The sequence below is a fragment of the Frigoribacterium endophyticum genome, assembly GCF_011759585.1.
GTDB lineage: Bacteria > Actinomycetota > Actinomycetes > Actinomycetales > Microbacteriaceae > Frigoribacterium > Frigoribacterium endophyticum.
Map to the genome: position 1 here is coordinate 523,862 of NZ_JAAOYV010000002.1, position 57,177 is coordinate 581,038.

Genomic DNA, 57,177 nt, shown 5'->3' on the forward strand with positions numbered 1-57,177 from the left:
CCCGCGGCACCCTCGCGTACCTGATCGTCCGCGACCAGGCGCACGAGAACGCCTACGCGAAGGCCCTCGAGTCGCTCGGCGTGATGTGGAACAAGCTGCTGCCCGTGCCGAAGACCAACGCCGAGCAGTTCCCCGAGGTGAAGAAGCTGCTCGACCTCGGGCTGCAGAGCAAGCAGTACAGCTTCGACCTCGACGGCAAGTCAGAGGCGAGCAAGATCTTCCGCGGCCCGTCGCCCTCGAACGACGGAACCGACCTCACCGCCACCGAGCAGGCCCCCGTCGGCGCCCCATCGACGATCTCGCCCGAGCGCCTCGAGGAGTTCGCCCCCGGCCTCGACGCCGACCTGCTCGAGCTGATCCAGGCCACCGCCGAGCTCGAGCTGCAGGACATCGAGAGCTTCTACGGCCCGACCGGGAAGTAGTCGCTCGCCCGGGCCGACCTGCGGGACTCGCGGGTCGGCCCGGTCGCTCCGCCGGCGGGAGTCGCGGGAGGCGCGGGTCGGCCCGGGTGCGAACGTGACGCGCCGTGAAGGCGTGCCCTGGTCGATGACAGGGGTCGGCAGTACCGTGGCCCGCATGCCTCCCGTGCTGACATCCCCCCTCGTCTCGAGCCAGTGGCTCGCCGACCACATCGGGGCCGACGAGATGGTGGTCGTCGACGCGTCGGTCGTCTCCGTCGCCGGCCCCGACGGGCGGCCCAGCGGCCGCTTCGTCACCGGGCACGAGCAGTACCTCGTCGACGGCCACGTGCCCGGGGCCGTCTTCGGTGACCTCGTCAGCGAGCTCAGCGACCACCGGGCCGCCCTGCCCTTCACCCGCCCCGACGCCGAGCGCTTCGAGGCGGCGGTGGGCGCGCTCGGCATCACGAACGAGACCACCGTCGTGGTCTACGACTCGTCGGTCGGCCTCTGGGCCGCGCGCCTGTGGTGGCTGTTCCGCGCCTTCGGCTACGACGACGTCGCCGTGCTCGACGGCGGCTTCACGACGTGGCAGCGCGAGCAGCGCCCCATCGACGTCGGCCACGTCGAGCCGCAGCCCGCTCTCTTCCTCGCCGACGAGCGCCCCGAGCTCTGGGTCGACAAGGCCTACGTCGAGGCCGTCGTGCGCGGCGACGAGCAGGCCGCCCTCGTCTGCGGCTCTCCCCGCGCCGAGTTCGCCGGGCAGGAAGGCCGTCGCCCTCGGCTCGGCCACATCCCCGGCAGCGTGAACGCGCCCGCCGACGAGCTCGTCGCCGACGACCGGCGCTTCGCCAGCCCCGCGCAGCTCCGTGCCCTGCTCGCCCCCGCGCTCGGGGCCGACCGCGTCGTCGTCTACTGCGGCCAGGGCATCGCGGCCAGCGCCGACGCGCTGGCGCTCACCCTCGTCGGCGAGCGGAACGTGGCGCTGTACGACGGGTCGCTCACCGAGTGGGCCGCCGACGGCGACGCCCCGCTCACGACGCTCGCCGCCTGAGCGGGGGCCTCACCCGACCGCCTCCGCGCGTCGGACCGCCGAGTGGTCACGAACTGTCGTTCCCGCGCGCGGGACGAGCCGATCGTGACCACCCAGCCCCCGCCTCCCCGGGTCGGACCGGCGAAGGGTCACGAACTGTCACTCCCCAACCCGGGAGGAGCCGATCGTGACCACCCAGCCCCCGCCTCCCCGGGTCGGACCGGCGAAGGGTCACGAACTGTCACTCCCCAACCCGGGAGGAGCCGATCGTGACCACTCGGCGCCGCCGGCCTAGAGCTGCTCGGCGAGCTCCCGGTCGAGCTCCTCGATGCCCGTGACGGGCAGGCGGCAGACGAAGTCGTGGCAGAGGTACGCGGTCACGTGGCCGCGCACCGCCCGACGACCGGCGAACAGCTCGAAGCCGGCGTCGGCGAGGGCCTCGGCGGCGTCCTCCCCGACGACGCCGACGAGCACGCCGGGGCCGAGCGTGCGCCGCGCCCGCGCCCCGAGGTCGAACGCCGGCACCAGCGTCGTCGGGCCCTCGACAGCCGCAGCGCCAGCCGCAGCGCCAGCTGCAGCGTCGGACGCCGCGTCCGCGCCCGCCACGACGGCGGGCTCGACGACGACCAGCTGCGTCGACGGCGCGGCGAGCTCGGCGAGCAGGGCGAACGTCGTGCCGAACGCGACGGGGGCGTCGAGGGCCCGGGCCGAGCCGGGGGCGACGGCGCGCTCTGCGGCGGACCGCCACCGCGCCTCCCCCGTCATGCGGTGCAGGGTGAGGGCGGCGGTCGCCGTGGCGCTGAGCCCCGAGGGGTAGGCGCCCTCGGAGGGGTCGGCCGCCAGCGCCGTGCCGTGGCCGCGCAGCACCGGGTCGGCACCCTCGGGCGCGGCGAACGGCACCGCGGCGGCGGGGTCGTCGACGAGGGTGCGCTCGAGCAGCTCGCGGGCCGCGACCGCGTAGCGCGGCAGGCCGGTCGCGAGCGTCAGCTGCAGCAGCCCCTCGGCGAACATGCCGTGGTCCTCGAGCGTCGCGACGGCCGTCGAGACGCCGGACGCGGTGGAGGCGCGGAGCAGCCGCCCGTCGCGGGTCACGTGCTCGTCGAGCAGCAGGTCGGCCGCCGCCCGGGCCGCCGCGACCCACTCGGGCCGGTCGTGCCGCGCGCCGGCCTCGGCCAGGGCGGCGATGGCGAGCCCGTTCCACCCGGTCAGCACCTTCTCGTCGACGGGCGGAGGCTCGTGCCGGGCCCGCTCGTCGGCGTCGAGGGCGTACCAGCCGCCCTCCACGCGGCGGCCGTCGATCGTGCTCTCGGAGTCCTGGGCGGAGGCGAACGCCCCGCGCGGGGTGCGCAGCCGGCCGAGCAGCACGTCGGCGATGCCCGAGGCGACCGACAGCGGGTCGGGAGCGGTGCGGGCGGCGGCGGCCGCGCCTCCCGCGGGCTGCTCCGACGACGACGACGACGCGGGCTCCCCGACCAGGCCCGGCTCGAGCAGGGCCAGGCGCGAGTACGCCGTCAGCAGCAGCGCGTTGTCGTAGAGCATGCGTTCGTAGTGCGGATCGTGCCAGTCGCGCCGGGTCGAGTAGCGGAAGAACCCGCCCTCGACGGGGTCGCGGAGCGGCGACGCGGCCATCGCCCGGAGGGTGCGCGAGGCGAGCGCCAGGGCGGCCCGGTCTCCCCCGGCGCCGAGGCCGAGCAGGGCCAGCTGCGCCGGCGCGACCGGGAACTTCGGCGCGCCGCCGAAGCCGCCGTGCTCGACGTCCTCCGCCGCGCCGACGCGGGCGGCCGCGTGCCGGAGCGCCTCGGTCGACGGCAGCGGCGCGTGCTCCGCCGGAGGCGCGGGCTGCGCCGCGAGGGCCGCCGCCACGCCGCGGGCGGTCGCGTCCACCTCGCCCCGACGGGTCGTCCAGGCCTCGGTGACGGCGTCGAGCACCTGGCGGAAGGCCGGGTGCCCCTGCACCGGCTGCGGCGGGAAGTAGGTGCCCGCGAAGAACGTCTGCCCCTCGGGCGTCGCGAAGACGGTGAGGGGCCAGCCGAGCTGCTCGGTGAAGGCCGAGGCGGCGGCGAGGTAGCTCGAGTCGACGTCGGGGTGCTCCTCGCGGTCGACCTTGACGGCGACGAAGCGCTCGTTGAGGTGCCCGGCGAGCTCGGGGTCGCTGAAGCTCTCGCGGGCCATCACGTGGCACCAGTGGCAGGTCGCGTAGCCGATCGAGACGAGCACGGGCACGTCGCGGCGGGCGGCCTCGTCGAAGGCCTCCTGGCCCCAGGGCCACCAGTCGACGGGGTTGTCGGCGTGCGAGCGCAGGTACGGGCTGACGGCGTCGGCGAGTCGGTTCGTCATGCGCCCCACGCTAGGCGCGTGCGGGCGGGGCGTCCCGCCGCGGCCGCCTCGGGGAACTGCGTTCCGTGCGATGAACCGCGCTACATCGCGGTTCATCGCACGGAACGCGGTTCATGGCGTGACGTGGGCCGGCAGGCGAGGCGGGCCGGCGAGGTGGGGCCGGCGGGGCGGGCAGGCGCGGCGCGCCGGCGGGGCCGTCAGGCGCGCGCCGGCACGGCTCGCTGCGCGGGCCCGTCGTAGTGCGACAGCGGGCGGATCAGCGAGTTCGCCTCCCGCTGCTCGAGCACGTGGGCGCTCCAGCCGAGCACCCGGGCCGCGACGAACAGCGGCGTGAAGACCGGGGTCTCGAAGCCCATCAGGTGGTACGCGAAGCCCGACGGCCAGTCGACGTTCGGCTTCAGCCCCTTGCGGTCGAGCACGCCCGCGGCCAGCGCGTCGTACACCGCGGCGAGCTCGTCGACCCGGGTGTCGCCGGAGGCGCGGGCACGGTCGACGAGGCCGGCCAGCGCCTCCTCCATGGTCGGCACGCGGCTGTCGCCGTCCTTGTAGACGCGGTGCCCGAAGCCCATGATCTTCTCCCGGCGGGCGAGCGCGGCGTCGAGCCAGGCGAGGGCGCCGTCGGCCCCGCCGTCGTCGGCGACCCGTTCGAGCAGCTCGAGGGCGGCCTCGTTCGCCCCGCCGTGCAGGGGGCCCTTGAGCGCCCCGACCGCCGCGACGAGCGCGGAGTGCAGGTCGGAGAGCGTCGAGGCCACCACGCGGGCGGTGAAGGTCGACGCGTTGAACGAGTGCTCGGCGTAGAGCACCATCGACGTGTCGAGGGCCCGCACGTCGAGCTCGTCGGCCTCCCGGCCGAAGACGCGGTGCAGGAGGTCCGCCGACCAGCCGAGGTCGTCGCGCGGGGGCACCGACGGCAGGTCGTGGCGGCGCCGCTGGTCGTAGGCGATGACGCCGGGCAGCGCCGCGAAGACCCTCGTCGCGAGGCGCCGCGCGGCGGCCGGGTCGTGCACGCCGGGGGCGGTGCTCGGCTCGGGCTCGGCGGCGCCCAGGGCGCTGATCGCGGTGCGGACGACGTCCATCGGGTGGGCCGAGGTGGGGATGAGGTCGATGACGTGCTGCAGGCCGGGCGCGAGCGGCCGCGCGGCCCGGAGCTCGGCGTCGAAGGCGACGCGCTGCTCCGGCGTCGGCAGCTCGCCGTGCAGCAGGAGGTGGGCGACGTCCTCAACGTCGCAGCGGGCGGCGAGCTCCTGCACGGGGTAGCCGCGGTAGAGCAGCGACCCGCTCGTCGGGTCGACGGACGACACGGCCGTCCGGTCGACCACCACCCCGGCGAGGCCCTTGTGCAGCTCGGGGGCGGACGCCGCCGCGGGGGCGGTGAGGGTGTCGCTCATGGTCACTCCTTCGTGAGGTGAGGCGGTGCCGGCGACGGTGCCGGCGGGCGGTGCGGTGGTGCGGGTGGTGCGGTGCGGCGGCGCAGGCGGCGCCGGGTGCTCAGCGCTCGACGGTGAAGTCGAACACGTCGCCGTCGAAGGCCGAGTAGCCCTCGTAGTCGATCAGGTCGTAGAGGTCGGCGCGGTGCTGCATTCGGTCGAGGAGGCGCGCCTGGGTGCCCCTCTCGGCCAGCTCGTCCAGGCCGCGGGAGGCCTCGCCCATCGCGAGGCGCAGCAGGCTCACGGGCCAGATGACGATCCGCACCCCGGCGTCGCGCAGCTCGTCGACGGTGTGCAGCCGCCCCTTGCCGAACTCGGTCATGTTGGCGAGCACGGGCACGTCGACCGCGGAGGCCACGGCCTCGAACTCGGCGAGCCCGGTGAGCGCCTCGGGGAAGACCGCGTCGGCCCCCGCGTCGACGAGGGCGCGCACCCGGTCGACGGCGACGTCGAGCCCCTCGAGCGCCCGGACGTCGGTGCGCGCCATGACCAGGAAGTCGGGGTCGCGGCGCCCCTCGACGGCCGCCCGCACACGCTTCACGGCCGTGTCGAGGTCGACGACCTGCTTGCCGTCGAGGTGGCCGCACCGCTTGGGGTTCACCTGGTCCTCGACGTGCATGCCCGCGACTCCCGCGTCCTCCAGGGTCTGCACGGTGCGCGCCGCGTTCATGGGCTCGCCGAAGCCCGTGTCGGCGTCGACGAGCGTCGGCAGGTCGGTCATGCGCGCGATCTGGCCGGCCCGCTGGGCGACCTCGGTGAGGGTGGTGAGGCCGATGTCGGGCAGGCCGAGGTCGGCGGCGACGACCGCGCCCGAGACGTAGACGCCCTCGAAGCCCTTGCGCTCGATCAGGCGCGCGCTGAGGGGGTTGAACGCCCCGGGCAGCCGCAGCACGTCGTCGGTGCCGCGCAGCCGCTCACAGAACAGCCGCCGCTTCTCGGCCGGGGCCAGCGTCGAGTACAGCATCAGAACAGCCCCTCGGGCGACGCGGCGTCGACCTCGCGCAGGCTGCCCTCCGGCGGCGTCACGGTGAGCCCGGCGAGCTCGTCGGGGCGCAGGCTCCGGAGTCGCGGGGCCAGCTCCAGGAACCGCTCGACCTCCTCGTCGGCGAGCACCCCCTCGGCGAGCGTGCGGAACTTGCGCACGTAGTCGGCCCGGGCGAACGGCCGCGCGCCGAGCGGGTGCGCGTCGGCCACGGCGATCTCGTCGACGAGGCTCGACCCGTCGACGAACTCGACCTCGATGCGCCCGCCGAACGCCTTCTCGGCGGGGTCGACGGAGTGGTACCGCCTCGTCCACTCGGCGTCCTCGGCGGTGCTGATGCGACTCCACAGCTCCACGGTGTCGGGGCGCTGCGCGCGCTCGGGCGCGTAGCTGCGCTCGTGGTGCCACGCGCCGTCCTGCAGGGCGACGGCGACGATGTAGGGGATGGAGTGGTCGAGCGTCTCGCGGCTGGCCCGCGGGTCGTACTTCTGCGGGTCGCCCGCGCCCGAGCCGATGACGACGTGCGTGTGGTGGCTCGTGTGCAGCACGATGCGCCGGACGGCCGCGGGGTCGCGCAGCTCGGGCCGCTCACGGCCGAGACGGCGGGCGAGGTCGATCCAGGCCTGCGCCTGGTACTCGGCGCTGTGCTCCTTCGTGTAGCTGTCGAGGATGGCCCGCTTCGACTCGCCCGGGGCCGGCAGCGGCACGCTGTACCGGGCGTCGGGGCCGTCGAGGAGGCGCGCGATCACGCCGTCCTCGCCCTCCCAGATCGGGCTGGGGCTCGTCTGGCCGCGGAGCGCGCGGTCGATCGCCTCGACCGCCTGCTTGCCCGCGAAGGCCGGGGCGTAGGCCTTCCAGGTCGAGATGAGGCCCTTGCGCGACTGCCGCGTCGCGGTCGTCGTGTGCAGCGCCTGGGCGATGGCCTGGGCGGTGGTCTCGACGTCGAGGCCGAGCAGGGCTCCGATGCCGCCGGCCGCGCTCGGGCCGAGGTGGGCGACGTGGTCGATCTTGTGGGCGTGCAGGCTGATCGCGCGGGTCAGGTCGATCTGCAGCTCGTAGCCGGCCACCAGGCCGCGGAGCAGCTGCTCGCCCGTGGCGCCGACGTGCTGGGCGACGGCGAGCACGGGCGGCACGTTGTCGCCGGGGTGCGAGTACTCGGCGGCGAGGAAGGTGTCGTGGAAGTCGAGCTCGCGCACGGCCACGCCGTTCGCCCAGGCGGCCCACTCGGGCTGGACCCGCCGGTCGGGGTCGAGGCCGACGACGGTCGCGCCGTCGTGGCGGGCCGACCGGTGCTGCAGCCGCGCCGCGGCCTGGGCCCGGGCGGCGACGACGGGTGCGCGGTGCAGGCTCGCGGCGGCGACGGCCGCGTTGTCGATCACGCGGTTGACGACCATCTCGGCGACGTCGTCGTCGACGGCGACCGGGTCGACCGCGACCGCGGCGAGGCGGTGGGCCAGCTCGTCGCGCCGCGCGAGCGGGTCGTCGGACCGGTGGACGTGCACGTCGTTGAGCATCACGACGCTCACTCTAGGCGTCGGGCACCGGGGCCTGTCGAGGGGTCGCGGGAGGCGCGGGCGGGGTCGCGGGAGGCGCGGGCGGGGCTCCGGGCGCGGTCCTCCCCGCCCGCGGCCCCGTGACGACCGCCACGACGCCGACGAGCACGAGCGCGAGGCCCAGCCAGCCGAGCGGCGTCAGGCGCTCGCCCACGACGACGACCGCGAGCAGGGTGGCGACGACGGGCTCGAGCAGCGTGACGGTGGTCGCGCGGGAGCTCGACACCGTGCGGAGCCCCCGGCCGAAGAGCAGGTACGCGATGAACATCGGGCCCAGGGCGAGGTACGCGTGCACGCCGACCGACGTCGCCGACTGCACGATCGACCCGCCCGTCGCGAGCAGCACCGGCACCAGCAGCGCGGCCCCGACGCCGAACTGGGCGGCCATGGCGCCCCGCGACGGGTGCCCCTGCTGGATGAGCCGGCCGGCGGTGTAGGTGTAGGCCGCGTAGGCGAGGCCCGCGAGCAGGCCGAGGGCGACGCCGCCCACGAGGCCGGCGCCCGGGGCGAGGGCCTCGCGGGGGTCGGGCCCCGCCCCGGCGACGACCGCAACGTCGGTCGGCGGCCCGGCGTGGCCGACGCTCGCGAGGAGCGCCACGCCCACGACGGCGGCCCCGGCGGAGGCGAGCCAGCGCCGCTCGAGGGGGCGGCGCCGGGCGGGCGGGTCGAGCAGCCGCTCGAGCAGCGCGGCGAACAGGGGCGCCGTGCCGAGCGAGACGACGTTGCCGACGGCGACGCCGGCGAGCGACATCGAGCTGTAGAAGGCGAGGGGGTAGACGGCGACCCCGACGGCTCCGGGGGCGATCCAGCGCCAGCTGCCCGCGCCTCCTCGGAGCACCGCCGCGGCGAGGCGCGGGGCCGTGAGGGCCAGCAGGATGCCGCCGACCGTCATGGTGGCGGCCCCCGTCGCCAGCGGGCTGACCGTCCCGCCGACGAGGCTCGCGGCCGTGCCGGTCGTGCCCCAGAGCAGGGCGGCGAGGACGATGGCGATCACCGTCGTCATCGTAGGGCGCGGGCACCGCGCGGGTCTGCCCGTGACGCCGTGGCGCAGGGGCGTGCGGAGCGCCGCCCCCGGACGGCGGGGGCGCGGCCGTCAGGAGGCGGGGGTCGGCTCCTCCCCCGCGCTGAACCGGTCGACGAGGGCGCGCTTCAGCACCTTGCCGCTGGGGCCGATCGGCAGGGCGTCGAGCACGTGGACGACCCGCGGGAACTTGTACGCGGCGATCTCGTCGGAGACGTGGGCGATCAGCTGCTCGGGGGTGGCCGTGGCGCCGGGGCGGAGCACGACCGCCGCCTCGATCTCCTGCCCGTGCACCGCGTGGGGCACGCCGAACACGGCCGCCATGGCGACGTCGGGGTGGGTGGCGAGCACCTCCTCGACCTGCCGCGGGTACACGTTGTAGCCGTTGCGGATGATCATGTCCTTCGTGCGGTCGACGATCGTGAGGTAGCCGTCGTCGTCCTTCGTGCCGAGGTCGCCGGTGCGGAACCAGCCGTCGACGATGGCCGCGGCCGTGTCGTCGGGGCGGTTCAGGTACCCGTTCATCAGGTTGTGGCCGCGGATCACGAGCTCGCCGATCTCGCCGTGCGGCAGCAGGACGATCGCGTCGGCGGAGCCCGGGTCGGCGATCTCGACGTCGACGCCCCAGATCGGCGTGCCGATCGTGCCGGGCCGCGGCGGGCGGCCGACGTGGTTGAAGGTGGCGACCGGGGAGGTCTCGGTGAGGCCGTAGCCCTCGTGGATCGGAGCGTCGAAGACGGCCTGGAAGCGCTCGAGGACGGCGAGCGGCAGGGAGGCGCCGCCCGAGATCGCGTACCGGAGCGCCGGTCGTGCCTCGGTGCGCGTCGCGGCGTCGAGCAGCGCCATGTACATCGTCGGGACGCCCATGAAGATCTCGCAGCCGTGCTCGACCATGGCCGCGAGCGCGCCGTCGCCGTCGAACTTCGGCAGCATGACGATCGTGGCGCCGGCCCGGAAGCCGGTGTTCATCGTGCAGGTCTGCCCGAAGGTGTGGAAGAGCGGCAGCGCCCCGAGCAGCACGTCGCCGCGGGTCATGTCGAAGGTCGTCATGAGGTTGGTGTTCACCTGCTCGAGCAGGGCGAAGTGCGAGCCCTCGGCCCCCTTGGGCTGGCCCGTCGTGCCGCTCGTGTACAGGATCGTGGCGGTGTCGAACGGGTCGCGGGGCACGTAGGTGTCGAGCGGCTCGCTCGCCTCGGCGAGCGCCTCGAGGCGGTCGTGCCCGGTGCCGTGCGGGTCGACGGACGAGGGAGGCGCCAGCACGGTCACGACGTCGACCCCGGCGAGCGCGGCGCCGGCGGCGCCCTCGGCGAGCAGCGGTGCGGCGCAGACGAGCATCGTCGCCCCGCTGTCGCGCAGCACGTACTCGATCTCGTGCTGCTTGAGCAGCGCGTGGACGGGCACCGCGACGGCGCCGAGGGCGAGGGTCGCGTAGTAGACGCGGGGGAAGTCGGCGACGTTGGGCACGAGCATCGCGACGCGGGAGCCCTCGGTGACGCCCTTGGCGCGGAGCGCGCCGGCGTAGGCGAGGGTCTGCGCCCACAGCTCGGCGTAGGTGGTCCGCTGGTCGCCGACGATGACGGCGACGTCGTCGGGGAACCGCCGCGCCGACTCGGCGAGGACAGCGGCGACGGAGGCGGTGGCGCGGGTGGGTGCGGTGCTCCGGTCGCCCGGGGCGCCGGGGCCGGGGCGGGTCCCGGTGCCGGAGCCGGGGCTCGGGCTCGGGCTCGGGCTGGTGCTGGTGCTGGTGCCGGTGCCGGTGCCGGTGCTGGCCGGGGTCTCCGTGGTGCTGGTCATGGGTGGTCTCCGTCTCCGTTGACGTGCGAGTTCCTCGGATCATACGTCTGCATCCGTCCACCGCAGGGGCGAGTGCCAGGTGGTCGGCGAGGTGCCTCAGGTGAGGCTCGCCGGCCTCGTCAGGTGAGGCCGGCGCCGCCGTCCGTCTCCTCGGCCCACTCGCTCCGGCCGACGCCCCGCCGGGCGAGGTCGCGGGCACCGCGTCCCTGACGCAGACGAGCGGGGCGGTGGTGCACGTCGTCGAGCAGAGGTGCGCCGTGGCGGGCCCCGACGTCGGTGGTGAACGCCGCGGGAGGGAGCGACGCGGTGACGCCGAGCTCGCGGAGCGGCCGGTGCTCGTCCCACACGCCCCGCAGCCCGGAGAGCGCGGCGTCGACGCGGTCGAGCCAGTCGGGGCGCAGGGCGTGCCAGCGGGTCGGGCCGTCGACGACGACGTCGGTGAAGCCGGCGCGGCGCAGGGTGACGAGGTGCCGCGAGACGGCCGACCACCCGATGCCGAGGGACTCGTGAGCGAGCGAGGCGAGGTCGCCGGAGCTGTGCTCACCGACGCAGAGCTGCTCGATGATCCACACCTCGACCGGGTCGGCCAGCACCTCGAACGGAGTCCGCGAGCGCCGCCAGCTCGGAGCCCGCTGCCCCTGCTCCCGCCCTCGGCCCGGCTCCCGCTCCGCGCCCAGCTCCCCCGCCACCGCCCGGAGCCCGTCGTGCCCCGAGGAGGAGTCGCCCGCCAGAAAAGCCGATCCACTCCAGCGTGGAGCAGCCCCCTCCGGCTGCCCCCACGACCGCGCGCCCTCCTCCCCCGCTCCTGCACTCCAGAGTGGAGCGCGACCCCCCGCCTCACACTGCGAGTCAGACCCTGCTCCTCCACTCCAGAGTGGATCGACCTTCTCGGCGACCGGCTCCGGGCGCAGCAGCTCGTCGGCCGCCCCGGCCGCGGCACGGGCGACGTCGCGGCCGACGTCACGGCCGACGGCGCGACCCACCGCTGGCTCGCTCACGTCACGCCCCCTCGGGGCGCGGGCGCCCGAAGGGCAGGCCCAGCGTCCCCTCGGCGACACGGCGGGCGTGCCGCCGCCCGGCAGGCGAGAGCCGGAAAGCATCGGCCACGGCCCGACGTGCCTCTGCGGTGCTGCGCGTCGCCCAGGCCGCGTCGATCGCGGCGACCGCGTCGGTCGCCTGCTCCGAGTCGCCGGCCTCGTCGAGGGCCCGCAGCACGTCGACCACGCTGTCGAAGGCCGCCGCCAGCTCGTCGTGCGTGCAGCCCCGCCACGCCGGCTCGGCTCCGCCCCCCTCGACCCGCATCGCGAACCCCGCGTCGACCATCGAGGCCAGCCGCGCGGTCACCGCCTCCTCCGTCGTGTCGAGACGGTCCAGGGCCCCGGTGACCAGCGCCTCCCGCGAGACCGCCCCGCCGCCCCCTCCCTCGGCGAGCAGGTCGAGCAGGTAGACGCCCACGGGGTCCGTGGCGATGACGAGGGGAGCAGAGGCGAGACCGGAGACGTTCATGGGGCGAGCGTGCCGCGGCGGCCGACCCGCGACTCCTGCCCGTCGACCGGCCCGGGGAGGACGCCCACGGCGAACGACCTGGGGAGGGCTGGCCGCGAGCCCCCGTCCACAGCCCCCGCGGCTTACCATGGAGGGCTCATGTCTGCCGCTCCCCTGCCTCCGCTCACGATCTCGTACCCCGCCGAGCTGCCCGTCAGCCAGCGGCGCGACGACATCGCCGCCGCAATCCGCGACCACCAGGTCGTGATCGTCGCCGGCTCGACCGGCTCCGGCAAGACCACGCAGCTGCCCAAGATCTGCCTCGAGCTCGGCCGCACCAGCATCGGCCACACGCAGCCCCGACGCATCGCCGCCCGCACCATCAGCGAGCGCATCGCCGAGGAGCTCGGCCAGGAGGTCGGCGGGCTCGTCGGCTACCAGGTGCGCTTCACCGACAAGGTGTCGAGCGACACGAAGATCAAGCTGATGACGGACGGGATCCTGCTCAACGAGATCCACTTCGACCGCGACCTGAAGCGCTACGACACGATCATCATCGACGAGGCGCACGAGCGCAGCCTCACCATCGACTTCCTGCTCGGCTACCTCAAGCAGCTGCTGCCCCGCCGCCCCGACCTCAAGCTGATCATCACCAGCGCCACCATCGACCCCGAGTCGTTCTCCGCGCACTTCGACGGCGCCCCCATCGTCGAGGTCTCCGGCCGCACCTACCCCGTCGAGATCCGGTACCGGCCGCTCGTCGCCGACGACGCGGCCAGCGCCGGCGGCGATGACGACGACGACCTCGACGAGCTCGACGAGGCCCCGCCGCGCCGCGCCGCCGCGTCCGCGCGCTCCCCGCAGAAGAACGCCCCCGCGCCCGCGAGGGCGGACGACAAGGACTACCTGCAGGGCATCAACGAGGCCCTCGACGAGCTCGCCCGCGAGTCGAGCGGCGACGTGCTCGTCTTCCTCAGCGGCGAGAACGAGATCCGCGACGCGGAGGACGCCATCCGGGGCCGGAACCTCCCGCACACCGAGGTGCTCCCCCTCTACGGCCGCCTCAGCGCCGCCGACCAGCACCGCGTCTTCCAGCCCAGCACCACCGCCGGCACGAGACGCCGCATCGTCCTCGCGACGAACGTCGCCGAGACCAGCCTCACCGTGCCCGGCATCAAGTACGTCGTCGACGCCGGCACCGCCCGCATCAGCCGCTACTCCACGCGCGCCAAGGTGCAGCGCCTCCCCATCGAGGCCATCTCGCAGGCGAGCGCGAACCAGCGCTCCGGGCGCTCCGGCCGCACGAGCAGCGGCATCGCGATCCGGCTCTACAGCGAGACCGACTTCGAGAAGCGGCCCGAGTTCACCGAGCCCGAGATCCTCCGCACGAACCTCGCCGCCGTCATCCTGCAGATGATCTCGCTCGGGCTCGGCGACATCGCGGCCTTCCCCTTCCTGCAGCCGCCGGACTCCCGGGGCATCAAGGACGGCCTCGACCTCCTCCGCGAGCTCGGCGCCGTCACGCAGGGCGGTCAGATCACGCGCGTCGGCAAGCAGCTGACCCGCCTGCCGATCGACCCCCGCCTCGCCCGCATGGTGGTCGAGTCGAAGACGCAGGGCACCACGCGCGAGGTCATCGCGATCGTCGCGGCCCTCAGCATCCAGGACCCCCGCGAGCGCCCCCTCGAGCGCCGCGCGCAGGCCGACGAGAAGCACTCGCGCTTCCGCGACCCCAAGGGCGACTTCCTCACCCTGCTCAACCTCTTCGACTACCTGGAGGACAAGCAGAGGGAGCTCAGCGGCAACGCGTTCAAGCGCCTCTGCCGCGACGAGTTCCTCAACTACCTGCGCGTGCGCGAGTGGCAGGACGTCTTCCGCCAGCTCTCCCGCGCCGCCCGACCGCTCGGCCTGCACGTCGGCGAGCGCAGCGCGAACCCGGACGGGGTGCACCGCAGCCTGCTCGCGGGGCTGCTCAGCCAGATCGGCCTGTTCGACCCGCAGAAGAAGGACTACGTCGGCGCCCGCCAGACGCGCTTCGTGCTCTTCCCCGGCAGCTCGCTCGCGAAGAAGCCGCCGGTGGCCATCATGAGCGCCGAGCTCGTCGAGACGAGTCGGCTGTTCGCCCGCGTCGCGGGGGTCATCGACCCGGCCTGGGCCGAGCCGCTCGCGCCCGACCTCGTGAAGAAGAGCTACGGCGAGCCGCACTGGGAGAAGAAGCAGGGCGCCGTCGTCGCCTACGAGCGCGTGACGCTCTACGGCGTGCCGATCGTGCCCCGCCGCCGCATCCAGTTCTCGCGCATCGACCCGGGCTACGCCCGCGAGCTGTTCATCCGGCACGCGCTGGTCGAGGGCGACTGGGAGAGCCGTCAGGCGTTCGAGGCGAAGAACCAGCAGCTGATCCGCGAGCTGACCGAGGTCGAGGAGCGCACCCGCCGCCGCGACATCCTCGTCGACGGCGACGCCGCGTTCGAGTTCTTCCAGCGGCGCATCCCCGCCGACGTCACGAGCACCCGCGACTTCGAGGGCTGGTGGCGCACCGCGAAGCAGCAGACCCCCGACCTCCTCACCATGACCGCCGCCGACCTGCTCGGCGACGACGAGCCCGACGTCGACGAGGCGGGCTTCCCGAGCACGTGGCGGCAGGGCGACCAGACGCTGACCCTGCGCTACAAGTTCGAGCCGGGGGCCGACGACGACGGCGTCACGGTGGTCGTCCCCCTGCCGCTGCTGGCGCGCCTCCGCCCGGTCGGCTTCGACTGGCAGGTGCCGGGGCTCCGCGACGAGCTGGTCACGGCGCTGATCAAGTCGCTGCCGAAGCAGATCCGCAAGAACGTCGTGCCCGCCGCCGACTGGGCGTCGAAGATCACCGCCGAGCTGCCGGCCGAGCCGCCGGCAGACGTCGACGAGCCGTTCACCGCGACCGTCGCCACCGTCATCCGCAAGCTCACCTACACGCCGGTGGCCGTCGACGACTTCGACCTCGAGCGCGTGCCCGCGCACCTCCGGGTCAGCTACGCCGTCGTCGACGAGCGCGGCCGCACGGTCGGTGTCGACAAGCGGCTCGACGTGCTCCAGGAGCGCCTCAGCGACGACATGCGCAAGAGCGTCGCCCGCGTCACGCAGGGCCAGGGCCAGGGCGAAGGAGGCGCGGGTCGCTCCCGACGCGGCCGCGGCGGCCCGCAGGCGGTCGCCTCGGGCGCCCCCGCGGCGAACGCCATCGAGCGCTCCGGCATCACCAGCTGGGACTTCGACGAGCTGCCGACCGTCGTCGACACGAAGCACGGCGACACCGTCATCCGCGCGTACCCGGCGCTGGTCGACGAGGGCACCTCGGTGGCGATCCGCCTGATGGCGACCCCTGCCGACCAGGCGCTCGAGACGCCCCGCGGCGTCCGCCGGCTGCTCATGCTCGCCGTGCCGAGCCCGGTGGCCTACGTGCAGCAGCACCTGACAGCGCCCGAGAAGCTCATCCTCGCCACCAGCCCGTACCAGAACACCGCCGCGCTCTTCGCGGACTGCCTCGTGGCCGTCGTCGACGACGTGCTGCACCGGGTGAAGCCCGACGGCCAGCTGTACACGAAGAAGGAGTTCCTCACCGTGCGCGACCGGGTCTCGGCCGCCGTGATGGACTCGATGTTCCAGACCGTGTCGCTCGTGGCCCGCACCCTCACGGCGGCGCGCGACGCCGACAAGGCGATGAAGGCGGCGACGAACATGTCGCTGCTGGCCGCCCTCACCGACATGCGGCAGCAGCGCGAGCGGCTGATCTACCCGGGCTTCGTCTCCGCGACCGGGCTGCAGCAGCTGCAGCGCGTGCCCGTCTACCTCGTCGGCGTCACGCGCCGCACGGCGAAGCTGCTCGAGGCGCCGGCGCGCGACCGGGCCTGGCTCACCGAGGTGCAGCAGGCGACGGAGCGGTACGAGGCCGCGGGCGGCACCTTCCCGCCCGCCGCCACCGCGCCTCCGGCACTCGTCCGCGCCCGGTGGCTGCTCGAGGAGTTCCGTGTCAGCCTCTTCGCGCAGGACCTCCGGCCGAGCGAGAGCGTCTCGCTGCAGCGCATCGTCAAGGTGCTCGCCTCCGCCTGACCGCCCGCCGCCCTGCCGCCCGTGCCCCCGGCGCCGGGGGCACGGGCGGCCCCCGCACTAGCCTGGGCAGATGCGCGCGACGGTGAAGGACGTGGCCGCCCTCGCGGGCGTCTCGCCGAAGACCGTCTCGAACGTCATCAACGGCGTCGTCCGGGTCGCCCCCGACACCCGTGGCCGGGTCGAGGCGGCCCTCGCGCAGCTCGACTACGTGCCGAACCTCAGCGCCCGCGGACTGCGCAACGGCCGCACCGGCGCGATCGCCCTGGCCTTCCCCGACCTGACGACCCCGTACAGCGCCGAGATGTCGCACTGGTTCGTCGAGGTCGCCCACGAGCGTGGCTGGTCCGTGCAGCTCGAGCAGACCGGCGTGCGGCCCGAGCGCGAGCGCGAGCTGCTGCTGCGCGGTCGCGAGCACCTCGTCGACGGCCTCGTGCTGAACCCCGTCAGCCTCGGCGAGAGCGCCATCGTCGGCGCGGAGGACCTCCCGCCGGTCGTCGTGATCGGCGAGGTCGAGCAGCACCTCGTCGACCAGGTGCGCGTCGACAGCGTCACGGCCGCCCGCGACATGACCGAGCACCTGCTCGCCCTCGGCCACCGGCGGATCGCCGTGCTCGGCTGCCCCGGCGACGGCTTCGACTCGGCCACGGCCCGGGCGCGCACCCTGGGCTGGTCGCAGGCGATGGAGGCGGCGGGGCTGCCGGTCGGCGACGACCTGCGTTGGGCCTGCCGCGCCTGGGAGCCCGAGGCCGGCGCCGCCACGGTCGCCGACGCCCTGGCCCGCGGCGAGGCCCCCGACGCCCTCTTCTGCTTCACCGACTCGCTCGCGATCGGCGCCGTCCACGCCCTCTGGAGCGCCGGCCTCCGGGTGCCCGACGACGTCTCGGTCGCCGGCTTCGACGACATCGCCGACGGCCGCTTCACCCGCCCGCCGCTGACCACCGTCCGCCTCGACAAGCGCCTCTTCGCCGAGCGCACCCTAGAGCTGCTCGCCGCGCGCATCGCCGACCGCGAGCGGGCGCCCGAGCTCGCGGTGATCCCGCACGAGGTGGTGCCCCGAGCGAGCACGGCCCGCCGGGCACGGCGCTGACGACGCCCGCCGCCCGCCGTCGCCCCGCTTCGCTTTCTGGATGGCGGCTGCCCGTCCGCTGTCAAGCGGTCACGAGGAGTCGCGGGTCGGCCTACCGTCGCACTCCCGTGCACGAGACCGAGAGGCGCCGCCATGTCTGCTGACCAGTACGCATTCGAAGACCCCACCCAGAAGTTCGCCGACATCACCCCGAAGGCCCAGTACCTCGAGGGCGCCGGCACCGACGAGGAGCTCTCGTCGCCCGCCGACCACGGCGAGGAGACCTACCGCGGCTCGGGCCGCCTCGAGGGCCGCAAGGCGCTCGTCACGGGAGGCGACTCGGGCATCGGCGCGGCCGTCGCCATCGCCTACGCCCGCGAGGGCGCCGACGTCGCCATCAGCTACCTCGCCGAGGAGGAGGAGGACGCGCAGAAGATCGTCGCCCTCGTCGAGGCCGCCGGCCGCAAGGCCGTCGCCCTCCCCGGCGACATCACCGACCGCGAGTTCTGCACGCAGCTCGTCGAGAAGGCCGTCAGCGAGCTCGGCGGCCTCGACATCCTCGTCAACAACGCGGGCAAGCAGCAGCACGTCGAGGACTTCCTCGAGCTCGACGACGAGAACTTCGACGAGACCTACAAGACCAACGTCTACGCGATGTTCTGGATCACGAAGGCCGCGCTCCCCCACCTCGTGCCCGGCTCGACGATCATCAACACGACGTCGATCCAGGCGTACCAGCCGGCCCCGATGCTCGTCGACTACGCGTCGACCAAGGCCGCGATCAACACCTTCTCGAAGGGCCTCGCCATGCAGCTCGCGCCGAAGGGCATCCGCGTGAACGCGGTCGCGCCCGGCCCGATCTGGACCCCGCTGCAGCCCGCGGGCGGACAGCCGTCGGACGCGCTGCCCGACGTCGGCAGCCAGACCGCCCTCGGCCGCTGGGGCCAGCCCGCCGAGCTCGCGCCCGCCTACGTCTTCCTGGCGTCGGGCGAGTCGAGCTACGTCGTCGGCGAGACCCTGCACGTCGACGGCGGCATGCCCACGCCGTAGGTCGCCCCGCTCTGCCGGAGGGGCCGCTCGCGCATCGTCGCGGGCGGCCCCTCCGTCGTCGGCGGGCGGCCCCGGGGAGGCGCGGGTCGCCTCCGGATCGACGCTTGCGTTCGCGTTACAACGATGTAATGCTGTCCGCAGTCGACGCATCACGAAGGAGTGACCACCGATGACACCCCCTGAGCCCCTGTCCGGCCCGCCTCGCCCCGGCGGCTCCGCCCGCACCGGCCTGGCCGGCCTCTCCCGCCGCAGCCTGCTCCTCGGCGGCGCCGGCATCATGAGCGTGCTGGCGGTGGGCAGCTTGGCGGGCTGTGCTCCCGGCGCGACCACCGCCTCCGGCGCTGCCGTCGAGCAGCTCAAGTTCTGGCACCTGCTGAGCGGGGGCGACGGCATCAAGATGTCGGCCCTCGTCGACCAGGCCAACGAGCAGAACCCCGAGTTCCACGCGACGCAGACCGTGCTCGCCTGGGGCACGCCGTACTACACGAAGCTCGCCATGGCCTCGGCCGGCGGCCGCGCCCCTGACGTCGCGATCATGCACGCGTCGCGCGTGCCCGGCTACGCGCCCGGCGGGCTGCTCGACCCGTGGGACATCGACAAGCTCGCCTCGTACGGCCTGCGCGAGCAGGACTTCGCGCCCGCGGTCTGGAAGGCCGGGTTCAACGGCGACCAGCTGTACTCGGTCGCCCTCGACTCGCACCCCTTCATCCTGCTGTACAACACCGACATCGCCCAGCAGGCCGGGGCTCTCGGGCCCGACGGCCGCCTCGTCGACATCAGCAGCCCCGAGCAGTTCCTCCAGGTCGCGGCCGCCATGCAGGCGGTCACCGGCAAGCACGGCGCCTCGTGGGGGTACCTCAACGACGGCGCCCAGCTCTGGCGCATGTTCTACACGTTCTACAAGCAGCAGGGCGCCGACATGGTGCTCCGCGAGGGCGGCACCGTCGAGTACGACGAGGCCGCCGCGGTCACGGCCCTCGAGTTCATGCAGACGCTGACCGACGGCACCGCGATGGCCACCGCGAGCGACATCCAGTCCGGCATCGCCGAGTTCGTCAGCGGCGAGAGCGGGATGCTCTTCACCGGCGTGTGGGAGGTGCCGAGCGCCGAGGCGGCCGGGATCCCCTACGACGCCAGCATCATCCCGACGCTCTTCGGCACGCCGGCCGTCTACGCCGACTCGCACGCCTTCGTGCTGCCGCGGCAGAGCCAGGTCGACGACACGAAGCGGGAGGACGTCTACAGGATGGTCGCCACCATCCTGAAGGACAGCATCTCGTGGGCCGAGGCCGGGCACATCCCCGCCTACGGCCCGGTCGTCGACAGCCCCGAGTACGCGGCGCTGGTGCCGCAGTCCCACTACGCCGAGGCCGCCGAGTACCTCAACTACGACCCGCCGGCCTGGTTCTCGGGCTCCGGGTCGGACTTCCAGACGTACTTCCTCGACAGCATCCAGTCCGTGATCCTCGCGAAGGACGACGCGGCCGCGGGCATGCGCGCCTTCATCTCGCGGGTGGAGACGCAGCTGTCGCGACCGGCGCCCGTCTGAGCCGGCCCGCGCCTCCCCGTGCTCCGCCCCTCCCGCCCCACCTCCCTGCACGACGACGAAGGAGTCGATCTGTGACGACCACCACGGTGACCGCCCCGGCGGCCAGCGCCGACCGCGCGGCCTCGCCCGCCCGCACCCGCACCCGGGTGCGCACCCGCTCCGGCGGGCCGAGAGACACCAAGATCGGCTGGGGCTTCGCCGCGCCGTTCACGATCCTCTTCGCGCTCTTCCTCGTCTGGCCTCTCGTGCACGGGTTCTGGCTGAGCCTCACGGGCCAGAGCCTCACCGGCCAGGGCGGCGAGCTGATCGGCTTCGCCAACTACGCCGAGGCCTTCGCCGACGGCGCGATGTGGCGCTCGATGCTCAACACGCTGTGGTTCACGGTGCTCAGCACGATCCCGCTCGTGGTGATCGCGCTCGTGCTGGCCCTGCTCGTCAACACCGGCCTGCCGGGCCAGTGGCTCTGGCGCCTCAGCTTCTTCCTGCCCTACCTGCTGGCGTCGACCGTCGTGTCGCTGTTCTGGATCCAGCTCTACAGCCCGACGCTCGGCCCGATCAACTCGGCGCTGGCGACGGTCGGGCTGCCGCAGCCCGCCTGGCTGCAGGACCCCGACACGGCGATGATCGCCGTCGTCGCCACCACCGTCTGGTGGACGGTCGGCTTCAACTTCCTGCTCTACCTCGCCGCGCTCCAGAACATCCCCGACCAGCAGTACGAGGCGGCCTCGCTCGACGGTGCGGGCCGCTGGCGCTCGCTGGTCTCGATCACGATCCCGCAGCTCGGCCCCACCACCGGCCTGATCGTCATCCTCCAGGTGCTCGCGTCGCTCAAGGTCTTCGACCAGATCTACCAGATGACGAACGGCGGCCCGGCCGGCACGACCCGCTCGACCGTGCAGTACATCTTCGAGACCGGCTTCACCGGCTACCGCTTCGGCTACTCCAGCGCCATCTCGTACATCTTCTTCGCCGTCATCGTCGTGATCTCGATCGCACAGTTCGCGGCCACGGCCCGCAACCGCAAGGGAGCCCAGAAGTGACCGCACCGGCCCTCGCCCCCACCGACGACCTCCGCGCCCCGACCGCCCGCCGCGGCCGCGAGCGTGCCCCGCACAAGCCCGGCCGGTCGCGCTTCGGCGTGATGAGCGTCGTCAGCATCGTCATCCTCGTGGTGATGGCCGCGCTGTGGCTCGTCCCCTTCCTCTGGTCGCTCGCCACCTCGTTCAAGAGCGAGGCCGACGCCGCGGCGACGCCGCAGACCTGGCTGCCGGCCGGCGGCTTCACCCTCGACGCGTACCGGGCGATCCTCGACCAGGGCAACATCCCGACCTGGCTCTTCAACAGCCTGTTCACGTCGATCGTGATCACGCTCATCGTCGTCGCGACGTCGGCGCTCGTGGCCTACGCGTTCTCGCGCCTCGACTTCCGGGGCAAGAAGTGGCTCTACGTCGCGACGATCGCCTCGATCATCGTGCCGCCGCAGGTGCTGATCGTGCCGCTCTTCTACCAGATGCTCGCGTTCAACATGGTCGACACGTACTGGGGCATCATCCTGCCGCAGGCGATCGCGCCCGCCATGGTGTTCGTGCTGAAGAAGTTCTTCGACCAGGTGCCGATCGAGCTGGAGGACGCCGCCCGCGTCGACGGCGCCGGGCGCGTCCGGGTCTTCTTCACCATCCTGCTGCCGCTCTCGCGGCCCATCCTCGGCGCGGTCTCGATCTTCGTGTTCATCGGTGCGTGGAACAACTTCCTCTGGCCGTTCATCGTCACCAACGACGCGTCGCTGCTCACGCTCCCCGTCGGCCTCCAGACCATCAAGAGCGCCTACGGCATCCAGTACGCCCAGAACATGGCCGCGGCGATCCTCGCCGCCCTGCCGCTGATCCTCGTGTTCCTCTTCTTCCAGCGCCAGATCATCAAGGGCATCTCGACCACCGGGTTCGGCGGGCAGTGACTCCCCGCTCGACCGGCCCCGCGCCTCCCCCGCTCCCCCTCCGACCGTCCCCCCGCCAGATCGCCGTCCCCCATCACCAGGAGATAACCGCATGAGCACCGCCCGCATCACCGTCGACCGCGAGTTCGTCGTCGGCCCCGTGCCCCGCCGCCTGTTCGGCTCGTTCGTCGAGCACATGGGCCGGTGCGTCTACACCGGCATCTACGAGCCCGGCCACGAGACGGCCGACGAGAAGGGCTTCCGCCACGACGTGCTCGAGCTGACGAAGGAGCTCGGCGCCACCGTCATCCGCTACCCCGGCGGCAACTTCGTCTCGGGCTACAACTGGGAGGACGGCGTCGGGCCGGTCGACCAGCGCCCCCGCCGCCTCGACGGCGCGTGGCACACGGTCGAGACCAACGCCTTCGGCCTGCACGAGTTCGTCGAGTGGAGCGCGCTGGCCGGCACCGAGGTGATGGAGGCCGTCAACCTCGGCACCCGCGGCGTCGACGCCGCCCGGGAGCTCGTCGAGTACGCCAACCACCCCGGCGGCACGGCCCTCAGCGACCGCCGCATCGCCAACGGGGCAAAGGACCCGTTCGACATCAAGCTCTGGTGCCTCGGCAACGAGCTCGACGGCCCGTGGCAGATCGGCCACAAGACGGCCGGCGAGTACGGCCGCCTCGCCCAGGAGGCCGCCAAGGCGATGAAGTTCGTCGACCCGACCATCGAGCTCGTCGCCGTCGGCAGCTCGGGCCGGAACATGCCCACCTTCGGCTCGTGGGAGCACGAGGTGCTCACCCACGCGTACGACGAGGTCGACTACGTCTCGATGCACGCGTACTACCAGGAGCACGACGGCGATGCGACGAGCTTCCTCGCCACGGCCGTCGACATGGACGCCTTCATCGAGGAGGTCGTCTCGACCATCGACGGCGTCAAGGCCGCGGGCAAGCACCGGAAGCAGGTCGACATCTCGTTCGACGAGTGGAACGTCTGGTACCAGACGGGCCTCGACACCGACGACCAGCCCCACAACGTCTCGAAGGGCTGGGTCGAGCACCCGCGCCTCATCGAGGACCAGTACAACGTCACCGACGCGGTCGTCGTCGGCACCTTCCTCAACTCGCTGCTGCGCCACGGCGACCGGGTGAAGATCGCCAACCAGGCGCAGCTCGTCAACGTCATCGCCCCCATCCGCAGCGAGCAGGGCGGGCCGGCCTGGCGCCAGACGATCTTCTGGCCGTTCGCCCGCATGGCCGCGCTCGCCCGCGGCGAGATCCTCCGCACCGTGGTGACGAGCGACAAGATCGACACCCCGAAGTACGGCGACGCCGACCTCGTCGACGTCAGCGCCACCTGGGACGAGGAGTCGGGGCGCGTCGCGTTCTTCCTCGCCAACCGGGGACTCGAGGAGGCGGCGGACGTCGAGGTCGCCCTCCGCGGCTTCGCGGGCGCCCGCGTCACCCGGGCCGAGCTGCTGACGGTGCCCGAGGGCGGAGACCGCTTCACGAGCAACACCGAGCAGGCGCAGGACGCCGTGGGCCTCGTGCCGCTCGAGGGCATCAGCGTGGACGGCGGCGTCGCCCGTCTCACGCTGCCCGCCCTGTCGTGGGCCGTCGTGGAGCTCGAGGTCGGCACGGCGTAGGGAGCGCGCCGACCCCGGGAGGGGACGAGGGCCGGTGCCGGGGCGTGAGCCCGGCGCCGGCCCTCGGCCGTGGGACGTCGACCCCCGGCGTTGGCCGGGGATCGTCGGCCGGGGGCGCTACTTGCGGCGCGGGAACAGCCGGGAGATGGAGTCGCGCACCGACTCCTCGATGGTGTCGCTGAAGGTGTTCGAGAACGACAGCGAGTCGGCCGACGCGCTGGCCGCCGTCATCGAGCGGATCACGGCCTCGCCGTGGTGGGCGCGGGCCGCGCGCACGGTGTCGAAGGCGAGGCCCTGCGAGGCCGCGAGCTTCTCCAGGAGCGCCAGCCGCGCCTCCTCGCCGAGGCCCGCCCCGGCCGCGAGGGCCCGGGCCGCGTCGTCGTCGACCCCGTCGGCGACCCAGCGGCCGGCGCGCTCGGTGAGGTCGGCGGCGGCGACCAGGCCGATCATGCGCTTGGCCTCGTCGTCGCGGATCTCGGAGCGGGCGACGGCGATGTCGCGAGGGGGCGTGTCGGGCATGCCGACCAGGATATCTCGGCCGTCAGCTGTACAGCCGGGTGGGCACGGTCGCGTCGAGCTCGGCGGCGCGGAGGTCGACGTCGGCGTCGAGGGCGGCGCCGCTCAGCGACTCCTCGATGCGGCGCTTCTCGGCGGTGCTCGAGCGGATCAGGGGCAGCCCGCGGGCGATGGCGTTGCGGATGCGCTCCTGCAGCAGGGGCGCCGTCACGCGCCGGTCGGTGAAGTCGCTGGCGTGCGCGTAGACGCCGAGCGGGAGCGTCAGTGCCTGGAAGAAGCCGAAGAGCGGCCGCAGCGAGTGCTCGAGGATGAGCGCGTGGCGCTCGCTGCCGCCCGTGGCGGCGAGCAGCACCGGCACGTCGACGAGCGCGTACTGCTCGACGAAGTCGAAGAGGTGCTTGAACAGGCCCGTGAAGGAGGCGCGGTAGACCGGCGAGGCCGCGATCAGCAGGTCGGCCCCCTCGATGGCCCGCAGCTCGCGCTCGACCCGCGCGTCGAGCTGGTCGCGGGTGAGCGCCCCGGCGAAGAGCGGACCGAGCTCGCTGACCCGGATGACGTGCCGCTCGATCGGCATGACCAGGGCGAGCTCGTCGAGGATCGCGTCGACCAGGGCGTCGGTCTTGCTGGGCGTGCTGAGCGTTCCCGACACGGCGACGACGCGCAGCGGAGGTGTCTGAGTCATGACGACCATGCTCGCCCCTCCCCTCGTCGTAACGTTCGCGTATGACGTTCTGAGTCGTGCGAAAGTGACCTGGTGACGCATCACCTACCTGCCTCCGCCCCCGCCGACCCGGCCGACGTGCTCGCGCTGCACGCCGCCTCCTTCGGCCTGGCCGCCGACGTCTACGAACGCGGCCGCCCCTCCTACCCCCGCGAGGCCGTCGAGTGGCTGCTGCCGCACGGCGCCCGTGACGTCGTCGACCTCGGGGCCGGCACGGGCAAGCTGACCCGCGTGCTGCTCGAGCAGGTCGACGAGGTCGTCGCCGTGGAGCCGAGCGAGGGCATGCGCGAGATCCTCGAGCGCGTCGTGCCGCGGGCCCGGTCGCTCGCCGGCAGCGCCGAGACCATGCCGCTCGCCGACGACTCGGTCGACGCCGTGCTCGTCGCCCAGGCCTGGCACTGGGTCGACCCCGTGGTGGCCGTGCCGGAGGTCGCCCGCGTGCTGCGGCCGGGCGGCACCCTCGGGCTGCTCTGGAACATCCGCGACGAGACGGTGCCGTGGCTCGCCGACCTCAGCCGCGTGCTGAACCAGCCCGCCGAGCGCGACATGCAGTCGGAGGCGCCCGTCGTCGGGGCGCCGTTCGGCGAGGTCGAGCGGCACGACGTCGAGTGGGTGCACGAGCTCGAGCGCGACGAGTTCCTCGCGATGATCGCCTCGCGCAGCTACGTCATCACCCTGTCGGACGACGACCGCGAGCAGGTGCTGCGCGACGTCGGCGCGCTGCTCGACACGCACCCCGACACCCGGGGCGTCGACCTCATCCGCCTGCCGTACGTCACGCGGTGCAGCCGGGCCGTGCTGCTCGACTGAGCCGCGGCACGGGCGGTGCCCGTACGGTGGGGTCATGACCCCGGAGGCCCTGCTCGTCACGGTCGACCACGTGTGGTCGGGCCGCTGGCGCGGGCCGTCGGTCGTGCGGGCCACGCGCGAGGGGCTGCACCTCTTCGGCAGCCCCGACCCCGCGACCTCGGCGGCGCTGCCGCACCTGCCCGGCACGCTGCTCTCGCCCTTCACCGACTCGCACGTGCACCTCGGCCTGGTCGACCCGACGCAGCTCGGGCCGGGCGGCATCGCCCGGGTGCTCGACCTCGGCTGGGACCCGGACGAGGCCTCCCTCTGGAGCGAGCACGGCCGGATGGACGACGCCTGGCCCGAGGTCCAGGTCGCCGGCGGGCTGCTCGGCGCCCCGGGCGGCTACCCGAGCCGGGCCGACTGGGCGCCCGCCACCGCCGCGGTGCCGATCACGAGCACGGTCGACGCGCACCGCGAGGTGCGACGGATGCGCGACCTCGGGGCGTCGGTGATCAAGGTCGCGCTCAACGGCGACGTCGGGCCGGTGCTCGACCGGGCGCTGCTCGAGGCGATCGCGGAGGCCGCCGACGACGTGCAGCTGCTCACGGTCGCCCACGTGCAGGGCCTCGGGCAGGTGCGCCGTGCCCTCGACGCCGGCCTGCTGCGCTTCGCGCACACCCCCTTCAGCGAGGTGCTGACCGACGACCTCGTCGACCGTGCCGCCGACGGCACGTGGATCAGCACGCTCGACATCCACGGCCACGGCCGGGGAGGCGCGGAGCACGAGATCGCCGTCACGAACCTCACCAGGTTCCGGGCGGCCGGCGGGCACGTGCTCTACGGCACCGACCTCGGCAACGGCGACCTGCCCGTCGGCGTCAACGAACGCGAGCTGCGGGCGCTGCAGCGGGCGGGGCTCGGCCTCGACGAGCTGCTCCGGGCGCTCGGCAGCGACGACACCCTCGACGCGGGCAGCGACGGCCGCCACTGGTCGCGCCGGGCGTCGTGGATCCCCACCGCGCCGCCGGGCGCCGACGGCGACGCTGCCGCGTGGCTGGCCACCGCCTCCGTGCTCACCCCCGACACCCTGCTGGAGAAGACCCGATGACCGACGCCTCCCCCACCTCGCCCGCTTCCCCCGCCTCCCCCGACGACGTCGACGACCTGCCGGCGGCGCCGCACGACGCGGCCGACCCGCTCGCCGCGCTGGTCGCGAGGTTCGTGCCCGCGGGCGACGTGGTCTCCTACCTCGACGGCAACTCGCTGGGGCGGCCCCTGCTCGCGACGGGGCCGCGCGTCGAGCAGCTGCTGCGGCACGACTGGGGCACCCGGCTGATCCGTTCGTGGGACGAGCGCTGGATGGCGCTGCCCACCGAGGTCGGCGACCGCATCGGCGCTGTGGCGCTCGGCGCGGCGCCCGGGCAGACGGTCGTCGGCGACTCGACCACCGTGCTGCTCTACAAGGCGATCCGGGCGGCGCTCGCGGCGCGGCCCGGTCGGCACGAGATCGTCATCGACGACGACCAGTTCCCGACCGACCGCTTCGTCGTCGAGGGCATCGCGCGCGAGCGCGGCGCCGTCGTGCGCTGGGTCTCGGTCGACCCGGCCCTCGGCGTGACGCCCGAGCTGCTCGCACCGGTGCTGGGCCCCGACACGGCGGTCGTGCTGGTCAACCACGTGTCGTACCGGTCGGCGTTCGTCGCCGACCTCGAGGCGATCGCGACCGCGGTGCGGGAGGCGGGGGCCCTGCTGGTCGCCGACCTCTGCCACTCGGTGGGCGTGGTGCCGATGCAGCTCGACGCGTGGGGAGTCGACATCGCGGTGGGCTGCACCTACAAGTACCTCAACGGCGGGCCGGGGGCGCCCGCGTTCCTCTACGCCCGGGCCGACCTGGTCGCCGAGCTCGAGCAGCCGATCCAGGGCTGGATGGGCGCCGCCGACGTCTTCGCGATGGCCGACGGGTACACGGCGTCGCCGGGCATCCGACGCTTCATCAGCGGCACGCCGCCGGTGGTCGGGATGCTCGCGATGCAGGACATGCTCGACCTGGTCGACGAGGCCGGGGTGGAGGCGGTCCGTGCCAAGTCGGTCGCGCTCACCGAGTACGCGCTCGAGCTCGTCGACGCGTGGCTCGTGCCGCTCGGCGTCGAGGTCGCGAGCCCCCGCGACCCGTCGCAGCGGGGCAGCCACGTGATGATCCGGCACGCGGCGTTCCGCGAGGTGGTCGCGACGCTCTGGGAGCAGGGCGTGGTGCCCGATTTCCGCAACCCCGACGGGCTGCGCATCGGCCTGTCGCCGCTCTCGACGAGCTTCGAGGAGGTGCGGGTCGGCCTGGCCGCGGTGCGCACCGCCCTGCAGGAGCAGCAGGCCGCCCCGGCCGCCGCCACCGCCCCCGAGCCGGGCCCCACCACCCCCTGACGCGCCGGGACCGCGGTGCGGCGGGCCCGCGTCCTCGTGGGCTGCTTAGAGGTCCAGTGCGGCGGGTTCCCGTCCCCGTGGGCGGGCGGGCGCCGACCCGCCCAGAGGGACAGTGACCCGCCGCACCGGTGGAGGCACGGGGCACGACGAAGGGCGCCGGCCGGAGCCGGCGCCCTTCGTGGCGTGGTGCGAGTCGCGGGCTAGAAGTCCCAGTCCTCGTCTTCCGTGTTGACGGCCTTGCCGATGACGTACGACGAGCCCGACCCGGAGAAGAAGTCGTGGTTCTCGTCGGCGTTCGGCGACAGGGCCGACAGGATCGCCGGGTTCACGTCGGTGGCGTCCTTCGGGAACATCGGCTCGTAGCCGAGGTTCATCAGCGCCTTGTTGGCGTTGTAGTGCAGGAACTTGCGGACGTCCTCCGTCAGGCCGACGCCGTCGTACAGGTCCTGCGTGTACTGGATCTCGTTCTCGTAGAGCTCGAAGAGGAGGTTGAACGTGTAGTCCTTGATCTCCTGCTTGCGCTCCTCCGAGGCTCCCTCGAGCCCCTTCTGGAACTTGTAGCCGATGTAGTACCCGTGCACGGCCTCGTCGCGGATGATGAGACGGATCAGGTCGGCGGTGTTGGTGAGCTTCGCCCGCGACGACCAGTACATCGGCAGGTAGAAGCCGCTGTAGAACAGGAACGACTCGAGCAGCGTCGAGGCGACCTTGCGCTTCAGGGGGTCGTCGCCCGTGTAGTAGTCGAGCACGATCTGGGCCTTCTTCTGCAGGTTCGGGTTCTCGACCGACCAGCGGAAGGCGTCGTCGATCTCGGGGGTCGACGCGAGGGTCGAGAAGATCGACGAGTAGCTCTTGGCGTGCACCGACTCCATGAACGCGATGTTCGTGTAGACGGCCTCCTCGTGCGGGGTGATCGCGTCCGGGATGAGGCTGATCGCGCCGACGGTGCCCTGGATGGTGTCGAGCAGCGTGAGGCCCGTGAACACGCGCATGGTGAGCTGCTGCTCCTCCGGCGTGAGGGTGTTCCACGACTGCACGTCGTTCGACAGTGGGATCTTCTCGGGCAGCCAGAAGTTGTTGACGAGTCGGTTCCAGACCTCGACGTCCTTGTCGTCCTGGATGCGGTTCCAGTTGATCGCACTGACCGACTTGATCAGCGGGATCGACTTGCCGGTGGCGTGCACCGGGTCGTCGGCGACGCTGTTGATCTTGTCGGTGATGGTCATGTCGTCTCTTCCGTCGGGTGGTGCCGTGGTTCTCAGTTCAGGAGGCGGGGGCCGGTCGTCGAGACCGGCCCCCGCCGGGTGCCGCGCCGCAGGAGCGGCACGGCGACGAGCACTAGAGCATGCAGCTGACGCAGCCGTCGACCTCGGTGCCCTCGAGCGCGAGCTGGCGCAGACGGATGTAGTAGATCGTCTTGATGCCCTTGCGCCATGCGTAGATCTGCGCCTTGTTGATGTCGCGGGTCGACGCGGTGTCCTTGAAGAACAGGGTCAGCGAGAGGCCCTGGTCGACGTGCTGCGTCGCCGCGGCGTAGGTGTCGATGATCTTCTCGGGGCCGATCTCGTACGCGTCGGTGTAGTACTCCAGGTTGTCGTTCGTCATGAACGGCGCCGGGTAGTAGACGCGGCCGAGCTTGCCTTCCTTGCGGATCTCGATCTTCGACGCGATCGGGTGGATCGACGACGTCGAGTGGTTGATGTACGAGATCGAGCCGGTCGGGGGCACCGCCTGCAGGTTCTGGTTGTACAGGCCGTGCTCCATGACGCTGGCCTTGAGGGCGAGCCAGTCGGCCTGCGTCGGGATCGCGACGCCGGAGGCGGCGAACAGGCCCGCGGCGCGCTCGGTCGCCGGCACCCACGCCTGCTCGGTGTACTTGTCGAAGAACTCGCCGGAGGCGTACTTGCTGTCCTCGAAGCCGCCGAAGGTCACGCCACGCTCGATCGCGATGGTGTTCGAGGCCCGCAGGGCGTGGAACAGCACCGTGTAGAAGTAGATGTTCGTGAAGTCGATCGCTTCTTCGCTGCCGTAGTGCACGCGCTCACGAGCCAGGTAGCCGTGGAGGTTCATCTGGCCGAGGCCGATGGCGTGCGACTGGTCGTTGCCGACCTCGATCGAGCGCACCGACTGGATGTGGCTCATGTCGCTGACGGCGCTGAGGCCGCGGATGGCCGTCTCGACCGTCTTGCCGAAGTCGGGGGCGTCCATCGCCAGGGCGATGTTCATCGACCCGAGGTTGCAGGAGATGTCCTTCCCGATCTCGTTGTACGAGAGGTCCTCGTTGAACGTGGTCGGGGTGTTGACCTGCAGGATCTCCGAGCACAGGTTCGACATGTTGATGCGGCCCTTGATCGGGTTCGCCGCGTTCACCGTGTCTTCGAAGACGATGTAGGGGTAGCCCGACTCGAACTGGATCTCCGCGATCGTCTGGAAGAAGTCGCGGGCCTTGATCTTGGTCTTCTTGATGCGGCCGTCGGCCACCATCTCGCGGTACTTCTCGCTGATCGGGACGTCGCCGAAGGGGACGCCGTAGATCTTCTCGACGTCGTACGGCGAGAAGAGGTACATGTCCTCGTTGTTCTTGGCGAGCTCGAACGTGATGTCGGGCACGACGACGCCGAGGGAGAGCGTCTTGATGCGGATCTTCTCGTCGGCGTTCTCACGCTTCGTGTCGAGGAACCGCATGATGTCGGGGTGGTGCGCGCTGAGGTACACGGCCCCCGCGCCCTGACGGGCACCGAGCTGGTTCGCGTAGCTGAAGCTGTCTTCCAGGAGCTTCATGACGGGGATGATGCCCGACGACTGGTTCTCGATCTGCTTGATCGGGGCGCCGGCCTCACGGATGTTCGAGAGCGAGAGGGCGACGCCGCCGCCGCGCTTCGAGAGCTGCAGCGACGAGTTGATGCCGCGCGAGATCGACTCCATGTTGTCTTCGATGCGCAGCAGGAAGCAGCTGACGAGCTCGCCGCGCTGGGCCTTCGCCGTGTTGAGGAAGGTCGGGGTGGCCGGCTGGAAGCGGCCGCCGATGATCTCCTCCACCAGGTCGATCGCGAGCTGCTCGTCGCCCTGGGCGAGGCCGAGGGCCGTCATGACCACCCGGTCTTCGAAGCGCTCGAGGTAGCGCTTGCCGTCGAACGTCTTGAGCGTGTACGAGGTGTAGTACTTGAACGCGCCGAGGAAGGTCTGGAAGCGGAACTTCTTCGAGTAGGCGAGGTCGTTCAGCTTCTCGATGAAGGCGAAGTCGTACTGCTCGATGGTGGCGAGCTCGTAGTACTCGTTCTCGACGAGGTAGTCGAGGCGCTCGCGCAGGTTGTGGAAGAAGACCGTGTTCTGGTTGACGTGCTGCAGGAAGTACTGCTTCGCCGCCTCGCGGTCCTTCTCGAACTGGATCTCGCCGGACGGACCGTAGAGGTTCAGCATCGCGTTCAGGGAGTGGTAGTCCATCCCGGAGCTGAGACCCTGCCCCGGGGCGGCGATCACTTCGAGGTCATCGACTGCTGTGTCCAAAATTCTTCCAATCCAGTTCTTACGGCTGTGACGTCGTCGGGAGTCCCGAAGACCTCGAATCGATAGAGGAGGGGCACGTCGCACTTGGCGGCGACGATGTCGCCGGCCAAGCAGTACCCCTCACCGAAGTTCGTGTTGCCCGCGGCCACGACGCCCCTGATGAGGGAGCGGTTGCCCTCGTCGTTGAGGAAGCGGATGACCTGCTTCGGCACGGCGCCCCGGCCCTCGCCCCCGCCGTACGTCGGCAGGACGAGCACGTAGGGGTCGCTGACGTGGAGCGGCTGCTCCGACGGGAACAGCGGGATGCGCTCGGCCCGCACGCCCAGCTTCATGACGAACCGGTGGGTGTTGCCGGAGACGCTCGAGAAGTAGACGAGGTTCGTCATGTGAGGCGAGCCTCCTGTCTAGTCGGCGACCGCGGCCCGGGAGGCGCGGGTCAGGAGATGCGGGCGGCCAGGCCGGCGATCTTGTCGGGGCGGAAACCGCTCCAGTGGTCGTCGTCGGCGATCACGACGGGGGCCTGCAGGTACCCGAGGGCCTTGACGGTCTCGAGCGCGGCCTCGTCGGCGGTGACGTCGAGCACCTCGTACTCGATGCCCTTGTTGTCGAGCGCACGGTAGGTCGCGGTGCACTGGACGCAGGACGGCTTGGTGTAGACGGTGATGGCCATGGGATCCCCTGTGTTCTGGGCCGACCCGGGGGGTCGGACGCGGTGGTTCTGGAGCAGTTCTGGGGCTGCAGGCTCAGTGCCTGCGGCGACTCGTCGATACTACATCTTGTGGCTGGGACTGGAGCCACCAACTAGATGCGGTGTTACACGGTTGTCATTATCCACAGCCCCGCCCACAGGTTGTGAACAGATCCGAGGCGGTTATCCCCTGATCCGGCGGTGCTTGTCCCCACCTTTCTCCACACCACCGACACTCACGCCCCCGTGCCCCCCGTTCGGGCCGTCGGCGTGTCGTGGGCCGGTCGTAGACTCGACTCCTCGTGAGCACCTACACCTCCCTCCTGAAGACGCCGGGCGTCGGCCGCATCATCGCGGCGCAGCTGACGGCGCGCTTCCCGTTCGGGATGCTCTCGCTCGCGTTCCTCCTCCACGTCGAGCACGTCCACCACTCGTACGCCGCGGCCGGCCTCGTGCTCGCCGCGACGAGCATCGGGCAGGCCATCTCGGGCCCCCTGACGAGCCGGTGGATGGGCCGCTGGGGCATGCGCCCCGTCCTGCTGCTCACCCTCGTCGTCTGCTTCGTCACGATGGTGACCTTCACGCTGTACGACTTCTCGGTGCCCGCCTTCATGGCGCTCGGCTTCGTGACCGGCCTCAGCGTGCCTCCCGTCCAGCCCGCGGTGCGCACCATCTACCCGAAGATGGTCAACTCGTCGCAGCTGACCCCGCTCTTCTCCCTCGACGCCTCCGCCCAGGAGATCATCTGGGTCGCCGGGCCGGTCATCACCACCTTCGTCGGCACGCAGGTCGGCACGCAGGAGGCCATCTGGCTCGCCGCCGTCTTCCTCGTCGGGGGCGGCGCCTGGTTCATCGCCTCGCCCGAGGTCGGCCGGGTGCGCATCCCGCGCAGCAAGCGCGCCTTCGGCAAGGTGCTCGCGCGGCCGACCGTGCTGCTGGCCACCGCCTCCGGCTTCCTCCTCATCGGCGCCTGCGCGGCCGTCGAGGCCGGCGTCGTCGCCCTCTTCGGCGAGGGCAGCGCCGACTCGGGCATCGCCCTCGCCGTCTTCGCCCTCGGCTCGCTCGTCGGCGGCCTCGCCCTCGGGCACGTGCCGGTGGGCCCGTGGGCACTGGCCCGCCGCCTCGCGATCGTCTTCGTCGGCATGACCCTGGCCGTCTTCGTCAGCGGACTGCTGCCGCTCAGCGCCGCCCTGCTCGTCGCCGGCGTCGGCATCGCCCCGGCCCTGGCCGTCATGTTCGCGATCGTGTCGTCGAGCGTGAAGTTCAGCGACACGGCCGAGGCCTACGGCTGGGCCGGCACCGGCCAGCTGATCGGCTCCGCCCTCGGCTCCGCGATCGCCGGCTTCTGGATCGACCGGATCGGCGGCCAGGGCGGCCTGCTGGTGGCCGCCGTGTTCGCGCTCGTCGGGGCCGTGGTGGGCGCCGTCTTCCACCGCTCGCTGCCCGATCTGCGCGGGCGCGACGCGAGCCCGCTGCCCGACACCGAACCGGTGCCCGTCCAGCCCAGCTGACCCGCGACTCCGGTGCCATGATCGAGGGATGGCCCCCATCGACACGCCCACCCTCGCCCTGAACGACGGCACCACCATCCCCCAGCTGGGGCTCGGCGTCTACAAGGTGCCCGACGACGAGGCCGAGACGGTCGTCGCGACGGCGCTGGAGGCGGGCTACCGCCACCTCGACACGGCGTCGTTCTACGGCAACGAGGGCGGCGTCGGCCGGGCGATGCGCGCCTCGGGCGTGCCCCGCGACCACGTCTTCCTCACCACGAAGGTGTGGAACACCGACCACGGCTACGACGAGACCCTGCGCGCCTTCGACCGCAGCCTCGAGACCCTCGGCACCGACCACGTCGAGCTGTACCTCATCCACTGGCCGGCCCCGACCCAGGACCGGTACGTCGAGACGTACCGCGCCCTGGAGCGCATCCGGGAGGAGGGGCGGGCCCGCTCGATCGGCGTCAGCAACTTCCAGGTGCACCACCTCGAGCGCCTGCTCGGCGAGACCGACGTCGTGCCCGTCGTCGACCAGGTCGAGGCGCACCCGTGGCTGCAGCAGCACGAGGTGCGGGCGTTCGCCGCGGCGCACGGCATCGTGACCCAGGCCTGGTCGCCGCTGGCCCGCGGCAGGATCCTCGACGACCCGACCCTGCTCCGCCTCGCCGAGCGGCACGGCGTCTCGACCGCGCAGGTCGTGATCCGCTGGCACCTGCAGCAGGGGCTCGTCGTCATCCCGAAGTCGGTGACGCCGGCGCGCATCCGCTCGAACATCGACGTGTTCGGCTTCGAGCTCGACGACGACGACCTCGCGGCGGTCGCGGCGCTCGACTCGGGGCAGCGCACCGGCTCGCACCCCGACACGAACGGCTGAGCCGGAGGCGCGGGTCGAGGGGGCGGCGCCCGCTCGCGTACCGTGGTGGGCGCACATCTCGAGCAAGGAGCACCCATGACGATCGTCGCCGCCGCTGACGGATCCGCCCTCGGCAACCCCGGCCCCGCCGGCTGGGCCTGGTACGTCGACGACGACCGCTGGGCCGCCGGGGGCTGGCCCCGGGCCACGAACAACCAGGGCGAGCTGACCGCCGTGCTCGAGCTGCTGCGCGCCACGGCCGGCACCGACGAGGCCGTCCACATCCTGTGCGACAGCCAGTACACGATCAAGGCCTGCACCGAGTGGATGCCGGGCTGGAAGCGCAAGGGCTGGCGCAAGGCCGACGGCAAGCCCGTGCTCAACGTCGAGATCCTGAAGGAGCTCGACGCCGCCCTCGCGGGGCGCTCTGTCACCTTCGAGTGGGTGCGCGGCCACGTCGGCCACGAGATGAACGAAGCCGCCGACGTCCGCGCCCGCGGCGCCGCGACGGCGTTCCAGAACCGCAGCGACGTGCCGAGCGGGCCGGGCTGGCCGGGTGCGCCGGTCGCGACGACCTCCCCGGTCGCCGCTCCCCCGGAGCCGCCGGCGACGCTCTTCTAGGTCGCGCCCCGCGCCTCCCCCTCACCCGACGACGGCCCTGCAGCACGCGCTGCGGGGCCGTCGTCGCGTCGCGCGCCCCCGGGCAGGGGCGCCCTCCGCTACATCGAGGGGTGGGTGCTCGACAGCCCGCCGTCGACGACGAACTGCGCGCCGGTCGAGAAGGCCGAGTCGTCGGAGGCGAGGTGCAGGGCGAGGCCCGCGACCTCCTCCGGCATGGCCAGGCGGCCGCGCGGGCTCATCGTCTTGAAGGCATCGAGCAGCGCGGGCTGCGCCTCGACCTGGCGCCGGAAGAGCGCGGTGTCGGTCGGGCCGGGGTGCAGGGAGTTGATGCGGATGTCCCAGCCCTCCTGCGCGGCGTGCGCGGCGCTGGAGCGGGTGAGGCCCACCAGCGCGTGCTTGCTGGCGGTGTAGGCCGCGTCGTCGCCGAACCCGAGGAAGGACGTGGCCGGGGCCAGGTTGATGATCGACCCGCCGGACGACGCCGGGTTCGCGCGCATCTGCTCGATGGCGAAGCGCGTGCCGAGCATCACGCCCGTGACGTTGACGGCGAAGACCCTGTTCCAGCTCTCGAGCTGCGTCACGTCGATCGACTGGCCCGAGACGATGCCCGCGTTGTTGACCAGCACGTCGAGGCGCCCGTAGTGGTCAGCGATGCGGTCCATCACGCGCTTCCAGTCGCCGCCGTTGGCGACGTCGTGCTGGATGAACTCCGCGCCGGCCTCGGCCGCGACGGCCGAGCCGTCGAGGATGTCGGTGGCGACGACGCGCGCGCCCTCGTCCGCGAAGCGGCGGACGATCGCCTCCCCGATGCCCGAGGCGGCTCCGGTGACGATCGCGACTTTGCCGGACAGACGGGACATGGGTCCTCCTCGTGGAGCGGAGCACGGTGGTGCTGCGGGCGGTGCGTCGGAGGGTCGCTCCGGGGTGGCCTGCGGGGTGCCGCGGCCAGCGACGATGCTACTCCTCGACGACCGTCGACCGGGCCCGCTCGGAGGCGGGACCGACGGCCGTGACGGTGACCACCGCCTCCCCGCGCTCGTCGCTCGAGGCCAGGTCGACCACGGCCGAGATGCCCCAGTCGTGGTCGCCCTCGGGGTCGGCGAGCACCTGCCGCACGCGCCACACGCTCGGCAGCTGCTCGACCTGGAGCATGTGCGGGCCCCGCGCGTCGGTGTCGGTGCCGATCGTGTCGTACTCGTCGAAGTAGCGGTCGAGGGCCTCGCCCCAGCGGTCGACGTCCCAGCCCGACGAGGAGTCCAGCTGACCGAGGGCCTCCGCGTCGTCGCGGGCCATGAGCTGCACCCGGCGGAACATCTCGTTGCGCACCGCGATGCGGAACGCCCGGTCGTTCGCCGTGAAGCGACGGAGCACCGGCGGCACGATCTCGTCGTGGGCCTCGGCCTCCCGGGGGTTCAGCATCTCCTCCCACTCGTCGAGCAGGCTCGAGTCGACCTGGCGCACCAGCTCGCCCAGCCACTCGATCAGGTCGGCGAGCTCGTCGGTCTTGGCCTCGTCGGGCACCGTCTGCCGCAGGGCGCGGAACGCGTCGGAGAGGTAGCGCAGCACGAGGCCCTCCGACCGGGCCAGGCCGTAGAAGCCGACGAAGTCGCCGAAGGTCATGGCCCGCTCGTAGAGGTCGCGCACGACCGACTTCGGGCTGAGCGCGAAGTCGCCGATCCAGGGCTGCGACGCCGCGTAGGTCTCGAAGAGGGCCGTGAGCAGCTCGTCGAGGGGCTTGGGGTGCGTGACCTCCTCGAGCAGCTCCATGCGCTGGTCGTACTCGATGCCCTCCTGCTTCATCGCCGCGACGGCCTCGCCGCGGGCCTTGAACTGCTGCTGCGACAGGATGGGCCGCGGGTCGTCGAGGGTCGCCTCGATGACGGAGACGACGTCGAGGGCGTAGCTGGGCGACTCGCGGTCGAGCACCTCGAAGGTCGCGAGCGCGAACGGCGAGAGCGGCTGGTTGAGCGCGAAGTTCGCCTGCAGGTCGACGGTGAGGCGGATGGTCGGCGCGGCGCCGTCGACGCCGGGCTCCTGCACGACGACCTCGGCGGTGCGGAGCGTGCGGTAGATCGAGATCGCCTGCCGGGCCATCGCGTGCTGCTTCGCGAGGGGCTCGTGGTTGTCGTAGACGAGCGACCGGACGTTCGCGAAGACGTCGCCGCCGCGGCCGATCACGTTGAGCAGCATCGCGTGCGTGACCTGCAGGTGCGACACCAGGGGCTCGGGCTCGGCCCCGATGAGCTTGTGGAAGCTCGGCTCGCCCCACGAGACGAAGCCCTCGGGGGCCTTCTTGCGCACGATCTTGCGCTTCTTCTTCGGGTCGTCGCCGGCCTTCTCGATCGCCTTGAGGTTGTCGATCTCGTGCTCGGGCGCCTGCAGCACGACGGTGCCGGAGGTGTCGTAGCCGGCCCGGCCCGCCCGGCCAGCCACCTGGTGGAACTCGCGGGCGCTGAGCTGGCGCATGCGAGTGCCGTCGAACTTCGTCAGCGCGGTCAGCAGCACCGTGCGGATCGGCACGTTGATGCCGACGCCGAGGGTGTCGGTGCCGCAGATGACGCGGAGCAGGCCGCGCTGGGCGAGCTGCTCGACGAGACGGCGGTACTTGGGCAGCATGCCCGCGTGGTGCACGCCGATGCCCGACCGCACGAGCCGGCCGAGCGTCTTGCCGAAGCCGGTGCTGAACCGGAACCCGCCGATGAGCTCGGCGATCTCGTCGCGCTGCTCACGCGTCGCGACCTTGATGCTCGACAGCGCCTGCGCCCGCTCGAGCGCGGCGGCCTGCGAGAAGTGCACGACGTAGACCGGGGCCTCGCCGGTGGAGAGGAGCTCCTCGACGGTCTCCTGCACGGGGGTCTGCGCGTACGAGTAGTGCAGGGGCACGGGGCGCTCGACGCCGGTGACGCGGGCGACGGGCCGGCCCGTGCGCCGGGCGAGGTCGTCGGTGATGCGCGTCACGTCGCCGAGCGTCGCCGACATCAGCAGGAACTGCGCCCGGGGCAGCAGCAGCAGGGGCACCTGCCAGGCCCAGCCGCGCGACTGGTCGCCGTAGAAGTGGAACTCGTCCATGACGACCTGGTCGACCTCGGCGTCGGGCCCCTCGCGGAGCGCGAGGTTGGCGAGGATCTCGGCGGTGCAGCAGATGATCGGGGCGTCGTGGTTGACCGACGAGTCGCCGGTCACCATGCCGACGTTCTCAGCGCCGAACAGCTCGACCAGCGCGAAGAACTTCTCGCTCACCAGGGCCTTGATCGGCGCCGTGTAGTACGTGCGCCGCCCCTGGCTCAGCGCCACGAAGTGCGCTCCCGCGGCGACGAGCGACTTGCCGGTGCCGGTCGGCGTGCTGAGCACGACGGAGGCGCCCGAGACGAGCTCCATCATGGCTTCGTCCTGCGCGGGGTACAGGGGCAGCCCCCGGCTCTCCGCCCACTCGACGAACGAGGTGTAGGCGACGTCGGGGTCGTACGAGGACGCTCCCGGGGTCGCGGGCAGCAGAGCGGCGAGCGGGGCGGTGGGAGCGGGCGACATGGTGAGTCGATCCTGCCCCATCGACCGGGCCCGCGCCTCCGCCCGGGGCGGGAGAGCCGTCACGGGGCCGGGGGGCGACCCCGTGACGGGCCCTCGCCACGGACCCTGAACCGCCCCGAGGTGAGGACTCCTCGATGGTGCCACGAACGGATCGGTTCGGCAAACGACCGAGGGAGGCGTGACGCCGGGAGACGAGACACGCCCCCGTCGACGAGCCGGGCTCGGACAGGGGCGTGTCACCGCGCCCACGACGTCGACCAGCTCGAGCTCGGATCAGGAGAGCCCGAGCGACCGGACGCCGCACTACGGGCGCGGGATGCCCCGGTAACCAGCCGGGCGCACGAACCCTACCGTAGCGTGAGGCTCGGTCTCCGGGAAGGGTGGCTGGGGGGTGATCGTGCGCCGGGGCTCCCGACTCACCGCAGAGGACAGTGTTCGTTAGATCCCTCTGCGTCCGCTGCGCTACCGCAGAGGACAGTGTTCGTCTGATCCCGCTGCGTCCGCTGCGCTACCGCAGCGGACAGTGCTCGTCTGATCCCGCTGCGTCCGCTGCGCTACCGCAGCGGGATGTGCCCGCCCAGCGCGTCGTCGACCTGCTCGACGGCGCCCTCGCGGGCGGCGTCGTCGGCCTCGGAGGCGCCGTGGGCGTCGACGGGGGCGGGGTCGTCGCCGTGCACGGCGGCCGCGTCGGTGCGGTCGTCGAGGTCACGGTCGGCGGGGTCGGTGCTGCCGGTGATCGGGTCGGTGCTCATGGCGGTCCTCTCGCTGTCGGTGGCGGCGGGGCCGGGGCCGCGCCGTCCTCGTCACGCTACCCGCGCCTCCGGCACGGCCCCCAGCGACGCCGGACGGCCCCGACCCTGTGGGCCCTCCGCACCCCGACACGGTAAGAACGAGGAGGCGCACCCCGCGCCCCCGAGACCCCCCCCAGGAAGTGCAGACGATGTCGTCACCCGCCCCCTCCCCCGCCCCCCTCCGCGTCGCCGTCACCGGCGGCAGCGGCAAGCTCGGCCGCGCGGTCGTCCGAGACCTTGCCGAGCACGGCTGGGAGGTCGTGCTGCTCGACCGCGTGCCGAGCCCCGACCCGGTGCCCGGCGTCACCTTCGTGCAGGTCGACCTCTCCGACTACGGGCAGGTCGTGCAGGCGCTCACGCACGTCGACGACCGCTACGACTCGATCGACGCCGTGGTGCACCTCGGCGCGATCCCCGCCCCGGGCCTCGTGCCGAACGCGACGCTCTTCACGAACAACGTCACCGGCAGCTACAACGTCTTCGCCGCCGCCCGGGCCGCGCACATCCGCAACGTCGTGTGGGCCTCGAGCGAGACCCTGCTCGGCATCCCCTTCGACCTCGACCCGCCCTACCTGCCCCTCGACGAGGAGTACGCCGTGCGCCCCGAGTCGTCGTACTCGCTCGGCAAGGCCCTCGACGAGGAGATGGCCCGGCACTTCACCCGCTGGGACCGCCAGCTGAAGATGATCGGCCTGCGCTTCTCGAACGTCATGGACGACGGCGACTACGAGGACTTCCCGTGGGACGAGACGCCCGAGGCGAAGACCTTCAACCTGTTCTCGTACATCGACGCCCGCGACGGAGCCCAGGCCGTCCGACGCGCGCTCGAGAGTGACCTGGTCGGCTACGAGGCGTTCATCATCGCCGCGACCGACACGGTCATGAACACGCCCACGGCCGTGCTGGCCGACCGCTTCTGGCCCCACGTGGAGCGCCGCGCGGCCGTCGAGGGCACCGACTCGCTGCTCAGCAGCGACAAGGCCCGCGACCTGCTCGGCTTCGTGCCGGAGTACAGCTGGCGCACCTGGGGCGACCGGGTCGGCAAGCAGGACTGACCGTCGGGCCGGGGCTCCGGCCCGGACCCGCCGGGCCGGGCAGGGGCCGGGTCGGGGCCGGGGCCGGGCCGGCCCCGGCGCGCGGCCTCAGCACTCGTCCAGGAGCCAGCCAGGGCCGCCGAGGCCGGCGACGGTGCCGCCCTCGCTCCAGGCGATCGCGCCGTACGGGTTCGTCTCCCCCGCGGACTCCCGCGTGCGCACCAGGTCGTAGACCAGCGACAGGAAGCCCGTGCCGTTCGGGTCGAAGTCGCTCTGGTGCTCGACGGGCACCTGGGCGGCGAGGGGACCGATCGGGTCGCCCACCGCGACGCCGCCCGGGGTCTCGATCCGCACGTCGCGGCCGTCGGGCGTGGAGACGGACGCCTGCTCGGCCCGGAACACCAGCGACCCCTCGTCGGTGTACAGGTCGGCGGTGCCGAGCCGGACCTCTCCCCACGCCCACCGCGTCTGGGGCACGGCGCAGTGGCCCCCCAGGACGCCGTCGGCCACGGGCTCGCCCAGCACCCGGGTGAGCACCGAGACGGCGTCGTCCAGGGGCTCGCCGACGAGCGGGACGGTGCCCACCTCGACGTCGCCGTCGCGGAGCGAGAGGGCGGTCGCGCCGAACACCACCGTGTCGACGGCCGCCAGGGGGTCGGCCTCGGCCGGCGGGGTGGGCGCCGAGGTCGCCGTCGACGTCGGCGTCGACGTGGGCCCGGCGCTCGGCGGAGCGGCCGTCGACGACGACGGATCCCCTTCCGCGCCGGGCGCACCGACCCCCACGCAGCCCGTCAACGCCACCAGGGCGACCGCAGTCGCCGCCCATGCCCCCGCTCGTGTCCTCATTCCCACGACGCTAGGCCGCGGGGGCACGACGGGTCGTCCTCCTCGCGGACGACCCGAGCCCCTCTCGAGTCTCACGCTCGAGCACCGAGCACCGAGCACCGAGCACCCGACGACCGGGCGTCAGGCGCGCAGCATCCCCGTCGTCACGAACTCCCGCACCTGCGGCAGCAGCTCGGCGGTCAGCGCGGCCTCGTCCGCCTCGAGCAGGTGCGCGAGCGCGCCGACGATCGCGCCGACGCTGAGCTCGCCGTCGCAGGCGCCCACCAGGGCCGAGAGCGCGGTGCCCGAGTCGACCCGCCGGGCGAACCCGCCGCCCTGCACGAGGGTGATCACGGTGGGGTCGTCGTTGCCGGGCCAGTAGTGGCGCTCCTCCGTGACGTCGCCGGCGACCGTCAGGCGCGTCGCGAGCAGCGCCGCGTCGTCGAGGCCGCGCAGCACCTCGACGGCGTCGAGCGTGGACGCGAGGTGAGCGCCCAGCCCGACGTCGTTCGAGCCCAGGCCCCCGAGGAGGCGCTCGGTGCGCACCAGGGGCACCGCGCCTCCGGCCGTGGGTCGCCGGAGCGTCACGTAGCCGAAGCCGACCTCGACGACGCCCCGGGCCTCGAAGTCGCCGAGCCAGGCCTCGTAGAGGCGCTCGAAGTCGTCGGTGCCGGGGCGGGTGCCCCCGTCGCGGATCCAGGTCTCGGCGTAGGCCGCGGGGTCCTGCACCTCGCGCTCGACGACCCAGACGTCGAGGGGCACGTCGCCGCGCGAGGCCCAGTCGGCCACCGAGTACGCCCCGCGCTTGCCCGCGGCGGCGCCCGCGCCTCCGGTCTCCCAATTGCCGAGCAGCTGCGCGACGCCGCCGGGGGCGAGGTGGGCCCCGACCTGCGCCACGACGGAGGCGACGAGGTCGTCGCCGACCATGCCGCCGTCGCGGTACTCGTACTCGGGCACGCCGGGGGCCCGCGGCGTGATGACGAAGGGCGGGTTCGAGACGACGTGGTCGAACGTCTCGCCGGCCACGGGCTCGAACAGGCTGCCGAGGCGGAACTCGATGCCGTCGACGAGGTTGAGCGCGGCGTTGAAGGCCGCGAACTCGAGGGCCCGCCGCGAGATGTCGGTGGCGACCACGTGGCGCGCGTGGCGGGCGACGTGCAGGGCCTGGATGCCGCAGCCGGTGCCGAGGTCGAGCGCACGGTCGACGGTGCCGGGCGTCATCAGGCCGGCGAGCGTGGCCGAGGCGCCTCCCACCCCGAGCACGTGGTCCTCGCGCAGGGCGCCGCCGAGGGCGAGCTCGCCGAGGTCGGAGGTGATCCACCAGGAGGCCTCGCCGGCCGCGTCGACGAAGGCGTAGGGGCGCAGGTCGACGAGGGCGGCCACCTCGCCGTCGGGGCGTCGCTCGACGAGCCCGAGGGCCTCGGCGCCGTCCACGCCGAGCGTCGGCAGCGCCTCCGCCAGGTCGTGCGCCGGCTGCGGGACCCCGAGCACGAAGGCCAGCGCGAGGGTCGCGGCCGGCCGGAGCGACGGGTCGCGGTCGACGCTGCGGAGCAGGGCACGGCGGGCCGCCACCCGCTCGCCGCGGAACAGGGCCGCGCCGGCGGCGGCCCCCCAGGCGTCGGCGCTGCCGAGCCGGTCGACGGTGAAGTCGGCCGACGAGAGGTCGGAGCGCAGGCGGGCGAGGAGGTCGGCGTCGGTGGAGAGGAACGGCACCCGACCATCTTGCCCCGCCTTGCCCCGCGGCGGCGCCGGCCCGGGACAGGGCCACGGCCCGGCCCCGGGGCGGTGGCGGCGGCGCGTGCCGCCGGGCCACCGCCTCGGCTGCCGCCTCAGCGGGAGCAGGCCCCGTTCGTCAGCCCGGCCCCGGCGCGCGTGCCGGCCGTGCGGCAGACGACGACCGTGCCGACCGCGCCCTTCTGCACCCAGACCTCGTAGCCGGGCACGCCGCCGAGCACCGTGTTGTCGCGGAAGGAGTTGCCGCGCCCCCAGCCCGAGATGACGTGCACCTGGAAGGCGTCGAGCTTCGTGCCCGTGCCGGAGTTGGCGGTGACGAGGTACCCGTCGCCCTTGACGTCGACCCACGAGTCGGCCGAGTTCTCGCCCGAGCGGCCCGCGTCGCGGAAGACGTTGCCGCTGACGACGCCGCCCGTGGTGCCCTCCTTGAGGTCGATGCCCTCGGCCGCCGTGTCGGAGATGGTGTTGCCGATGATCTGCGCGCGGTCGGAGCGGTCGGGGGTCGACGACGAGCCCATGACGCTGCCCCAGTTGCTGACGGCGCTGCCGACGTAGATGCCCTCGCCGAAGCCCGCCTTGCGGAGCCCCGTGTCGTGCACCGACGAGCCCCGGACGGTCACGTCGACGCTGTTCGTGCGGAGGTGGACGCCCTCGTCGCCGATGCGGCCGACGTCGACGCCCTCGACGACGGTGCCGCTCGACCCGTCGAGCACGATGCCCTTCTGGGCGGTCTGCACGGTCAGGCCCGAGACGATCCACCGGTCGCCGGTCACGTGCAGGCCGTAGCCCTTCGAGACGCTGCCGGTGGTCAGCACGGCGGCCCGGGAGCCGGTGAGGCGGATCGGCTGGCCAGCCGTGCCGTCGGCCGCGGCCCGGAAGGTGCCGGTGTACGTGCCGTCACGGAGCGCGATCGTCTGGCCCGGCCGCGCCGCCGCCAGCGCCGCGGTGAGGCCCGCCGACGTCGACACCGTCACCGTCGTCGCCGCCGGCGTCGCCACGGGCGACGTCGAGGACGCGGGAGGCGCGGGCGAGGCCACCGGGACGGGTGCCGGAGCAGGGGTCGGTGCGGGAGCGGGAGCGGGGACCGGTGCCGGCGCGGGAGCGGGAGCGGGAACCGGTGCCGGCGCGGGAAGCGGTGCCGGCACAGGAGCGGGGGTGGGTGCGGGAGCGGGAGTCGGCGAGGGCACCGGCGCGGCGACGGCCGTCGCCCGGACCGTGAACGGCACCTCGACGGCCTGGCGCCCGCCCGCCGCGGCGTCCTCCCAGCGCACGTCGAGCTCGTGGGCGCCCGGGGCCACGGCGATCGGGAAGGCGTAGGGCGCGACCTTGTCCTGGCCGAGGTAGCTCCCGTCGACCTTGACCTTGACGACGGAGCCGGCCGGGGCGTCGACCCCGAGCGTGAAGGCCCCGGTGGTCAGCGTGGCACCCGCGAGCGGCACGCCGTCGGCGGTCGCGACGGCCGTCGAGACCGCGTGCGCCGCCTCGGGCACGGTGACCGTCGCGGCCACGGTCAGCAGCACGGCGGCGCCCGCCACGGTGCTCGTCACGGCCAGCCTCCTGGTGGTGGTCGTTCGTCCCATCATCGTCTCCCCGGTGTCGGTGGTGGTGGCCGACGGTGCGCACGGAGAGGCGCCCCCTGCGCCCTGCAGGGTGGCCGTCCGGCGGTCGTCGACGCGCCGTCGGCGCTGATCCGACCATCCCACGGGGGCCCCGCAGCGTCTCCACCCCGTTGACGGGTCACCGGGCCCCGGAGCGCCCCCAGAGCTGGGGGGCCACGCCGACGGGCCTCCCCCACGACGACGTGCCGCCCGCCCCACGAGGGGCGGACGGCACGGAGCGGGTCGTGACGGGCGTCAGCTCGTGAAGATCGCCGCGTCGTAGTCGTAGCCCGGGGCGATCTGGTAGACGAGCTGGGCCGGGTCGCTGACCGAGTAGACCTCCTGCCAGGTGGCGGACTGCCCGGCCGGCACGGCCGTGCTGGGCGAGCCCATGAGCCCCTGGGCCGAGTCGAAGACCTGGCTCGCCTCGACGCCGGCCGACGACACGCTCGAGTACGCCTCGATCGGGTCGTAGTTCGCGCCGGTGTCGTTCTGCACGGTGACCGTGAAGACGACGGCGGCGGCCTGGTCGGCGCCGGCGGCGGTCTCGCTCGGGGTGAACGGCTGAGGGGCCGAGACGCTCACCGAGATGCCGTCGTCGTACGACCAGACGTCGCCGAAGACGGCGTTCTCGCTGCTGGCCTCCTCCGAGGCGTCGTCGGTCGGCTCGCTGGGCTCGGCGACGTCGGGGCTGCTCGAGCCGCCCGTCTCGCCGGAGCTCTCGTCGATCGAGTCGCGGACGCTGCCGGCGGCCACGAGGCCGACGACGAGCACCGCGACGGAGATCAGGACGGCGAGGCCCGAGAGGGCCGTGCCGATGATCGCGAGGAGGCGCGAGCCGGTCTTCTTGAGGAGCGCGACGATGCCGAGGGCGAGGCCCACGAGGCCGAGGATCCCGCCGAAGACGATGATCGAGAGCAGCAGGCCGACGCCGCCGAGCACGACGGAGGCGATGGCGAGGCCGTTGCCGCCGGCCGGCGACGAGGGCTGGCCGCCGTAGGGGGCGTAGGGCTGGCCGGGCTGGCCGTAGGGAGCCTGCGGGGCGCCGTACCCGCCTGCGGGCGTGGACTGCGGCTGGCCGTAGGCCTGCTGCGGCGCCGACCCGGGTGCGGCGTCGCCGCCGGGGGCCTGCTGGCCCGCGCCGGGGTAGGCGCCGTAGCTCGGGGGCTGCGGCACCGAGGGGGGCCCGGAGGCGGCGGGGTCGTACGGGTCGGACGGCTTCTGCGGATCGCTCATTTCTCAGAGTATGCCGTGTACCAGACCGCCCCGTCTGCCTCCTGCCCCGCGCGCCCCCCTTCTGGGGCCAAGCCCGCCCCCTCAGAGCGGCCCCGCCACTCGCCCGACACGTGGTGCACCCGCCAGGAAGGCCGCGAAGCGCCCCCGCCACCCGCCCAACACGTCAGGCGCCCGCCAGGAAAGGCCGCGAAGCGGCCCCTTCAGCTGTTCTGACAAGAGGAACGGAATGCAGAAAGGCCCGTCAGAGGCGGGCCTTTCTGCATTCCGTGGAGCTAAGGGGATTCGAACCCCTGACCTTCTCATTGCGAACGAGACGCGCTACCAACTGCGCCATAGCCCCGGAAACTGCTCTGCAACGATAGCACCACCGTGGCGTGGTCCGTGAATCGGGCGGAGCGGCGGCGCGTCAGACGGCGCGTCGACGCTGCAGGGCCTCGTCGACGTGGAAGGTCGACTCGCCGAGGTCGTCGATGATGCCCATGCGGGCGAAGCGGCTCGGTGTCGCCGGGGCGGGTGCGGGGGCGACGGTCTCGGCGGAGCGGGCGTCGGCGACGGCGCGGCGGGCGCGCTCGGTGCGGGCGGCCGCGGCGGCCGACCCCGCGTCGGTCGTGCGGGCCGCGCTGAGGGCGCCCTCGGCCCGGGCTGCCTCGCGGAGGGCGTCGTGCTGGGCGCGCTGGGCGTCGCGCAGGGCTCGGACGGACCGCTCCGACTCGGAGCGCAGCTCCGCGGCCGGGCTGGCGGCGGCGGGCGCGGGCGGAGCAGCGGCAGCGGCAGCGGCAGCGGCAGCGGCAGGCCGCTGGCGCCCCCGGCGCAGGTACAGCGGCGCCGGCACGGCCACGGGCGTCCACGAGCGCGAGGCGGGCGCGGCGCTCTCGACCGGGGCCGAGGAGAAGCCGTCGGAGAAGTCGCGCAGGGGCTGGGCCTCGCCCGCGGGCGCGACGACCCGCTGACGACGCGCCCGTGCGCGGGAGACGGCCGCGAGCTGCGAGAGCACGGCGACCGAGCCGGCCCCGAACACGAGGCCTGCGACGGCGAGCAGCCAGGCGCTCGCGAACGAGGCGACTCCCACGACGACGGCGAGGGCCGACGCCACGAGCACGAGGGTGGAGACGAGCCGCGAGCGGCGCAGGCGGCGGGCGGCGAGGGCGGGGTCGTGGTCGGCGGCCCGGAGGACGGGGGCGGCCGCGGCGAGCTCACGGGTCAGCGCGCGCTGGCGGGCGGCCTCGTGGGCGCGACGCAGCGCCTCCCGCTTGCCCTCTTCCTGGCGGAGGATGCGCTGCGCGTCGGCGACGGACCGGGCGTTCGCCTCGATGCGCACCTCCTCGGGCAGCTCGGCCGTCTGGGCGAGGATCCGCAGGGTCTGCTGGAGGCGCACGGCGTTCCGCTCGGTGGCGAGGTACTCCTGGCGCCGGTGCCAGGTGGGCACGAGGTAGACGAGCCAGAGCACGGCGACGAGCGCCAGCACGACGCCACCGCCCCACGACTCGAGTCCCATGGTCACGAGGGTATGAGCGACGACGCGCCGCGGGGGCGCACCGCGCAGGTGTGTCGGTGCGGATCTGCCACGAGGAGGCGCGGGTCGGCTACCAGGGCAGGCTGCGGGCCGACTCGGCCAGCGCCTCCGGCGGGACGCTGCCCTGCCCGGGCGGCACGAGGCCCTCGCGCCACCGGCGGAGGACGCCGCCGGGCACCTCGTCGGCGACGAGCGCGAAGCAGAAGTGGTCGCGCCACATGCCGTTGATGTGGATGTACCGGCGCCGCAGCCCCTCGTAGCGGAAGCCGAGCTTCTCGACGACGCGCAGGCTCGGGCCGTTCTCGGGGCGGATGCAGATCTCCATCCGGTGCAGGCCGAGGCTGCCGAAGCAGTGGTCGGTGGCCAGGGCGACGGCGGTCGGCGTCACGCCGTGGCCGGCGGCGGACTGGGTGACCCAGTAGCCGATCGTGGCCGAGCCGAGCGACCCGTAGGCGATGCCGCTGACGTTGAGCTGCCCGACGAAGCGCCCGTCGAGCTCGATCGCGAAGGGCAGGCCGAGACCGGCCCGGGCGTTGATCTGCAGGGAGCGGATGCTGCCCCGCACGTCGTGGCTGGTGAAGCCCGACGGGTTCGTGGCCTCCCACTGGCGGAGCCAGGAGCGGTTCTCCGAGAGCGCCGCGTCGAGGTCACGGGTGTCACGCAGACGGAGGGGCCGGATGGTGGTCCGCCCCTCCGTCAGCGTGGGGATGGTCGTCACGCGATGGGTCTCTTTACTTCTCGAGACCCGCGGTGAACTCCTGGAGCCACGGGCGGAGCTCGCCGCCGATGTCGTCGCGGTCGGAGGCGAGCTGCACGATCGCCTTGATGTAGTCGAGCTTGTCGCCGGTGTCGTAGCGGCGGCCGCGGAAGACGACGCCGTAGACGCCGCCCGTCCACTCCTCGGCGCTGGCCATCTTCATCAGCGCGTCGGTCAGCTGGATCTCGCCGCCCTTGCCCGGCTCCTGCTTCTCGAGCACGTCGAAGACCTCGGGGCGGATGACGTAGCGGCCGATGATGGCCAGGTTGCTGGGCGCCTCGCCCTGCGCGGGCTTCTCGACCAGGCCGGTGATCTTGACGACGTCGTCCTCCGCGGTCTCCTCGACCGTGGCGATTCCGTAGAGGTGGGTCTGCGAGGGGTCGACCTCGAGGAGGGCGACGACGGTCGCGTTCTTCGTGCCCTGGACCTCGATCATGCGGGTCAGGAGCGGGTCGCGGGCGTCGATGATGTCGTCGCCGAGCAGCACGGCGAAGGGCTCGCGCCCGACGTGCATCTTGGCGCGGAGCACGGCGTGCCCCAGGCCGAGCGGGTCACCCTGGCGCACGTAGTGCATGTCGGCGAGGTCGGTGCTCTGGTTGACCTTGGCGAGCTTGTCGTGGTCGCCCTTCTTGCGCAGGGTCTCCTCCAGCTCGCTGACGTGGTCGAAGTGGTTCTCGAGCGCGTTCTTGTTGCGGCCCGTGATCATGAGCACGTCGGTCAGGCCGGCCGAGACGGCCTCCTCGACGACGTACTGGATCGCCGGCTTGTCGACGACGGGGAGCATCTCCTTAGGCATGGCTTTGGTGGCGGGGAGGAACCGAGTTCCGAGGCCCGCGGCGGGAATGACTGCTTTCGAGATCGTGAAGCCCATGCCGGTCAGCGTATAGGGCGCGGCCCTCTCGCGGGGGGCACATCTGCGACCGTACGATGGGGGACATGACGGACGAGGTCGGCGACGCCAAGCGAGCCCTGCGAGCCGAGCTGCGACAGCGCCGCCGGAACCGCACCAGCGCGGAGCGCGAGGAGGCCAGCGCGGCCCTCACCCGGCACCTCGTCGACCTGGCCACGGGCCTCTCCGCCCGCTCCGTCTCGGCCTACCTCTCGGCGCCCGACGAGCCCGACACCCGCCCCTTCCTCAACTGGGCGTTCGCGCACGACGTGCGCGTGCTGTTCCCCGTCTCCCGCCCCGACGGCCTGCTCGACTGGGCCGTGGGCGACGGCGAGTCCGAGACCACCGGCCTCTTCGGCCTGCCCGAGCCGGTCGGCGAGGTGCTCAGCCCGATGGCGATCAACGACGTCGACCTGATCGTCGTGCCCGCCGCCTGCATCGACCGCGAGGGCATGCGCATGGGCTGGGGCCGCGGCTACTTCGACAAGACCCTCGGATCGATGGAGAAGCGCCCCCCGGTCTATGCTGTGGTGTTCGACTCCGAGTACGTCGAGTCGGTGCCGCGCGAGCGGCACGACCAGGCCGTCGACGGCGTCGTCACCCCCTCCGGCATCCACGAGTTCTGACCCCGCGCCTCCCCGCGCCGGGCCGGGCCCGGGTGCCCGCCGCCCCGTCTCCGTCGCACCGTGAGGAATCCGTGCCCACCTACTCGTACCGCTGCACCGAGTGCGGCAACGCCTTCGACGTCGTCCAGTCGTTCACCGACGACAGCCTCACCGTGTGCCCCGTCTGCTCCGGCGTGCTCCGCAAGGTGTTCAGCCCGGTCGGCGTGACCTTCAACGGCTCGGGCTTCTACCGCACCGACTCGCGCAGCTCGGGCGCGAAGGGCGGCAGCGGCAGCTCGTCCGGCTCCGCCGAGAAGACCAGCTCGACCCCGTCGTCCGACAAGGGCTCGTCGTCGTCCGACAAGGGCGGCTCGTCGTCGTCCGGCTCCGGAGGCGCGTCGTCGTCGAGCGGGTCGGGCACGTCGTCGAGCGGGTCGTCGGGCTCCTCCGGGGGCTCGACCACCGCCTCCTGACCCGGCCCGTGGTTAGGTGGTCCACCGGGACGACCGTTCCGACCACCGACCGAAGGAGCATCCCGTGAAGGGATTCAAGGAGTTCATCCTCCGCGGCAACGTCATCGACCTCGCGGTCGCGGTCGTCATCGGCGCCGCGTTCACCGCCATCGTGACCTCGCTGGTCACGAACGTCTTCAACCCCCTGATCGGTGCGGCGTTCAACGCGTCCATGCTCGACGACGCCCTCGTCGTCTCGATCCCGACCGTCTCCGGCGACACCGCCGAGCTCCGGTTCGGCGCGGTGATCGGGGCGCTGATCAACTTCGTCGTGATCGCCGCCGTCGTGTACTTCGTGCTCGTGCTGCCGGTCAACAACCTGCTCAAGCGGACCTTCGCGAAGCAGCAGGCCTCCGAGCCGGCCCCGGTCGACGTGCCGCCGACCGACGTCGAGCTGCTCAGCGAGATCCGCGACCTGCTGCGACAGACCGTGACGCCCGCGGGCGCCTCGGCGTCGCACGGCAGCCACGCGGCCCCGACCGGCTCCGTCCCGGTGGTCGGCGAGGGCAACGGGCCGCTCGGCAGCCGCTGACGCCCCGCCTCCCCCGGCGACGCGACGCCCCCGACCAGACCGGTCGGGGGCGTCGTCGCGTGCGGGCGGTCCCGCACCGTGAGCAGGCGCGCGTCAGCCCCAGTGCGGCGGCACGTCGTCGCGCAGCTGGCGGTCGTTCTCGCCCGAGGAGCGGTCCGGAGGCGCGGGCGCGGGGGTCGGATCGCTCCCGGGCACGGGGTCCGTGGTGACCCGGCGCCCGCCTCGACGCCGCACCACGAGCGGTGCCCCGGCGACCGCCTCGAAGGCGGGGCCGGCCTCGTCGGCCGGCACCGCGCCTCCGGCGGGGGCCTCGCGGTCGCTCACGGCGCTCAGCCGCGGTTGACGTGCTGGCGTGCGGGCACGCTCGGCACTTCCTGCGTGCGGGCGGAGTCGATGCCGAGCACCTCGGCCACGCGCTGCGCCACCGAGTCGGGGTCGGTGAAGAGCTGGAACGCGTGCACGCGCACGTAGTGCCAGCCGAGGCGGCGGAGCGTCTCGGGGCGGGCCCGCAGCGACTCGCGGAGGCTGGTGCGCGACAGGGTGGTGTCGGTCTCGATCGTCACGCAGACGCCGTCGTGCGCGGCGACGAGGCCGAGCTTGCCGCGGTGGCCGAGGGCGACGGGGATGCCGCGCGCCTCGAGGCGGCGGGCGAGGTCGACGAGCATCGGGTCGGAGTCGTCGGGCACGTGCTCGGCGGCGGTGCGCGCCTGCACCTCGGTGAGGATCTCGGAGAGCGCGATGGTGCCGTGGCCCATCCGTCCGCCGTCGATGTCGGCGGGCTGGAAGCAGGTCACGATGACCATCGAGCGTCGGGCACGGGTCATCGCGACGGCGAGCAGACGCTCGCCGCCGGGCTGGCCGAGCGGCCCGAAGTCGCTCAGGACGCGGCCGTGGGGGGTGCGGCCGTAGCCGATCGAGAAGACGACGTGGTCGCGGCTCTGCGCGACGGCCTGCTCGAGCGTCGCCACCATGAACGGCTCGCTCCGGTCGCCGACGACGAACTCCGTCAGGTCCTTGTGGCCCGACACGGCGGTGAGCACGGCCTGCTGCACGCGCACGGCGTGCTTGGCGCTGGCCGTGATGACCATCAGCGACTCGGAGGGGCGCGTGCGCGCGTGCTCGAGCACGAGCGACACGACCCGGTCGACCTCGGCGTCGACGCTCTCGACCGCGCCCGACTCGGGGTCGGGCACCGCCGTGCCGCCCGAGACGTAGTCGAGCGCGATGCTGCCGTGCCCGAGGAAGCTGCCGGCCCACGGCAGCGACTCGATGCGGCCGCCGTAGAAGCGGCGGTTGACGAGCTCGGCGAGGTCTTCTCCGCCGGCCCGGTAGCTGCGGGTCAGCGACAGCGTCGGCAGCAGGGTCGACAGCCGCGCCAGGGCGCTGTCGGCGTGCAGGGCGTCGAGCTCGGAGTCGTCGTGGCGGGGCGGCTGCTTGCCCGGCGTCACCGCGACGTCGAACTCGGAGGGCGTCTGCGTGACCGGGTCGCCGAAGGCGACGGTCTGCTTGCCGCGGCGGATCGCGCCGACGTTCTCGGCGATGGTCGTGGCTCCGGCGTCGACCAGCACGACGGTGTCGAAGGGCACCGTGTCGGCGATCGCGTGCACCTCGTAGGGCGAGGCCAGCCACACCGGGGCGACGGCGCGCGACAGGTGCGGCGCCGCGTCGTGCAGCAGGCGCGCGGTGACGTGGCGCTGGCGCAGCAGCATCTTCAGCGCCGAGGCCTCCTCGGGCCAGTCGACGAGCCCGATCTTCCAGTTCTCGGCGAGCTGCCACCCGAGCAGCTGGGCGCTGCCCGCGGCGTGCGCCTCGTCGACGAGGCGGAAGTCGGCCTCGAGGCGGTCGAGCATCGCGGTGTTCGCACCGAGCAGGGCGCGGTCGGCCTCGAGCAGCGACTCGAGCGCCGAGCGCCACCAGGCGAGCTCGAGCTCGGCGGCGACCTGCTGCTCGGGCACGTGGCGCTCGGCGAGGTCGGTGATGAGCGGGGTGAGCTCGAGGTCACGGAGCGTCGTCATCAGCTCGGTGCGCTCCTGCAGGTTCTGCAGCACGTCGCTCTCGGCGGCCAGGGCCTCGAGGCGCTGGCGCAGCTCGACGACACCGACCTGGGTCAGGCCCTCGTCGCCGACGAGGCCGAGCGGGCCGTCGAGGCGCTCGAGGTCGTGCGAGACCTGCTGGTGCAGCACGTGCGCGTCGGCGATGCCGGTCGGCACCTCGGGCGGCGTGCCCGCGGCGACGTAGCGCTGCCACATGATGCGCTGCTGCTGGATGCGCTGCAGGGCGCTGTGCAGGTCGGCGATGTGCACGCCGGGGCGCACGTACTCCTTCGCGAGCTTCTTGAGGCGGCGACGGTTCGCGCTCGACATGTCGGGCGCGTCGCGCTTCGGCGCGGTCGCCGCGACGAGCTCCGCGACCGAGCGGTCGAAGACCACGGGCAGGAACTTGTCGAGGGTGTCGCGGATCTCCGTGAGGAGGCGGAGGTAGACGCCCAGCTCCGCGACCGACTCGTAGGGGCGCATCCGCGTGCTGCCGATGACCTCGTCGGCGCGCTCGAGCAGCCGGGGCAGGTCGCGGTGGTGCAGCGACTTCGCCAGCTGGTGCGCGTCGCCGGCCCCGAAGGAGTCGGTGAACCGGGAGCCGTACCAGGGCGAGTCGCCGGGGCCGTAGCGGAACTCGCCGAGGTTGGCGGCGTTGACCATGGTCTCGGCGACCCGGCGACGGCCCTCGACCATTGCCTCGACGCTGCGGCGGCTGAGGCGCGCGGTCGTGGCGGGGGCGGCGGGCAGGAGGGCGAGGCGGCTGAGCTCGGTGAGGCAGTCCAGCACCGAGACGCGGAGCTCGGGGTCGCGGCGGCTGAGCGCGCCGCGGTAGTCGACCAGGACCTTCCGCAGCCGCACGAGGGCGTCGTCGACCTCGCCCATCTGCGGGTGGGTGGCCTTCTCGTCACGGGCGATGGCCCGGATCACGTCGCGACGCAGGGTCGTCGGCGCGACCGCGACGCCGGGGAGACCGATGTCGGCGAGGCGGGCCGTGATGCCGCGGAGCGTCGCCCGCCGGGGGCTGACCACCAGCACGCGCTTGTTCTGCGAGACGAGCCGGCCGACGGCGTTGACGATGGTCTGGGTGCCGCCGGTGCCGGGCAGCGTCTTGACGACGACCGAGTTGCCGGCGGCGATCTGCGCGACGACGTTCTCCTGCTCGGGGTCGGCGTCGAGCAGCAGGGTGTCGGTCTCGGGGCTGCGTTCGTCCTGCGGGGTGGCGGTCGTCGGGCGGTACGCCTCCTCGACCTGGCGGAGCGCCATCGGGTTGCCGGCGAGGGCGTCGAGCACCGGGTGGTCGAGCTGGCGGGCGTCGAGGGCCATCTCGGTCGAGACCTCGGCGAAGGTCGAGACGACGAGCCGGGGCTGCACGGTGAACCAGTCGAGGTGGGCGGTGAGGCCGCGGAGACGGTCGATGACGGGGTTCGGCGTGAACGACCCGTCGCGGCCGGCCAGCGCGACGAAGGCCTCCGCGTCGAGCGAGATGTCGAACTGGTCGTGCAGGGCGTCGGCGAGCGCGGGGTTCAGCACCGGCTCGCCGAGCAGGCGGACCTCGAAGTCGCGGCCGTGTCGGCGGATGGCCAGCGGGCGGAGCAGGACGGGGGCGCGGAAGTCCTCGCCGGCGAACGACCACGCGGCCATGCCGATGGCGAGGTGGACGGCGTCGATGCCGCGGACGGTCGCGAGCTCGAGCCCCTTCGCCGCGATCTCGCCGGCGGCGACGCGCGCCGTGCGCAGGGCGAGGTCGTCGCGGATGAGGCTCGACAGCAGGGTGGTCTTGCCGGTGATGAACTGCGCCAGGCCGCCGGGGTGCGTCGTGCTGAGCTCGATGCGCGCCCGCTGCTCGTCGCCGAAGTGCAGGAGGGTCGACGAGCCGCCGACGCTCGAGAGCGTGCGTCGCCAGCCCTCGCGGATCGGCTCCGCGGCGTTGCCCACCTCGAGGCCGGGCCTGCCGAGGCTCAGGGCGCCGGGGGCCACGACCCCGGGCGCGCTCGTCGGGGCGACGGCGGAACGAGTCCCGTCGTCGCCGTCGTCATGCTGTCTGTCGGCGCGCCACACACGGCCCACCTTAAGCTGCTTTGCCCGACATGTCGGGGAGGACGGGCGGACGGTCAGCCACCCCGGCCCCCGTCGAGGGCGTGGCGAGCGACACCCGTCAGGCAGCTCGACGGCATCGCGCAGCACGCTCGTCGTGCTGCGCGACACCCGCAGTACATGACGATGTTTCGCGCATCATGCTCGACAACATGCGTTCGCAGTACATCCCGCACCGCCCTGTGGACAACTCGGTGACGATCTACATGGATGCAGTACCGTCGACACATCACCGGCTCCCGCGCACGGTGACGAAGACACCATCATCACGACATCGCACACAGGAGCCCCCATGCCCTTCGAGCAGAAGTACACCGACGAGACCCGCGAGAAGTCGCTCGCCCGAGTCCTGGAGCGCCGCGAGGCCGAGCCGGGCAACCGCTCGATCATCCGCGAGACGGCCGAGGAGTTCGAGGTCGGCGAGCAGTCGCTGCGCGGCTGGATCCGCGCCCACGAGAAGGCCAACGCCCCGGCGCCCGTCGAGCCCGAGGTCGCCGCGGAGGCCGCCGAGGCCGACGAGAGCCTCGAGGAGGCCGCCGCCGCCGTGGCAGCACCCCGCCGGGGCCGCCCCCCGGGCTCGGGCAGCGCCGCGACGAGCGACCGCATCAGCGAGCTCGAGGCCGAGGTCGCGCAGCTGCGCGCCGACCGCGAGGCCCTGAAGCGCGCCATCGCCGTCATCGTCGCCGACTAGCAGCGGGTCAGCCTGCACAGCAGGTCAGTCCACACAGCAGGTCAGACCGCACAGCAGATCAGACCGCACAGCAGGTCGGACCGCACAGCAGGTCGGACCGCACAGCAGGTCAGCGCGGCCGCCGGGCCTCCGAGGGGGGAGGAGGCTCACCGGCGGCCGCGCTGATGAACCCAGTGTGACAGCTGAAATGTCGCATGTCAAACGGCGCGCTCGGTCCGTGTCGTCAGGGGCCGTCAGGGGCCGGGCCGTCAGGGGCACCCGGGTCGCCGACCGCGACGGGCCGCGCCGGGTCGGACGACCAGGCGCTCCACGACCCCGGCCAGAGGGCCGGTCGGGCCCCGGCGAGCGTGAGGGCCAGGGCCGCGTGCGCCGCGGTCACGCCCGAACCGCAGTACACCGCGACGTCGCCCCCGAGGTCGACGCCCGCCTCCCGGTAGCGCTCCGCGAGGGCCGCCGGCTCGAGGAACGTCCCGTCGGGCCCGAGGTTGCCGGCCGTCGGCACGCTCAGCGCGCCGGGCACGTGGCCCGCCCGCGGGTCGACCGGCTCGACGTCGCCGCGGAAGCGCTCGGCGGCGCGGCTGTCGACGAGCGCTCCGTGCCCCGGCCACCCGCCTGCCGCCTCCGTGTCGACGACGCCGAGGCCGTCGCGCCCCGCCCCGATCGGCTCGAGCAGCACGTCGCCGGGCACGGGCGTCACGTCGCCCTCCTCCACGGGCAGCCCGGCGCTGCGCCAGGCCGCCAGCCCGCCGTCGAGCAGGCGCACGTCGGCCACCCCCGAGACGCGCAGCAGCCACCAGGCCCGCGCGGCGGAGAGCCCGCCCAGGTCGTCGTAGACGACGACGGCGTCGCCCCGGCCGAGGCCCCACCGTCGCGCCGCGGCCTGCAGGTCGGCCGTCGCGGGCAGCGGGTGCCGCCCGTCGGTGGGGGCGCCGTGGCCCGCGAGCTCCGAGTCGAGGTCGACGTAGACCGCCCCGGGCAGGTGCCCGGCGCGGTGCTCGTCACGGCCGTCGGGGCGGTCGAGCCGCCACCGGACGTCGAGGAGTCGCGGGGCACGCGGGCCCCGGAGCTCGCGCTCCAGCTCGGCCGCGGTCACGAGGGGGTGCACGGTGGTCTCCATGCGCCGAGGCTACCCACGCCGTGCCCCTAGGCTCGGCACGTGTCCGTCGCCTCGACCACCCCGCCCCCGTCGCCGTGGGAGTCCGTGGCCGGTGACCTGCTCGACGGGCTGCACCCGCGACTCCGCCCGTACTTCGCGGCGATCCCGGCCGGCTCGGTGGGCGTCGGCCACGGCGTCTTCGACCGCGTGGGCACCCCGCGGCGCTGGCTGTGGCCGGTGCTCGCCGTGCTCGGCCGGCAGGGCGTGCTCTTCCCCGTCTGGCAGCACGACGTGCCCTTCGGCGTCGTGAACACCCCCGGCGTCGACCCCGCCGGCGACGTCGTGGTGGGCGCGGTGCGCACGTTCGCGTTCTCGGACGACCCCGACTCGCACCGGAGCATGGTCGACGCGATCACCGCGGGGCCGAGCGGCCTCGTCGACCACCTGGGCACGCGACGCCGCTGGTCGGCCGACCTCGCCGTGGCCGTCGTCGACGGCGGGCTCGTGCTCACGTCGGGGGCGCTCGCCCTGCGCGTCGGGCGCCGGCACCTCCCGCTGCCCCGGGCGGTCTCGCCGCGCGTCACGCTGCACGAGGCCTTCGACCCGGCGGCCGGGCGCCAGCGCGTCTCGCTGACGCTCGACGCTCCCGTCGTCGGGCGGATCTACGAGTACTCCGGACACTTCGACTACCGGATCGAGCCCCGCGCCGCGGCGGCCGACCGCCACCCAGGG

At 73.2% G+C, this 57,177-nt stretch carries 48 protein-coding genes and 1 tRNA gene (2 of these 49 only partly in view); 21 read left to right on the plus strand and 28 right to left on the minus strand.

Features of this window, described 5'->3' with window-relative positions:
- Together FHR77_RS09785 and FHR77_RS09790 are read left to right on the plus strand one after the other, a co-directional pair.
- Positions 1-422 carry the final stretch of a manganese catalase family protein gene (locus FHR77_RS09785; protein ID WP_167259944.1) on the plus strand. 532 nt of this gene lie to the left of the window's left edge, so only the last 422 of its 954 coding nucleotides appear in the window; its start codon lies off the left edge, out of view; it ends in the stop codon at positions 420-422.
- Positions 423-576: 154 nt separating this feature from the next.
- Positions 577-1,452 (plus strand): sulfurtransferase, encoded by an 876-nt coding sequence (locus tag FHR77_RS09790; RefSeq protein ID WP_167259946.1) that lies wholly within the window; start codon positions 577-579, stop codon positions 1,450-1,452.
- 270 nt (positions 1,453-1,722) lie between these two features.
- Here the strand turns inward: FHR77_RS09790 and FHR77_RS09795 are convergent, their stop codons facing one another.
- From FHR77_RS09795 to FHR77_RS09830, 8 genes are all read right to left on the minus strand, one after another.
- Positions 1,723-3,768, minus strand: coding sequence for a thioredoxin domain-containing protein (locus tag FHR77_RS09795; protein ID WP_167259948.1), 2,046 nt, complete (start codon positions 3,766-3,768; stop codon positions 1,723-1,725).
- Between the two features lie 197 nt (positions 3,769-3,965).
- Positions 3,966-5,156: a bifunctional 2-methylcitrate synthase/citrate synthase gene (locus FHR77_RS09800; RefSeq protein WP_167259950.1), complete on the minus strand. Its 1,191-nt coding sequence runs from the start codon at positions 5,154-5,156 to the stop codon at positions 3,966-3,968.
- 100 nt (positions 5,157-5,256) lie between these two features.
- Positions 5,257-6,159, minus strand: coding sequence for a methylisocitrate lyase (prpB, locus tag FHR77_RS09805; RefSeq protein WP_167259952.1), 903 nt, complete (start codon positions 6,157-6,159; stop codon positions 5,257-5,259).
- Positions 6,159-7,691 carry an MmgE/PrpD family protein gene (locus tag FHR77_RS09810; protein WP_167261293.1) on the minus strand — a complete coding sequence of 511 codons (1,533 nt, stop codon included), beginning with the start codon at positions 7,689-7,691 and terminating at the stop codon, positions 6,159-6,161. Before FHR77_RS09810 ends, prpB begins: the two co-directional genes overlap by 1 nt.
- A gap of 13 nt (positions 7,692-7,704) precedes the next feature.
- Complete coding sequence (locus FHR77_RS09815; protein WP_167259954.1) at positions 7,705-8,733, minus strand: DMT family transporter; 1,029 nt, start codon at positions 8,731-8,733, stop codon at positions 7,705-7,707.
- Positions 8,734-8,823: 90 nt separating this feature from the next.
- The gene (locus FHR77_RS09820; RefSeq protein ID WP_167259955.1) at positions 8,824-10,545 is read right to left on the minus strand and encodes a long-chain-fatty-acid--CoA ligase; all 1,722 of its coding nucleotides are present in this window, start codon (positions 10,543-10,545) and stop codon (positions 8,824-8,826) included.
- 119 nt (positions 10,546-10,664) lie between these two features.
- Entirely contained in the window at positions 10,665-11,138 is a 474-nt protein-coding gene (locus FHR77_RS09825) for an ArsR/SmtB family transcription factor (protein ID WP_167259958.1), read from the minus strand.
- Between the two features lie 406 nt (positions 11,139-11,544).
- Positions 11,545-12,051: a hypothetical protein gene (locus tag FHR77_RS09830; RefSeq protein WP_167259960.1), complete on the minus strand. Its 507-nt coding sequence runs from the start codon at positions 12,049-12,051 to the stop codon at positions 11,545-11,547.
- 138 nt (positions 12,052-12,189) lie between these two features.
- Here FHR77_RS09830 and hrpA point away from each other — a divergent pair, with 138 nt between their 5' ends.
- From hrpA to arfA, 7 genes are all read left to right on the plus strand, one after another.
- Positions 12,190-16,116 carry an ATP-dependent RNA helicase HrpA gene (gene hrpA, locus FHR77_RS09835; protein WP_167259962.1) on the plus strand — a complete coding sequence of 1,309 codons (3,927 nt, stop codon included), beginning with the start codon at positions 12,190-12,192 and terminating at the stop codon, positions 16,114-16,116.
- A 70-nt stretch (positions 16,117-16,186) separates the two neighbouring features.
- Positions 16,187-17,203, plus strand: coding sequence for a LacI family DNA-binding transcriptional regulator (locus FHR77_RS09840; RefSeq protein ID WP_056056775.1), 1,017 nt, complete (start codon positions 16,187-16,189; stop codon positions 17,201-17,203).
- Between the two features lie 132 nt (positions 17,204-17,335).
- Positions 17,336-18,232: a glucose 1-dehydrogenase gene (locus FHR77_RS09845; protein WP_167259964.1), complete on the plus strand. Its 897-nt coding sequence runs from the start codon at positions 17,336-17,338 to the stop codon at positions 18,230-18,232.
- Positions 18,233-18,509: 277 nt separating this feature from the next.
- Positions 18,510-19,781, plus strand: coding sequence for an extracellular solute-binding protein (locus FHR77_RS09850; RefSeq protein ID WP_424956132.1), 1,272 nt, complete (start codon positions 18,510-18,512; stop codon positions 19,779-19,781).
- 71 nt (positions 19,782-19,852) lie between these two features.
- The gene (locus FHR77_RS09855; RefSeq protein WP_424955837.1) at positions 19,853-20,821 is read left to right on the plus strand and encodes a carbohydrate ABC transporter permease; all 969 of its coding nucleotides are present in this window, start codon (positions 19,853-19,855) and stop codon (positions 20,819-20,821) included.
- A complete protein-coding gene (locus tag FHR77_RS09860; protein ID WP_341777311.1) occupies positions 20,818-21,735 on the plus strand; it encodes a carbohydrate ABC transporter permease in 918 nt (305 codons plus the stop codon). The genes FHR77_RS09855 and FHR77_RS09860 overlap by 4 nt, the downstream gene beginning before the upstream one ends.
- A 91-nt stretch (positions 21,736-21,826) precedes the next feature.
- Positions 21,827-23,362, plus strand: coding sequence for an arabinosylfuranosidase ArfA (gene arfA, locus FHR77_RS09865; protein WP_167259968.1), 1,536 nt, complete (start codon positions 21,827-21,829; stop codon positions 23,360-23,362).
- A 117-nt stretch (positions 23,363-23,479) separates the two neighbouring features.
- On the opposite strand, the gene FHR77_RS09870 is transcribed toward arfA, so the two are convergent.
- Positions 23,480-23,881 carry a hypothetical protein gene (locus FHR77_RS09870; protein ID WP_167259970.1) on the minus strand — a complete coding sequence of 134 codons (402 nt, stop codon included), beginning with the start codon at positions 23,879-23,881 and terminating at the stop codon, positions 23,480-23,482.
- A 22-nt stretch (positions 23,882-23,903) separates the two neighbouring features.
- Positions 23,904-24,560: an FMN reductase gene (gene msuE, locus FHR77_RS09875; RefSeq protein ID WP_197982106.1), complete on the minus strand. Its 657-nt coding sequence runs from the start codon at positions 24,558-24,560 to the stop codon at positions 23,904-23,906.
- A gap of 72 nt (positions 24,561-24,632) precedes the next feature.
- Between msuE and FHR77_RS09880 the strand changes: the two genes are divergently transcribed.
- From FHR77_RS09880 to FHR77_RS09890, 3 genes are read left to right on the plus strand one after another with little or no spacing between them, the layout of a single operon-like run.
- Positions 24,633-25,409 carry a class I SAM-dependent methyltransferase gene (locus tag FHR77_RS09880; protein WP_341777312.1) on the plus strand — a complete coding sequence of 259 codons (777 nt, stop codon included), beginning with the start codon at positions 24,633-24,635 and terminating at the stop codon, positions 25,407-25,409.
- Positions 25,410-25,443: 34 nt separating this feature from the next.
- On the plus strand, positions 25,444-26,499 hold the full coding sequence (locus FHR77_RS09885) for an amidohydrolase family protein (protein ID WP_167259974.1): 1,056 nt from the start codon (positions 25,444-25,446) through the stop codon (positions 26,497-26,499).
- Positions 26,496-27,809, plus strand: coding sequence for a kynureninase (locus FHR77_RS09890; protein WP_167259976.1), 1,314 nt, complete (start codon positions 26,496-26,498; stop codon positions 27,807-27,809). Before FHR77_RS09885 ends, FHR77_RS09890 begins: the two co-directional genes overlap by 4 nt.
- Before the next feature lie 200 nt (positions 27,810-28,009).
- Here the strand turns inward: FHR77_RS09890 and nrdF are convergent, their stop codons facing one another.
- From nrdF to nrdH, 4 genes are all read right to left on the minus strand, one after another.
- Positions 28,010-29,035 (minus strand): class 1b ribonucleoside-diphosphate reductase subunit beta, encoded by a 1,026-nt coding sequence (gene nrdF, locus FHR77_RS09895; protein WP_243861640.1) that lies wholly within the window; start codon positions 29,033-29,035, stop codon positions 28,010-28,012.
- Positions 29,036-29,147: 112 nt separating this feature from the next.
- Entirely contained in the window at positions 29,148-31,253 is a 2,106-nt protein-coding gene (nrdE, locus tag FHR77_RS09900; protein ID WP_056058956.1) for a class 1b ribonucleoside-diphosphate reductase subunit alpha, read from the minus strand.
- A 32-nt stretch (positions 31,254-31,285) separates the two neighbouring features.
- Positions 31,286-31,702 carry a class Ib ribonucleoside-diphosphate reductase assembly flavoprotein NrdI gene (nrdI, locus tag FHR77_RS09905; RefSeq protein WP_167259978.1) on the minus strand — a complete coding sequence of 139 codons (417 nt, stop codon included), beginning with the start codon at positions 31,700-31,702 and terminating at the stop codon, positions 31,286-31,288.
- A 50-nt stretch (positions 31,703-31,752) separates the two neighbouring features.
- A complete protein-coding gene (gene nrdH / locus FHR77_RS09910) occupies positions 31,753-31,986 on the minus strand; it encodes a glutaredoxin-like protein NrdH (RefSeq protein WP_056056800.1) in 234 nt (77 codons plus the stop codon).
- 320 nt (positions 31,987-32,306) lie between these two features.
- Between nrdH and FHR77_RS09915 the strand changes: the two genes are divergently transcribed.
- The 3 genes from FHR77_RS09915 (at position 32,307) to FHR77_RS09925 (ending at position 34,974) form a co-directional block, all read left to right on the plus strand.
- Entirely contained in the window at positions 32,307-33,515 is a 1,209-nt protein-coding gene (locus FHR77_RS09915) for an MFS transporter (RefSeq protein ID WP_056056802.1), read from the plus strand.
- A 28-nt stretch (positions 33,516-33,543) separates the two neighbouring features.
- A complete protein-coding gene (locus FHR77_RS09920) occupies positions 33,544-34,374 on the plus strand; it encodes an aldo/keto reductase (RefSeq protein ID WP_167259980.1) in 831 nt (276 codons plus the stop codon).
- A 75-nt stretch (positions 34,375-34,449) separates the two neighbouring features.
- Positions 34,450-34,974 carry a ribonuclease H family protein gene (locus tag FHR77_RS09925; protein ID WP_167259982.1) on the plus strand — a complete coding sequence of 175 codons (525 nt, stop codon included), beginning with the start codon at positions 34,450-34,452 and terminating at the stop codon, positions 34,972-34,974.
- A gap of 98 nt (positions 34,975-35,072) precedes the next feature.
- On the opposite strand, the gene FHR77_RS09930 is transcribed toward FHR77_RS09925, so the two are convergent.
- The 3 genes from FHR77_RS09930 to FHR77_RS09940 form a co-directional block, all read right to left on the minus strand.
- A complete protein-coding gene (locus tag FHR77_RS09930; protein ID WP_056056808.1) occupies positions 35,073-35,834 on the minus strand; it encodes an SDR family oxidoreductase in 762 nt (253 codons plus the stop codon).
- Positions 35,835-35,931: 97 nt separating this feature from the next.
- The gene (locus FHR77_RS09935; RefSeq protein ID WP_167259984.1) at positions 35,932-38,502 is read right to left on the minus strand and encodes a DEAD/DEAH box helicase; all 2,571 of its coding nucleotides are present in this window, start codon (positions 38,500-38,502) and stop codon (positions 35,932-35,934) included.
- A 554-nt stretch (positions 38,503-39,056) separates the two neighbouring features.
- On the minus strand, positions 39,057-39,254 hold the full coding sequence (locus FHR77_RS09940) for a hypothetical protein (protein ID WP_056056812.1): 198 nt from the start codon (positions 39,252-39,254) through the stop codon (positions 39,057-39,059).
- A 188-nt stretch (positions 39,255-39,442) separates the two neighbouring features.
- Between FHR77_RS09940 and FHR77_RS09945 the strand changes: the two genes are divergently transcribed.
- A complete protein-coding gene (locus FHR77_RS09945) occupies positions 39,443-40,348 on the plus strand; it encodes an NAD-dependent epimerase/dehydratase family protein (protein WP_167259986.1) in 906 nt (301 codons plus the stop codon).
- An 87-nt stretch (positions 40,349-40,435) separates the two neighbouring features.
- Here FHR77_RS09945 and FHR77_RS09950 read toward each other — a convergent pair whose 3' ends face one another.
- The 8 genes from FHR77_RS09950 to galU form a co-directional block, all read right to left on the minus strand.
- Complete coding sequence (locus FHR77_RS09950; RefSeq protein WP_167259988.1) at positions 40,436-41,173, minus strand: hypothetical protein; 738 nt, start codon at positions 41,171-41,173, stop codon at positions 40,436-40,438.
- Between the two features lie 120 nt (positions 41,174-41,293).
- Positions 41,294-42,865: a DUF7059 domain-containing protein gene (locus FHR77_RS09955; RefSeq protein WP_167259990.1), complete on the minus strand. Its 1,572-nt coding sequence runs from the start codon at positions 42,863-42,865 to the stop codon at positions 41,294-41,296.
- Positions 42,866-42,981: 116 nt separating this feature from the next.
- Positions 42,982-44,433 carry a right-handed parallel beta-helix repeat-containing protein gene (locus FHR77_RS09960; protein WP_167259992.1) on the minus strand — a complete coding sequence of 484 codons (1,452 nt, stop codon included), beginning with the start codon at positions 44,431-44,433 and terminating at the stop codon, positions 42,982-42,984.
- Positions 44,434-44,739: 306 nt separating this feature from the next.
- On the minus strand, positions 44,740-45,720 hold the full coding sequence (locus tag FHR77_RS09965; RefSeq protein ID WP_167259994.1) for a DUF4190 domain-containing protein: 981 nt from the start codon (positions 45,718-45,720) through the stop codon (positions 44,740-44,742).
- A 267-nt stretch (positions 45,721-45,987) separates the two neighbouring features.
- Positions 45,988-46,060, minus strand: a tRNA-Ala gene (locus FHR77_RS09970).
- Positions 46,061-46,126: 66 nt separating this feature from the next.
- Complete coding sequence (locus FHR77_RS09975; RefSeq protein ID WP_167259996.1) at positions 46,127-47,215, minus strand: hypothetical protein; 1,089 nt, start codon at positions 47,213-47,215, stop codon at positions 46,127-46,129.
- A gap of 88 nt (positions 47,216-47,303) precedes the next feature.
- Positions 47,304-47,951 (minus strand): GNAT family N-acetyltransferase, encoded by a 648-nt coding sequence (locus FHR77_RS09980; protein ID WP_056056821.1) that lies wholly within the window; start codon positions 47,949-47,951, stop codon positions 47,304-47,306.
- Between the two features lie 13 nt (positions 47,952-47,964).
- On the minus strand, positions 47,965-48,861 hold the full coding sequence (galU, locus tag FHR77_RS09985; protein WP_056056823.1) for a UTP--glucose-1-phosphate uridylyltransferase GalU: 897 nt from the start codon (positions 48,859-48,861) through the stop codon (positions 47,965-47,967).
- Between the two features lie 65 nt (positions 48,862-48,926).
- Between galU and FHR77_RS09990 the strand changes: the two genes are divergently transcribed.
- The 3 genes from FHR77_RS09990 to mscL all read left to right on the plus strand — a co-directional run bounded on the left by FHR77_RS09990 (position 48,927) and on the right by mscL (position 50,528).
- Complete coding sequence (locus tag FHR77_RS09990; RefSeq protein WP_056056825.1) at positions 48,927-49,505, plus strand: 5-formyltetrahydrofolate cyclo-ligase; 579 nt, start codon at positions 48,927-48,929, stop codon at positions 49,503-49,505.
- A gap of 71 nt (positions 49,506-49,576) precedes the next feature.
- Positions 49,577-49,957, plus strand: coding sequence for an FmdB family zinc ribbon protein (locus tag FHR77_RS09995; RefSeq protein WP_167259998.1), 381 nt, complete (start codon positions 49,577-49,579; stop codon positions 49,955-49,957).
- Positions 49,958-50,021: 64 nt separating this feature from the next.
- Positions 50,022-50,528, plus strand: a complete 507-nt coding sequence (mscL, locus tag FHR77_RS10000) for a large conductance mechanosensitive channel protein MscL (RefSeq protein ID WP_167260000.1) — start codon at positions 50,022-50,024, stop codon at positions 50,526-50,528.
- Between the two features lie 93 nt (positions 50,529-50,621).
- Here mscL and FHR77_RS10005 read toward each other — a convergent pair whose 3' ends face one another.
- Positions 50,622-50,852, minus strand: a complete 231-nt coding sequence (locus FHR77_RS10005; RefSeq protein ID WP_167260002.1) for a hypothetical protein — start codon at positions 50,850-50,852, stop codon at positions 50,622-50,624.
- A gap of 5 nt (positions 50,853-50,857) precedes the next feature.
- On the minus strand, positions 50,858-54,622 hold the full coding sequence (locus FHR77_RS10010) for an AAA family ATPase (protein ID WP_424956134.1): 3,765 nt from the start codon (positions 54,620-54,622) through the stop codon (positions 50,858-50,860).
- A gap of 328 nt (positions 54,623-54,950) precedes the next feature.
- Between FHR77_RS10010 and FHR77_RS10015 the strand changes: the two genes are divergently transcribed.
- Positions 54,951-55,349: a hypothetical protein gene (locus tag FHR77_RS10015; RefSeq protein ID WP_167260004.1), complete on the plus strand. Its 399-nt coding sequence runs from the start codon at positions 54,951-54,953 to the stop codon at positions 55,347-55,349.
- A gap of 223 nt (positions 55,350-55,572) precedes the next feature.
- On the opposite strand, the gene FHR77_RS10020 is transcribed toward FHR77_RS10015, so the two are convergent.
- A complete protein-coding gene (locus FHR77_RS10020) occupies positions 55,573-56,466 on the minus strand; it encodes a sulfurtransferase (RefSeq protein ID WP_167260006.1) in 894 nt (297 codons plus the stop codon).
- A gap of 39 nt (positions 56,467-56,505) precedes the next feature.
- Here FHR77_RS10020 and FHR77_RS10025 point away from each other — a divergent pair, with 39 nt between their 5' ends.
- Positions 56,506-57,177, plus strand: the 5' portion of a protein-coding gene (locus FHR77_RS10025; protein ID WP_341777314.1) for a DUF4166 domain-containing protein. Its footprint extends 15 nt past the window's final position; the window shows 672 of its 687 coding nt (coding positions 1-672); it begins with the start codon at positions 56,506-56,508; the stop codon falls past the right edge of the window.

What these genes read in the sequence shown, in the direction of transcription:
- FHR77_RS09795 (WP_167259948.1), bottom strand. Translation starts at nt 3,768, where the DNA reads ATGACGAACCGACTCGCCGACGCCGTCAGCCCGTACCTGCGCTCGCAC.
- FHR77_RS09945 (WP_167259986.1), top strand. Translation starts at nt 39,443, where the DNA reads ATGTCGTCACCCGCCCCCTCCCCCGCCCCCCTCCGCGTCGCCGTCACC.
- FHR77_RS09830 (WP_167259960.1), bottom strand. Translation starts at nt 12,051, where the DNA reads ATGAACGTCTCCGGTCTCGCCTCTGCTCCCCTCGTCATCGCCACGGAC.
- nrdI (WP_167259978.1), bottom strand. Translation starts at nt 31,702, where the DNA reads ATGACGAACCTCGTCTACTTCTCGAGCGTCTCCGGCAACACCCACCGG.
- FHR77_RS09925 (WP_167259982.1), top strand. Translation starts at nt 34,450, where the DNA reads ATGACGATCGTCGCCGCCGCTGACGGATCCGCCCTCGGCAACCCCGGC.
- prpB (WP_167259952.1), bottom strand. Translation starts at nt 6,159, where the DNA reads ATGCTGTACTCGACGCTGGCCCCGGCCGAGAAGCGGCGGCTGTTCTGT.
- FHR77_RS09870 (WP_167259970.1), bottom strand. Translation starts at nt 23,881, where the DNA reads ATGCCCGACACGCCCCCTCGCGACATCGCCGTCGCCCGCTCCGAGATC.
- FHR77_RS09885 (WP_167259974.1), top strand. Translation starts at nt 25,444, where the DNA reads ATGACCCCGGAGGCCCTGCTCGTCACGGTCGACCACGTGTGGTCGGGC.
- FHR77_RS09840 (WP_056056775.1), top strand. Translation starts at nt 16,187, where the DNA reads ATGCGCGCGACGGTGAAGGACGTGGCCGCCCTCGCGGGCGTCTCGCCG.
- nrdH (WP_056056800.1), bottom strand. Translation starts at nt 31,986, where the DNA reads ATGGCCATCACCGTCTACACCAAGCCGTCCTGCGTCCAGTGCACCGCG.
- FHR77_RS09975 (WP_167259996.1), bottom strand. Translation starts at nt 47,215, where the DNA reads ATGGGACTCGAGTCGTGGGGCGGTGGCGTCGTGCTGGCGCTCGTCGCC.
- FHR77_RS09800 (WP_167259950.1), bottom strand. Translation starts at nt 5,156, where the DNA reads ATGAGCGACACCCTCACCGCCCCCGCGGCGGCGTCCGCCCCCGAGCTG.
- FHR77_RS09935 (WP_167259984.1), bottom strand. Translation starts at nt 38,502, where the DNA reads ATGTCGCCCGCTCCCACCGCCCCGCTCGCCGCTCTGCTGCCCGCGACC.
- galU (WP_056056823.1), bottom strand. Translation starts at nt 48,861, where the DNA reads ATGGGCTTCACGATCTCGAAAGCAGTCATTCCCGCCGCGGGCCTCGGA.
- arfA (WP_167259968.1), top strand. Translation starts at nt 21,827, where the DNA reads ATGAGCACCGCCCGCATCACCGTCGACCGCGAGTTCGTCGTCGGCCCC.
- nrdE (WP_056058956.1), bottom strand. Translation starts at nt 31,253, where the DNA reads ATGGACTACCACTCCCTGAACGCGATGCTGAACCTCTACGGTCCGTCC.
- FHR77_RS09920 (WP_167259980.1), top strand. Translation starts at nt 33,544, where the DNA reads ATGGCCCCCATCGACACGCCCACCCTCGCCCTGAACGACGGCACCACC.
- FHR77_RS09850 (WP_424956132.1), top strand. Translation starts at nt 18,510, where the DNA reads ATGAGCGTGCTGGCGGTGGGCAGCTTGGCGGGCTGTGCTCCCGGCGCG.
- FHR77_RS09790 (WP_167259946.1), top strand. Translation starts at nt 577, where the DNA reads ATGCCTCCCGTGCTGACATCCCCCCTCGTCTCGAGCCAGTGGCTCGCC.
- FHR77_RS09930 (WP_056056808.1), bottom strand. Translation starts at nt 35,834, where the DNA reads ATGTCCCGTCTGTCCGGCAAAGTCGCGATCGTCACCGGAGCCGCCTCG.
- FHR77_RS09990 (WP_056056825.1), top strand. Translation starts at nt 48,927, where the DNA reads ATGACGGACGAGGTCGGCGACGCCAAGCGAGCCCTGCGAGCCGAGCTG.
- FHR77_RS09845 (WP_167259964.1), top strand. Translation starts at nt 17,336, where the DNA reads ATGTCTGCTGACCAGTACGCATTCGAAGACCCCACCCAGAAGTTCGCC.
- FHR77_RS09940 (WP_056056812.1), bottom strand. Translation starts at nt 39,254, where the DNA reads ATGAGCACCGACCCGATCACCGGCAGCACCGACCCCGCCGACCGTGAC.
- FHR77_RS09820 (WP_167259955.1), bottom strand. Translation starts at nt 10,545, where the DNA reads ATGACCAGCACCACGGAGACCCCGGCCAGCACCGGCACCGGCACCGGC.
- hrpA (WP_167259962.1), top strand. Translation starts at nt 12,190, where the DNA reads ATGTCTGCCGCTCCCCTGCCTCCGCTCACGATCTCGTACCCCGCCGAG.
- FHR77_RS09950 (WP_167259988.1), bottom strand. Translation starts at nt 41,173, where the DNA reads ATGAGGACACGAGCGGGGGCATGGGCGGCGACTGCGGTCGCCCTGGTG.
- FHR77_RS09815 (WP_167259954.1), bottom strand. Translation starts at nt 8,733, where the DNA reads ATGACGACGGTGATCGCCATCGTCCTCGCCGCCCTGCTCTGGGGCACG.
- FHR77_RS09965 (WP_167259994.1), bottom strand. Translation starts at nt 45,720, where the DNA reads ATGAGCGATCCGCAGAAGCCGTCCGACCCGTACGACCCCGCCGCCTCC.
- msuE (WP_197982106.1), bottom strand. Translation starts at nt 24,560, where the DNA reads ATGACTCAGACACCTCCGCTGCGCGTCGTCGCCGTGTCGGGAACGCTC.
- nrdF (WP_243861640.1), bottom strand. Translation starts at nt 29,035, where the DNA reads ATGACCATCACCGACAAGATCAACAGCGTCGCCGACGACCCGGTGCAC.
- FHR77_RS09890 (WP_167259976.1), top strand. Translation starts at nt 26,496, where the DNA reads ATGACCGACGCCTCCCCCACCTCGCCCGCTTCCCCCGCCTCCCCCGAC.
- FHR77_RS10020 (WP_167260006.1), bottom strand. Translation starts at nt 56,466, where the DNA reads ATGGAGACCACCGTGCACCCCCTCGTGACCGCGGCCGAGCTGGAGCGC.
- FHR77_RS09810 (WP_167261293.1), bottom strand. Translation starts at nt 7,691, where the DNA reads ATGCTCAACGACGTGCACGTCCACCGGTCCGACGACCCGCTCGCGCGG.
- FHR77_RS10015 (WP_167260004.1), top strand. Translation starts at nt 54,951, where the DNA reads ATGCCCTTCGAGCAGAAGTACACCGACGAGACCCGCGAGAAGTCGCTC.